Source organism: Promicromonospora sp. NPDC050880 (assembly GCF_044456525.1).
Classification (GTDB): domain Bacteria; phylum Actinomycetota; class Actinomycetes; order Actinomycetales; family Cellulomonadaceae; genus Promicromonospora.
Genome location: NZ_JBITFV010000026.1, coordinates 1 through 55,556, shown reverse-complemented (window position 1 = coordinate 55,556; position 55,556 = coordinate 1). Strand labels below are relative to the sequence as shown.

Sequence of the window (55,556 nt, the reverse complement as noted above, 5' to 3'; positions counted from 1 at the left end):
AGTCCGCGACCCTGCGGGCCATCGGGCTGAGCAAGGACCAGCTCCGCGGCATGCTCGCGGTGGAGGGCATGCTCATCGCCGGGGTCGGCGCGGTGCTCGGCATCGTGCTCGGGCTGGTGTTCGGCTGGTCGGGTGCGGCCACCGCGCTGTCGCTCATGGGCGACGTGCGGTACGCGGTGCCGTGGACGGACATCGCGCTGGTCCTGGGCATCGCCCTCGTCGCGGGCCTCCTCGCGTCGGTGGTCCCGGCGCGGGCGGCGGTCCGCACGTCGCCCGTGGCGGCGCTCGGCGTGGAGTGACGCGCAGGGCCCTGGGGCCGTGGCGGGGGGGGGGGGGGGGGGGGGGGGGGGGGGGGGGGCGGCGGGCGCCCCCCCCCCCCCCCCCCCCCCCCCCCCCCCCCCCACGTCTGTCGCACGGCGAGGTCGGGGTCAGGCCCGCACCGGGCGCAGGTGCCGCTCCTCGGGCACCGGGACGCCGAACCCCGGGCGGTCCCCCAGCCGCAGGACGCCGTCGGCGGGCGTGAGCAGCGCCGGGTCGACTCCCGCCACGGTGCCGGGCACGCCCTCGACCACCTCGACGTTGCCCAGCCCGGCGGCCAGGTGCGCGGCGTAGCGGGTCTTGAGCGGGCGGCCCCACGCGTGCGGCGAGCCGTGCACCCCGGCCGCGGCAAGGGTGGGCATGAGGCGGCGCCACGCCGTCAGGCCGTACGACATGACGTCCATGAGCAGCACGTCGATCGAGCCCGCGGCGGCCACCGGGAGCAGCGCGGCGACGTCGGGCGAGGTCTCGCCCTCCGCGATCCGGGTGCCCGGCGAGTGCGCGTCGAGCCAGGTGCGCAGCGCTGCCAGGTCGTCGGCGTCGTCGGGGAACGGTTCCTCCACCCAGTACAGGCCCACGTCGGCGACCGCCTCCAGGTAGGCGAGGAACCCGTCGCGGTCGTAGCCGTCGTTGGCGTCCACCAGGATGCGGGCGTCCGGGAACGCGTCGCGGACGGCGCGGGTCACCTCGATGTCGCGGGCGTCGCCCGCGGCGCGGGGCAGCCACCGGCTGCCCCGGCCGATCTTGAGCTTGAAGTCGCGGAAGCCGAGGGCGGCGTCGGCCCGGCACTCCTCGATCAGCACGCCGACGCCGCGCGGGGCGTCGTCCGGGTCGAGGTCGTCGAAGTAGACGGCGCCGTCGTAGACGGCGACGTCGGGTGAGCCGTGCCCGCCGAGCAGGGTGTGCACGGGTGCGTCCAGCACCACGCCGAGCAGGTCGTGCAGGGCGATGTCGAGCCAGTGCTCCGCGGCGTCGAGGATGCCCGTGGCGGGGTCGATCAGTTCCGAGAGCAGCCGGCCCTCGACCCGGCCGACGTCACCGGGCGGCCCCTCGAACAGCCCCCACCCCGTGCGGCCGTCGTCGGTGACCAGCACCGCGACGTGCGAGTCGGGGCCGTCGCCGTGGCTCCCGAGGCGGGCGTTGCGGCCCACGGTCCGGGGGTAGCGGGTCTCCAGCGAGGCGAGGCGGACGGAACGGATGCGCGGGTCTGCGGAGGCCATGGGGTCCAATCAGGGGAGGTCGGGAGGCGGCGCCGCGCCGAGCGCGGCGGACAGGCGCGCGGCGGTGCGCCGCACCGCCGTGACGATGGCGGGTTGTGCCGCGACGATGCGGTCGCGCGGCCCGGCCACGCTGATGGCGGCGACCGGTCGTTCGCCCGCGCCGCGGACCGCCGCGGCGACGCAGCGCACGCCGGGCTCGCGCTCGGCGTCGTCCAGCGCCCAGCCCGCCGTGCGGGTGCGGGCCAGGTCGGCGTGCAGCGCGGCCGGGGTGGTCAGGGTCGTCGCCGTGTACCCGGTCAGCGGGATGCGGTCGACCACGGCCTCGGCCTCGGCCTCGGGCAGCGCCGCCAGGTACGCCTTGCCCAGTGCGGAGGCGTGCAGCGGGGCACGGCTGCCGAGCTTCGAGACCACCTTGACCACCTGCGGCCCCTCCTCCTGCATCACGTAGCACATCTGGTCGTCGTCGAGAACGGCGATGAAGGCCGTCTCCTCCGTCTCGGCAACCAGCTCCCGCAACGGCTCCGGGCCCACGGTGTAGATGTCGAGCCCGTCCATCGCCTGCAGCCCGAGCCGCAGGACGACCGGCCCGGCACGCAGCTCGGTCTCCCCCACCAGGTACCCCCGCTCCCGCAGCGCACCCACGATGCGGTAGGCGGCGCTGCGGCTGAGCCCGAGGTCCGTGGCCAGGCGCTGGACGGTCGTGCCCGGCGCCGCCGCCACCCGTTCGACGATGTCCAGGCCGCGTGCGAGGGTTCCGGGGTTGCCGGTGCTCGTGTCGTTCACGCTGCCATTCTGCACGGCGCCCGCTCATCCCTTGAGGCCTGACCGGGCGACTCCGGCGATGACGAAGCGCTGCACGAACGCGAACAGGACCAGCACCGGGACGCTCGCGATGGCGGCACCGGCCATCACGGCGGGGAAGTCGGTGGCGTACGCCCCGCGCAACGTCGCCAGCCCGGCGGGCAGGGTGAGCCGGTCCGGGTTGAACAGCACGTACAGCGGCCAGAGGAAGTCGTTCCAGCTCCCGAGGAACGAGAGCAGCCCGAGCGTCGCGAGCGGCGCCCGCGACAGCGGCAGCACCACGCGGACGAAGATCTGCCACCGGTTGGCGCCGTCGATCAGCGCGGCCTCCTCCAGCTCCGCCGGGAGGCCCTGGAAGAACTGCACCAGGAAGAACACGCCGAACGCGCTGGCCGCCCCCGGCACCACCAGCGCCCACACGCTGTCGAGCCAGCCGAGCCCGTCGACGATCAGGTAGTTCGGCATGAGGAAGACGAAGCCGGGCACGAAGAGCGTGCCGATGATCAGCGCGAAGACCAGGCGACGGCCCGGGAACCGCATCCGCGCCAGCGGGTAGGCGGCCGCCGACGCCGTGGCGAGCACCAGGACGGTGTGCAGCACGCCCACGAGCACCGAGTTGCCGAGCCAGCGCAGCAGCGGCGCCTGCGCGTCGGCGAACAGCCGGGTGTAGCCCTCGACGGTGGGCGTCGGCGGGATCCACTGCGGCGGCAGGGCCGTGGCGTCGCCGGTCGTCTTGAACGACGTGGAGAGCATCCACAGCAGCGGGGCCAGGATGATCACGGACAGGATGAGGAGCGTCGCATAGAGCAGCAGGGTGCCCACGACGCCGCGGGTGGCCGGCACGTCAGCTCTCCTTCTGTCGCAGGAACAGGAAGTTCAGGGCACTGACGACGATCAGGAGCAGGGCGAGCAGGTAGCTCATGGCGGCGGCCAGGCCCATGCGGAACTGCTCCAGGCCCACCTCGGCGATGAACATGATGGCCGTGCGCGTCTCGTTGGACGGGTTGCCCGAGGTGAGCAGGTAGGACTGGCCGAACATGTTCGCCGAGGCGAGCACCGTCATCGTCAGCACGAAGAGGAGCACCGGACGCAGCTGCGGGATCGTGACGTGCACGAACCGCTGCCAGCGGTCGGCGCCGTCGACCTTGGCGGCGTCGTAGAGCGCCTCGTCCACGTTCTGCAGCCCCGCGAGGTAGACCACGGAGTTGAACCCCAGGGTCCACCAGACCGTCACGCCGACCAGGGAGACCCAGACCCAGGGCGTCGCCGTCAGCCAGGGCACCGCCTCGGTGACGCCGAGCTCGGCCAGGTAACCGTTGACCAGCCCGGTGTTGCCGTTGAGCAGGTACTGCCACAGCAGCCCGACCACGCTGACGCCGAGCACGTACGGGGCGAAGAAGACGGCCCGGAAGAGGGTGCGCCCGCGGAACCGCTGGTTGAGCAGGAGCGCCAGCCCGAGCGGGATCGCCATGAGCAGCGGCACCGACAGGAGCACGAACAGCCCGGTGGCCCGCATGCTCTCCCAGAACTGCTGCGCCACCAAGGCGTCCGGGGTGAACAGGTCGACGTAGTTCTGCAGGCCGACGAACGGCCGGTCCGGCAGGAAGAAGTCCCAGTTGTGCAGGCTCATCCAGATCCCGGAGACGGCCGGAGCCAGCACGAACGTGCCGAAGATCAGCAGGAACGGAGCCAGGAAGGCGTACGGCGTCCACGGGCGGGGCCGGTGGGGCGACGCCGGGCGGGCGGTACGGCGCGCGGCCGACGCGCCGGGGGCGGGCGAACCGCCGGTGCGGTGGTCCGGGGAGGCGACGGCGGTCATCTCAGCCCCTCCCGTACTTCTCGGCGTTCTCCTGCAGCAGGAAGGACGCCTGGGTCGTGGCGGTCTCCAGGGCCGCACGAGGGTCGTCGAGCGAGAGCAGCGCGTCGCCGATCGCCGGGTACAGGACGGTGGTCTGCACCTCCGCGATCCCCGGTACCAGCGGGTAGAACCGGATGCGCTCGACCCCTTCGGCCACGTGTGACTGCGCTGTCAGCTCAGCCAGCTCGGGCGAGTCCAGGATCGGGAGGCGGGCCGGGACCGGCCCCGCGGTGGCCCACCCGATCGAGTTCGCGAGGATCCAGCCGAGGAACGTGACGACGGCGGCGAGCCGGCCGGCGTCGAACCGCGGCTGGCGGGCCACCACGAACTGGTGCGAGCCGGAGAACGCCGCCCGACCGGTGCCGATCTGCGGCAGCGGGGCCACGTCCCAGTCGAGCCCGTCCACCGATCCGAGGTCGTTGATCAGGGCGCCGGGGCCACCCCAGAGGAACGCGTTCTGGTCGTTCTTGAAGGCCATCGAGGCGTCCGAACCGCTCACGTCCCGCGGGCTCCAGCCGGCCCGGACGAGCGACTGCTGCCACGTCAGGGCCGCCACGCCGGCCGCACCGGCGAACGTCGCGGTGCGTCCGGCGGCGTCGTAGTGCTCGCCGCCGAACTGCCACAGCAGGGAGTCGAAGCCGCGGCCCACCCCCTGCGGGTCGACGGCGGGCAGCCAGTGGCCCTTGACCCCGGCCGACGCCAGCGCGTCGAGAGCGTGCTCGTACGCGGCACGGTCGGCCGGCGGCGCGTCCGGGTCCAGCCCGGCCCGCTCCAGCACCCGGCGGTTGTAGAACAGCGAGTCCGGCCACATGTCCAGCGGCAGCGACCAGCGCCGGTCGCGGTAGACGCCCGAGTCCCAGACGACCGGGAGGTAGTCGGCCTCCGCGAGACCGACGGTGCCGAGGATCTCGTCGAGGGGCATGATCACCTTCCGCGCGGCGTTCGTCGCCACCTGGAAGTTGTGCATGAGCGCGAAGTCCGGGGCCAGCCCGCTCGTGACGGCGGCCGGGAACTTCTGGTAGAAGTCCGCCCACGGCAGGGCGTACATCTCGATCCGGATGCGCGGGTGGGCCCGCGTGAACTCGGCGATCAACGTCCGCATCACCGGGCCGTCCCCTCCGGTGAGCCCGTTCCAGAACGTCAGCGTGACCGGCGGGCCGTCATAGACCACGGGTACGCGCGGCAGCCGTGCCGAACCGACCGTCGGCGCGCAGCCGGCGAGCGCCGCGACGCCCGCGAGACCGGCCACGCCGGCCGCCCGTAGCACGGCGCGGCGCGTGAGCGTACTCATCTCCACGTCTCCACCCCATCGTGTTGACTGTCCCGTTCATCGGGACGCGTGTGTCGATGAGCGGGACACTACTGGAGACGGCGCGGCGTGGTCAACGCCCTGCCGCTGCCCTGTCGCTCCCCTGCCGCCGCCTTGTCGCTCCCCTGCCGCTGCCCTGTCGCTCCTCTGCCACCGGCCCGCGGCCGCCCGCAGCCGGTCGCGAGCCGGGGGTGCCGGGACGGAAGGACGGGACCGCCGCACCCTTGACCTCCGGCCGTCGGCGGCGGAACGTGGACAGGGACGGCGGCGCCGTCCGGGGCGCTGCTCCGAGCACGAGGAGTTCGTCATGTACATCCGCACCACCGAGGTCCGGGGCGACCCGGCCGACATCGACGACGGCCTGCGGCTCGTCCGGGAGGACATCTTCCCGGCCGTCTCCGCGATGGACGGCTGCGTGGGCATGTCGATGCTGATCGACCGCGAGTCCGGTCGTTGCGTCACGACGACGGCGTGGTCGTCCGAGGACGCGATGACGGCGAGCGCGGCAGCCGTACGCCCGCTGCGCGACCGCATGGAGCGTGCCCTGGGCAGCACCTCCGGCAGGTACGTGCACGAGTGGGAGGTGGCCGTCGTGCACCGCGACCACCCCACGCCCGACGGCGCCTGTGCCCGCCTCACCTGGCTGAGCGGGGCGCGCGACCGGGTCGACGACGCGATCGACCTCTACCGCATGACCGTGCTGCCGCAGATCCAGGACCTGGACGGGTTCTGCAGCGCCAGCCTGATGGTCGACCGGAACACCGGCCGGGTCGTCAGCACGGTGGCGTTCGACAGCCGCGCCGCCGTCGAGGCCGGGCGCGAGATCGCGGCGGGCATCCGCGAGCGCGTGGTCGGCGAGCTCGGCGCCATGGTCGACGGGGTCGAGGAGCTGGAGGTCGCGTTCGCCCACCTGCACGTGCCCGAGATGGCGTGACCTCTGAGGCGGGTGCCCGGTCGGTCCGAGCGCCCGTCAGTCCGAGCGCCCGTCAGTCCGAGCGCCCGTCAGTCCGAGCGCCCGTCAGTCCAGGGCCACCTCGGCGCGGGGCCCGTGCAGCACCGGCCGGTCGGCCCCGTCGTCCGGCGACGGCTCGAACGTGAGCTCGGTGAGCCACGTCTGCCGTCCCGGTTCCGGCGCGCCGACCGCGCCGGGCGGCCACGCGTGGTGCACGTACCAGGTGCGGCCGTCCCGCTCGACCACCATGCCGTGGCCGGGCCCCGCGGCCAGCTCGTTGGTCGCCATGATCGGGCCGTCCAGCGGCTTGACCCAGGGTCCGGTGACGGCGTCCGCCACGGCGTAGCCCACGCCGTACCGGTCGGACGCGAACCCGTTGCCCGAGTAGAACAGGTAGTAGCGGCCGCCGTGCGGCCACACGTACGGCCCCTCGACCAGGTCGCCCTCCCACTCCTGGTCCTGCTTGAGGATGCGCAGCGGCTCGCCCTCCAGCCGCAGCCCGTCGTCGGACAAGCGCTGCACGTAGATCCAGGTGTCGACGCCCACGTGGTTGCCGTCGTTCTTCCACAGCAGCCAGCGCACGCCGTCGGCGTCGGTGAACGGCGAGGCGTCGATGGAGCCGCCCTCGTGGTCCTGGCACAGCAGGGGCCGCTCGGCGTGGTCCCGGAACGGGCCCTGCGGGGCGTCGGCCACGGCCACGCCGACTGCCTGCACGTCCGTCACCCGGTCGTGGGCCGTGTAGTAGGCGACGTACCGCTCCCCCGCGACCGCCACCTCCGGAGCCCAGTTCAGCCCCGGCTCGACCCACGGCGCGAGGTCCGGCATGCCGTCGCCCACCTCTGCCCAGCGGACGAGGTCCGCCGACCGCAGCACGGGCATCGTGCCGTTCGTGTTCCTGGTCGCGTACGCCCAGTAGGTCCCGTCGACCTCCAGGACCGCGGGGTCGGGGAAGTTGGTGAGGTACACAGGGTTCGTCGCCATCGTCGTGCCTGCCTCCGTGCTGCTCGGTGCGTGCTCGTGTGCTCGGGTGCTGCCGGCACGACACCGTACCCGCCGCGAGGCGGCGGGCCGGGACGGTGGACGCCGGGCGCGCCGGGACGGCGGACGCCGGGCGCGCCGGGCAGAATGCAGGGATGAGCGACAACCCCCCGGTCGACATCAAGCCCCGCTCCCGCCAGGTCACCGACGGTCTGGAGGCCACCGCGTCCCGCGGGATGCTCCGCGCCGTCGGCATGGGCGACGAGGACTTCGCCAAGCCCCAGGTCGGCGTCGCGAGCTCGTGGAACGAGATCACGCCGTGCAACCTGTCGCTCGACCGCCTGGCGCAGGCGACCAAGGCGGGCGTGCACGCCGCCGGTGGCTACCCGCTCGAGTTCGGCACCATCTCGGTCTCCGACGGCATCTCGATGGGCCACGAGGGCATGCACTTCTCGCTGGTGTCCCGCGACATCATCGCCGACTCCGTGGAGACGGTGATGCAGGCCGAGCGCCTGGACGGCTCGGTGCTGCTGGCGGGGTGCGACAAGTCGCTGCCCGGCATGCTGATGGCGGCCGCCCGCCTGGACCTGTCCAGCGTGTTCCTCTACGCGGGCTCGATCATGCCGGGCTGGGTCAAGCTCACCGACGGCAGCGAGAAGCAGGTCACCATCATCGACGCGTTCGAGGCGGTCGGGGCCTGCGCGCGCGGGCTGATGAGCCAGGAGGACGTCGACCGCATCGAGCGGGCGATCTGCCCGGGCGAGGGCGCGTGTGGCGGCATGTACACCGCGAACACCATGGCGTCGGCGGCCGAGGCGCTGGGCATGTCGCTGCCCGGCTCGGCCGCGCCGCCGTCGGCCGACCGCCGCCGCGATGCCTGGGCGCACCGGTCCGGCGAGGCCGTGGTGAACCTGCTGCGCCAGGGCATCACCGCGCGCGACATCCTGACCAAGGAGGCGTTCGAGAACGCGATCGCCGTGGTGATGGCGTTCGGCGGGTCCACCAACGCCGTGCTGCACCTGCTCGCCATCGCCTACGAGGCCGAGGTGGACCTCACCCTCGACGACTTCTCCCGGATCGCGGACCGCGTGCCGCACCTGGGCGACCTCAAGCCCTTCGGGCAGTACGTGATGAACGACGTGGACCGGATCGGCGGCGTGCCCGTGGTCATGAAGGCGCTGCTGGACGCCGGGCTGCTGCACGGCGACGTCATGACCGTCACGGGCCGCACCATGGCCGAGAACCTCGCCGACATCGCCCCGCCCGACCCGGACGGCAAGATCCTGCGGGCGCTGGACAACCCGATCCACCGGACCGGTGGCATCACGATCCTGAACGGCTCGCTCGCCCCGCAGGGCGCCGTCGTGAAGTCGGCGGGCTTCGACTCCGACGTCTTCGAGGGCACGGCGCGCGTGTTCGAGCGGGAGCGGGCGGCGCTGGACGCGCTGGAGGACGGCACCATCCAGGCCGGCGACGTCGTGGTCATCCGCTACGAGGGCCCCAAGGGCGGGCCGGGCATGCGCGAGATGCTCGCCATCACGGGCGCCATCAAGGGTGCAGGCCTGGGCAAGGACGTGCTGCTCATCACGGACGGCCGGTTCTCGGGCGGCACGACCGGCCTGTGCGTGGGCCACATCGCCCCCGAGGCCGTGGACGGCGGCCCCATCGCCTTCGTGCGTGACGGCGACCGCATCCGCCTCGACGTCGCGGCCAAGACCCTCGACGTGCTGGTGGACCCGGCCGAGCTGGAGCTGCGCCGCGCGGGCTGGGCGCCGCTGCCGCACACGTACACGCGCGGGGTGCTGGCCAAGTACTCCAAGCTCGTGCAGTCCGCGTCGACGGGCGCCGTGCTGGCGTAGCGCGGGCGGGCGGGCCTGACCATTCCGTGGACACAGATCGTTGCCGTGGCTAACTATCTGGCAGGATGGCAGCGTGGCGGACGACCCAGGAGACCCAGCAGGCGAACCTGAGTTCCGTTTCCGGGACATCGCCGCCGTGGCCTACCTGCCGTCCGTGGTCAGCTCGCTCGGGCACGGCGCCGTCATGCCGATCCTCGCGATCCACGCGGGCGACCTCGGGGCCGGCACGGCACTGGCCGCCTTCGTGGTCGCCCTGCTGGGCATCGGGCAGCTCGCCAACTCCCTGCCGTCGGGCGCGCTGGTGGCCCGGCTCGGCGAGCGTCGCACCCTGGTCATCGCCGGGCTCGTCGACGCCGCCGCCATGCTGGCCGCCTTCCTCGTGCCGTCCGTCTGGCTGCTGTGCGTGGCCGTGTTCGTGAGCGGCATGAGCTGGACGGCGTTCCTGCTCGCCCGCCAGGGCTTCCTCATCGACGCCGTGCCGATCAGCCACCGGGCGCGGGGCATGGCGCTGCTGGGCGGCTCGATGCGCCTGGGCATCCTCATCGGCCCGCTGCTCGGGGCGCTGCTGATCCACTTCCTCGGGGTCCGGTCGGTGTTCGTGCTCGCGGCCTGCGCGTCACTGGTCTCGGCGCTGATCGTGACGCGCATGCCGGACTTCGGCCGGGTGGCGCGCGGTGTCACGCCCCTGCCCGTGCGCACCGTGCTCTGGGAGCACCGGCGCACCCTGCTGACCCTCGGCGTCGCGGTCATCATCATCGGCGCCTCCCGCTCGGTGCGCACCGGCCTGCTGCCGCTGTGGGCCGACCACGTGCACATCTCGGCAGCCGTCGTCTCGCTGCTCTTCGCGGTCGCCGCCACGATCGACATCCTGCTCACCCTCCCGGGCGGCTGGCTGCTGGACACCCGCGGCCGCAAGGTGGTGGCCGTCCCCGTGGTGCTCGCGGTGGGCATCGGCTGCCTGCTGCTGCCCCTGACCGACTCGGCGATCGGCGTCGGCCTCGTCATGGCGGTGATCGCGCTCGGCAACGGCCTGGGCTCCGGCATCGTGATGACGCTCGGCGCCGACGTGGCCCCGGTAGAGGGCCGCGCGCAGTTCCTCGGCGGCTGGCGGCTCTGCGGCGACATCGGCAACACCGGCGGCCCGCTGCTCGTCTCCGCGGTGGCCGCCGTCGCGCCCCTGGCCGCCGCACCCGTGGTGATCGGCGTGCTCGCGCTGGCCGGGACGATCTGGGTGGGGCACTGGACCGGCAAGGCGGACCGGGACCGCAGGGGCGGCTAGGCGCCCTCGACGTGGACCACCGTGAGCACGATCTCGGCATCGGGCACGTCGTGGTCCGTGAGCAGCCCGCGGACCGTCTCGTGCGCCGCGAGCGCCGTCGCCCGCGCGCCCTCGGTGCCGTGCACGCCCAGGGCGATGTCCACGCGGATGCCCGTCCCGGCCTCCCGGACCAGGACGAGCGGGGCGTCGTCGTCCCGGAGCCCGAGACGGCGGGCGCCGGCGTCGAGCACGTTCGAGACCAGCGACCCGGGGCCGTAGAGGTCGGCGACCCCCGGGGTCGCCCGCAGCGCGGCCTCGATCTCGGCCGCGACCCGTACGTCGTGTGCCACGTTCATCGGTGCGTCTCCTCGGTTCCCGGGTGGAGCGGCCCCACGTCGCGGACGGTGATGTCGACGGTAGTGACGTTCAGGTCGGTGTGCAGCGCGAGGCGGGCGCCGATCTCGGTGCGCAGCTGCTCGACCAGCGGGACGATCGGCCGGCCGTACGGCACGCTGACCTCGACCAGGACCCGCACGGGGGCACCGGGCACGGTGACGTCCCCGTCGAAGCGGCACCGCCCGACCACGACGCCGGGTACCTGGTTCTCGACGGCCCGCACGAGGCCCCGGACCGCGCCCTCGGTGATGCCCAGGTCCGCGGCGGGATCGACGGCCGGGTCGGGGCCCGGCAGCGGGATGCGGCGTCCGGCGTGCGCGTCCAGGGCGATTCCGCCGAGGACGCGGCGCACCCACCCGTCGTCGGCCTCCGGCTCGGCGGCGGTGTCGGCGGCGATCAGCGCGGGCGTGAGCCCGTGGAGCCGTTCGAGGGCGTCGAGCGCCAGCCGGCAGGCCGGGGACCCCTCGATCGAGGGGTCGGGCGGGGTGCGGCCCGCCTCCAGGTAGTCGGTCAGCTCCTCGAGGGTGTGGCCGTCGAGGTGCTCCGGCTCGAGGTCGAGCGGACGAAGGTCTGGTCGGTCGTCACCGGATGTCATCGCCATTCCTCCATCCGCACGATGATGTGCTTGCGTGCACGGGCCAGCAGCCCTCTGACGGTGCTCACGGGCACGTCCATCTCCTGCGCGATCTCGTCGTAGGAGTATCCACCCACCTCCCGGAGCACCCAGCACTGCCGCTCGGCGTCGGCGAGGCGCCCGACGGCCTCGGCCAGTGCGTCGACGCCGGCCCGCGCCTCGGCGACGCGGGGCGGTGATGCGTGCGCGGGCGCGGCGGGCTCGACGAGGTCGACGTCGACGTGCGGCCGGCTCGCGCGGATGCGGTCGACGGCCTTGCGGCTGACGATCCGCATGAGCCAGCTCTTGACGCGCGCCGGCTCGTCGAGCTCGGGCAGCCGCTGCCAGGCGGTCACGAAGGCCTCCTGCACGATGTCGTCGACGTCCGCACCGGAGTTCAGGATCCGGCGGGTGTAGGCCCGCATCATCGGTGTGTACCGGCGCACGAGCACCGCGAACGCGGTGACGTCGCCGTCGGCCGCGCGACCCGCGACGATGCGGTCGTCCGCCTGGTCGAGCAGAGCCGGACCGTGTTCCGCCCCCATCCCAGCCCCCTTGTGAGTACGTCCTGCGTGGTGCGGTCCCGCGGCTCGGGGCGGGGTCGCTCGCGACCCCGCCCCGTGCGCGGCACTCACTTCCGGAAGGCGTCCTTGACGTTCTCCGCGGCGTCCTTGACGTGCTCCGCCGCGTCCTTGAGCTGCGCCTTGGCCCGGTCGGCCGTGCCCTCGGCGGCGAGCTCGTCGTCACCCGTGGCCTTGCCGAACGACTCCTTCGCCCTGCCGACGGCCTCGTCGGCGGCGTTCCTGATCTTGTCTCCTGCGCTCATGTCTCTTCCTCTCCTCCTGGTCCCCCGGCGGGGAACCGAGCTCGTGGACATCTCACGGGCGCTTCCGCGCCCAGCCTCTCCCCGGACGCGACCTCCCGCTCCCGGAGACGGCGGACGGATGCCGTGCGCCCCGGGGGCTCACCGCACCCGGCCGGCCGGACGCAGACCGTCCAGCCAGCTCCGGTCGGACAGGTGCACCAGGACCGGGATCCGGATCCCGGCCAGCTCGTCCCAGGTGTCGACGGCCTCGCGCGCCGCGGTCAGGACCCGCGACAGGTCGGCGCCACGGCGGACGGTGACCGCCAGGCCGATCGTCTCGACGCCCCGCACCCGGTGCACCCGCGTGCGGGCGCCGAGCACGTCGGGCCGCTCCGCCAGCACCTCGGAGAGCATCGCCGCGGCGACGTCCCGGTCGACGCGGGTGCTGCCGTCGTCGCCCGCGAGCCGGAGCACCGTGGTGGTGCCGCCACGGCCACGCGTGGCGACGAAGACCACCAGCAGCACGGCCAGGAGCACCGCGGCACCGAGCGCGACCAGGGTCGCGCCGGGAGCACCGCCGACCGAGGGCAGCCCCTCCGCGGACTCCCCGGCCTGGGCCAGCCAGCGCCGGGCCGGTTCCGGCGGCGTCCACCCGGAGCGCCCCGGCGCGGCCGCCGTCAGCACCGCGGCCGTACCGGCGGCGGCCAGGAGCAGCCCGCACACCAGGAGCAGCGCCCGGTTCAGGACCCTGCTGCCGGACCTCATGAGACCACCCCCTGCGGCGCGACGGTCAGCCGCGCCGTGGTGGTGAAGCCGACCCTTGCCACGGCGTCCGCCGCGGCCTCGGTCGCGGCGGCGTGGTCGACGGGGACGCCGCTGGTCGGCGTCACCCGCACGGTGGTGCGCCGCCGTCCGACGGTGGCCGACACCTGCCGCGGGTCGACCCCGCAGCGGGCGGCCACCGCGTCCGCGACCGCGTCGGCGAGCACACCGTCGTCGACCAGCACCGCCAGGCGGTCGGCGCTGCGCGCCCGCCGGGGCAGGCGGCCCGGCAGCACCGCCAGGGCGATCAGCACGAGCGCCAGGACCAGCGCCACGGCCCCGGCCGTCGTCAGGGCCACCCGGTCACCCGTCACGGACGACGCCGTGCCCAGCCAGCCCCCGATCGCGTCACGCGACCCGGGCGCCGCGAACCACCACGCGCCCACGCCGGCCACCGCCACCATCACCACCGCGAGCACCGACGCGACGGCCACCGCCGCGCCGGTGCGCGAGGAGTGCGTCTCCCGGCGCAGCACCCACCGGTGCACGCTCCGCTCGTCCCTCATGACACCCTCCGTGCTGTCGTCACCCGTGTGCCGGTCCGCCGCACGCCCGAGTAGCGCACGTCGACGACGTCGACCCGGCGCCCGGCCAGGTCACGCATGCCGTCGATGACGTGCTGCCGCAGGGCGGCGCCGCGGTCGGCGATCGATCCCGTCAGGTGCGGGGCGACGGTGACCGGTACGGTCACCGTGACCTTCAGCACCCCGCCGGCATCGGCGAGCCGCACCACGACCTCCCGCTGCGCGGCGTGGGCCGCGTCGCGGACGAGGCCCACGGCAAGGTGCTCCAGGGCCCGCGCGCTGATCCGCGTCCTGCCGGGCACGTCCCGGACCGGCACGTCCTGCGCCTCGCCGGTCATGACGACGAGCGCCTGCCTCCGAACGCCTCCGAGAGCGCCCGGAGGTCGAGCCGTCCCTCGGCCACCCGGCCCGCCGCAGCGCCGACCAGCATGGCGAGGGCGACGAGCACGAACGCACCGAAGCCGAGCACGATCCAGGTCAGCGCGAGCACCGCGCCGGCCGCCGCGCCGATCACGGGGGTGCTCACCGGACCCGGCCTTCCGTGGTCTCGGTGTCCTGGTCGCCCTCGGAGGCCAGGTGCACGTCGTTCACGGTCACGTTCACCTCGGCGACCTCCATGCCGACCAGGTCACGCATCGCCTGGTAGACGGCGGCACGCACCTCGTCAGAGACCTTCTGCAGCGCCACCGGGTACTCCGCCACGATCGTGACGTCGACGGCGACCTCCGTCTCCCCCACCTCGACGCTGATCCCCTGGGTCAGGTCGGTGGAGTTGAGCGCGTCACGGATGGTGCCGACCACGCGCGCCGCGCCACCGCCGAGCGCGTAGACCCCGCTGACCTCCCGCGCGGCGATGCCGGCGATCTTCGCGACCACCCCGTCCTCGATGGTGGTCCGGCCGTCGAGCCGGGTGCTCGTGTCCGTCTGGGCCTTCGGCTGGGTACCGCCCGCTACGTTCGCCATGATGTCGTCCTCCCACTGTCCGCACGTCGCATCCGGCGTGGATGCGAGCCGCTCCGACCAAGCGACACCACTGAGACGGGTGCCGGCGCGAGTTCGTCACAAACTCGTGGCGAGGGAGGTGCGGGAGGATCCTGAGCGGGGGTGGGTCAGGCCGGTTCACCAGGCCGGACGGCGGCCAGGGCCGCCGCCACGACCTCGTCCACGGGCCGGGTGTCGTCGACCACGACGCCCCGCTCGCCGGCCTCCAGCGGCTCCAGGGTGTCGAGCTGTGACCGCAGCAGGGAGGGCGGCATGAAGTGGGTGCGGCGCCTCATGCGCTCCAGCAGCACGTCGGACGGCGCGTCGAGGTGCACGAAGAACAGGCCCGCGTACCCCTCGCGCAGCCAGTCCCGGTAGCGGCGGCGCAACGCGGAGCACGCCGTCACGGAGGTCTCCCCGGCGGCATCGAGCCGGGCGATCTCACCGGCCAGGGCGTGCAGCCAGGGGCGGCGGTCGTCGTCGTCCAGCGGGATGCCCGCCGACATCTTGTCGATGTTGACCCGGGGATGGAACGCGTCGCCCTCGACGAACACACCGCCCAGCGCGCCCGCGAGCGCCCGTCCCACGGTCGTCTTGCCGGTCGCCGTGACACCCATGACGACGACGTGCCGCACGACGCCGGCGGGCGCGCCCCCGCCCTGCGAGCCGGTCACCTCGGTCACCCGGTCACCGGCCACAGCAGGGCGGCGAGCAGGAAGACGACGAGCCCGAGGGTGGTCTCCAGGACGGTCCACGTCTTGAGCGTCGTGCGGACGTCCATGCCGAAGAACCGGCTCACGAGCCAGAACCCGGAGTCGTTCACGTGGGACAGGACGGTGGCGCCGGCCGCCACGGCGAACACCAGGAGCGTGATCCTGAGGTCGCTGAGGCCCTCGGCCGCCACCTGCGCGGAGATCAGCCCGGCCGTGGTCGTGAGGGCGACCGTGGCGGAGCCCTGTGCGACGCGCAGGACCGTCGAGATGACGAACGCCTGCAGCAGGAGCGGCAGCCCGAGGTCGGACAGCGAGTCGGTGAGCGCCGAGCCGATGCCGCTGGCGCGCAGCACACCGCCGAACATCCCGCCTGCGCCGGTGATGAGGATGATCGAGCAGATCGGCCCGAGGGCGTCGTCGAGGACGGCGTTGGCGCGGCCCATGGTGAACCGTCCGGGTGCGAGCGCCGCGAGGGCGACGAGCACGGTGATCAGCAGCGCGATCGGCGTCTGCCCGACGAGGACGAGAGCGTTCGCCCACCCGGCCTCCTCGGCGACGGCCCCGGCCTTGACGAGGGTGTCCACGACGGTGTTGAGCGAGATCAGCACCAGGGGCAGCAGCAGGATGAGCAGGACGGTGCCGAACCGCGGCGGGGCCTGGGTCGCGGTGGCGGTCGTGCTGCCACCTCCCGCGCCGGCACCGCCCGCGCCGGCACCTCGTGCGCCGGCATTTCCTGCGCCGGGGCCGCCCGAGCTGCCGTCCGCGACGTCGTCGCGGCCACCGTTCATCCGGCCGAACACCGCGTCCGGGATGTCGATGACGTACCGGAGGCTCAGGTAGCGCGCCACGTAGTAGCCGCCGATGAACCAGGCGAGGACCGCGACGGGGATGCCCAGGAGCAGGGTGAGCCCGATGTTCCCGTCCAGCTCGGCGGCGGCGGCGACCGGCCCGGGATGCGGCGGGACCACGCCGTGCATGACGCCGAAGGCCCCGGCCGTCGGCAGCCCGTAGCGCAGGATGCCGCCGCCGAACCGCCGCGCGACGGTGAAGATGATCGGCAGGAAGACCACGAGGCCGGCGTCGAAGAAGATCGGCAGCCCGAAGATGAGCGCGGCGACGCCGAGCGCGAGCGGGGCGCGTTTCTCGCCGAACCGGGCGATGAGCGTGTCGGCCAGGACCTGTGCGCCGCCGGTGATCTCCAGCAGCCGCCCCACCATCACGCCGAACCCGACCAGCAGGGCCACCGAGCCGAGCGTCCCGCTGAACCCGGTCAGCAGCGCATCGGGGATGTCGGCGACCGGGATCCCGGCGGCGACCGCGGTGAGCAGGCTGACGAGCACGAGCGCGACGAACGCGTGGAGCTTGAAGCGGATGATCAGGAGCAGGAGCAGGGCCACCGCCGCGGCGGCGACGAGCAGCAGGGTCCCGGCCCCGTAGACGGGTTCGATCTCGGTCACGACCGCCTCCTCGCGGTGGGACTTGCCTGGACGACCCGCACGACCCTACAGGGTGAAATGCCCCGGGGGACAGCACCGCCGCAGGTCAGCGGGCCACGTGCGGCGGACCTCGTCGAGACCATGCTCGCCGCCGCCTCGGCCGCCGGTTCCTGAGACCGGCCCACCGTCCCGGTCAGGCGCCGCCGCGACCCCGGGCACCGGTCCACCCGGCGGCCGCCAGCAGGGTCTCGACGGTCCGCTCGGCCGACGACGCGGCGTCGACGACGATCTCGCCGTCGATGCCCAGCCGGTCGTCCGGGTCGAACCACTCGGCCATCTGCTCGGGCGTGAAGTCGGCCACCTGCGGCCGCGTCTCGTGCCGGCGCAGGGTCTCGTCCCATGGCACGTCCAGGTAGGCGCACACCGTGCGGCCCCTGTGGTCCGTGAGCAGGTCGCTGAGCATGGTCCCGTAGTGGTCGGCCGCGAGGATGCCCTCCAGCACGACCGAGTACCCGACACCGAGCGCGTGGCGCACCACGGTGTCGATGAGCCCGATGTTCGGCGCGCCGGCCGTGTCCTTCTCCCACATCAGGGTGCGGCGGAGGTAGTCCTGCTCGACGAGCGCCGTTCCCCGGCCCATGCGCCGCCGCACCGCGCGGGCGACCGTGGACTTGCCGGCCCCGGAGGGGCCACGCACCACGACCAGACAGGTCTCCGTGCTCCCGGCGCCGGGTCCCCCGGCTGCCGCACCTCCGCTCCCGGCCACGGCCGAGACCCTACCCGCCACCCGATCACGACGCCGGGAGACCTTGACACGGTCGGCCGCCGCCCCGGACCATGGTCCGACTGGGAGCGCTTCCACATTCTTCCAGTTCTGTGCAGACCCGCATGCAGCACAGCATCGCGACGAACACGCAACGACGCGTTCGCAGAGACCTCGGGAGACCCCGCATGACACGACCGACCCCTCGGCGCCGGCTCACCGCCGCGCTGACCGTGTGCGCTCTCGGCGCCGCCCTGCTCGGCGGCGGCCCGGCCTGGGCGAGCAACGACGTCCTCGCCCCTGGGACCACGATCTTCAACGACCCCCACAGCTCCACGAAGGAGGCAGCGCACGAGCTGCGCGGACAGGCCAGGCGGGACGCGCTGCTGCTGAGCAAGATCCCCAGCTCCACCTGGTTCACGGACGGCAGCCCCGCCGAGGTGGAGCGGGACGTCCGCAAGCTCGTCAAGCGCACCGGCACCAAGGTGCCCGTGCTGGTCGCGTACAACATCCCGTTCCGCGACTGCGCGCTCTACTCGGCCGGCGGCGCCCGCGACGTGGCGGAGTACAAGGCGTGGATCGACGGCTTCGCGGCCGGCATCGGCCGCGAGAAGGTCGCCGTCGTCCTGGAGCCGGACGGGCTCGGCGTCATCCCCTGGTACACCACGCTGGACGGGCAGCTCGAGCGGTGCCGGCCGCCGGAGTACGACCCCGAGACCACCGGCCGGGACGCCGCCGCGGAGCGCTTCGAGATGCTCAACTACGCGGTCGACCGCCTCAAGGAGCAGCCGAACGCCGTCGTGTACCTCGACGGCACGAACACGTCGTGGCTGAACGTGGGCGAGGCCGCCGACCGCCTGGTCAAGGCCGGCGTCGAGCGCGCGGACGGGTTCTTCCTGAACGTGTCCAACTACGAGTTCACCGAGAACAGCGTCGCGTACGGCACCTGGATCTCCCGGTGCATCGCCTACGCCACGCAGGTGGCGCCGGGCGACTACGCGAGCTGCGGCAACCAGTACTGGAGCGGCGGCCCGGCGAACGACTGGACCGGCGTGACGCTGTCCAACCAGGGCATCTGGAGCCCGACGGCGACCGACCCGGCGCTGAACACCGCGGGCATCGACTCGCGGTACGACGCCGCGCTCGGCGACGTCGAACCCACCACGCACTTCGTCGTCGACACCAGCCGCAACGGCCGGGGCGCCTGGGCCGCGCCGGCAGGCGTCTACCCCGACGCCGAGACGTGGTGCAACCCGCCGGACCGCGGCCTGGGCCTGCGGCCGACCACCGACACCGGCAACGAGCTCGTCGACGCCTTCCTGTGGATCAAGATTCCCGGGGAGTCCGACGGCGAGTGCTTCCGCGGCCTCGGCGGACCGGAGGACCCCGAGCGCGGCATGGTCGACCCTCCCGCCGGGCACTGGTTCCCCGAGCAGGCACGCGAGCTGATCGAGCTCGCCCAGCCCCCGCTGCGCCACCCCTGACGGCCGCTACCGGCCGGCACCAGCCGGCCACACCAACCCGCCACCCGTACCGATGGAGGTACTCATGCGATCAACGACGACGCAGCACCGCTCCACCGCACGCCGCCGGCTCCTGGGCCTGGCTCCGGCACTGGCCCTGGGCCTCCTGCTCGGCCTCACGGCGGTACCGGGCGTGACTCCCCCGGCCGCCGCCGTCGGCGGCAGCTTCACCGACAACCTCGACTCGTACAACACCGGACGCTGGAACAAGGCCGACGGGTGGAGCAACGGCGGCATGTTCAACGCCGGCTGGCGGGCCGACCACGTCTGGCACAGCGGCGGGGTCATGGGCCTGAACCTGAACAACACCCCGTGCCCGGGCGGCTGCTCCGGCAAGCCGTACGCCTCCGGGGAGTACCGCACCAACGAGCTGTACTCCTACGGGCGCTTCGAGGTCCGGATGAAGGCGGCGTCCGGGTCCGGGATCGTCACGTCGTTCTTCACCTACACCGGGCCGAGCGACGGCCAGCCGTGGGACGAGATCGACGTCGAGATCCTCGGCAAGAACACCTGGCAGATGCAGACCAACTACTTCACCAACGGGGTCGGCGGGCACGAGTCGATCATCAACCTCGGCTTCGACGCCGCGGCCGGGTACCACGACTACGCCATCGAGTGGTGGAACGGCGGCACGATCAACTGGTTCGTCGACGGCCGCCTCGTCCACCAGGAGAACGGCTCGCGCGGCCCGCTGCCGACCCGTCCGCAGCGCATCATGATGAACCTCTGGCCGGGGACCGGCGTCGACTCCTGGCTCGGGCCGTTCAACTACACCGGGCAGCGGACCGCCACCTACGACTGGGTCCGGTACACGCAGTACTGACCACGCAGTACTGACCGCCCGTCGCGCCTCGTCCTTCGGGCCTGGTCGTGCGGGGCCCGGCGCCGTCAGCCCGGCGCCGAGCCCCGCACGACCAGGCGCGTCGGCAGGATGACCGGAGTCGGCGACTCACCACCGATCAGGCGCACCAGCATCGTGGCCATCTCCTGGCCGAGCCCACGGATCGGCTGGCTGACGGTGGTCAGCGCCGGCTCCGTGTGGCGCGCGACCTCCAGGTCGTCGAAGCCGACCACCGCGACGTCCTCGGGGACGCGCCGCCCGGCCGCCTTGAGGGCGCGTACGGCGCCGGCCGCCATGTTGTCCGAGGCGGCGAAGACGCCGTCCAGGTCGGGGTGCGCGGCGAGGAGCCGGGTCGTCGCCCGGGCGCCGCCCTCGAAGCTGAAGTCGGCGTGCTCGACCCGGTCCGGGTCCAGGCGCGCCACCGCCATGGCGTCGGCGAACCCCTCGTACCGGGCGACCGACGCCTGCAGGTCCATCGGGCCGGTGATCGTGGCGATCCGCCGGCGCCCGGAGGCCAGCAGGTGCTCCGTGGCGAGCCGGGCACCGCCCCGGTTGTCCACGTCGACGTACCAGCGAGGCTCGCCGTGCAGCGGCCGTCCACCGAGCACCACGGGCAGCTCGGTGGCCGCCGCGAGCCGGTTCAGCGGGTCGTCCCCGCGCAGCGCCATGAGCATCACGCCGTCGGAGCGCCGGGACCGCAGCAGCCGCTCGAGCCGGGCCTGGCCGCGCTCGGAGGACGCGAGCATGAGCGTCAGGTCGAGCTCCGACCTGTCCAGCGCCGCCGCCACGCCCACGAGCACCTGCGAGAAGAACGGGTCGCCGAACAGCGCCGGGTCGTCGTGGGAGACCGCGAGGACCACCGACCCGCCCGTGCTCGTCGCCAGCGCCCGGGCGGTCGCGTTCGGCACGTAGCCGAGCTCGGTCGCCGCCCGGGCGACCGCCTCCCGCTTGGCCGGGCTCACGTTGCGCGCGTTGTTCATCGCACGGGACGCCACGGAACGCGAGACCCCCGCCCGCCGGGCGACCTCGTCGAGCGTGGGTACCTTGAGCGCCGGGCCCGGCACCTGCCCGGGCGAGGTCTCGCGACGGTCCACCGGACCAGCCGTCGTGGGGTCTGGCATGCGGGCAAGCCTAGTGCCGGACGGCGAGCCACCCGGGGCGACGCGTCCGCTCGCTCACTCCCCCGCCGTGCGCACGCCCTCCATCTGGTCCGCGCGCCGCACGTGCCGCGTGACCCACGGCCCGAGCAGCGCGAGGATCCCCGCGAACGCGAGCGCCACCAGGCCGATCCCGCCGAAGTAGGCGGTGTCCGACGCCCCGGCCGTGGCCTGGACGAGCTGCGCCGTGATCGCCTGCCCGGCGGCGGGCGCCAGGAACCACAGGGCCATCGCCTGCCCCTGGTAGGCCCGCGGCGCGAGCAGCGTGGTCGCGGCCAGGCCCACCGGCGAGAGGCACAGCTCGCCGAGCGTCTGGATCACGTACACGGCGGCAAGCACCCAGCCCGGCGTCAGGCCGTCGCCCGCTGCCGCCGACGCACCCGCCAGCACCAGGAACGACAGGGCTGCGAGCGCGAGGCCGATCGCGAACTTGTACGGCGTGGGCGGGCGGTCCTTGGTCCGCACCCAGAGCCAGGCGAACACGGGCGCCAGGACGATGATGGACGCCGGGTTGACCGACTGGAAGAACTCGGGGCTCACGGTGAACCCGAGCACCTCGCGCGAGGTGCGGTCGGCGGCGAACGTGGCGAGGGTGGTCGCCGCCTGCTCGAAGATCATGAAGAAGAGCATGGCCGCGACGAACAGCGGGATGTACGCGAGCAGGCGGGGCCGTTCGGCGTCGGTCACGCGCGGGGACCGGTACATGACCACGAAGAACGCGATCGGTGCGAGGAAGGCGACGTAGCTCAGGGTGTCGATGAGCGCGAGCAGCCCCCACTGCCCCGACACCAGCCGCGCCACCAGGTACACGAGCACGACGCCGCCCGCGACGACCGCGAACATCCGCGCCACCGCCGGCCGTTCGGCGGGCAGCACGGGGTTGGGCACGTGGTCGCCGGCGCCGTGCAGGTGCTTGCGGCCCAGCACGAAGAAGACGAGCGCGACGGCCATGCCCACCGCGGCCACCGAGAACCCGGCGTGGTAGCCCCACACGGCGCGGACGGCGCCCACGATGATCGGCGAGAAGAACGAGCCGATGTTGATGCCCATGTAGAAGATCTGGAACGCGGACTCGCGCCGTGTGTCGCCCCGGTCGTAGAGGGCGCCGACCATGGAGGACACGTTGGGCTTGAGCAGCCCGGTACCGAGCGCGACCAGCACGATGCCGAGGTAGGAGAAGCCGGCCGCCGGCACGGCGAGGCACACGTGGCCCGCGGCGATGATCATGCCGCCGTACAGGGTGGACCGCCGCGCCCCGATCACCCGGTCGGCGAGCCACCCGCCGACCACGGACAGCAGGTACACGCCCGTGCCGTAGACCGACACGACGGCCTCGCCCAGCGTCTGGTCGAGGCCGAGCCCGCCGTCGGCCAGGGTGTCGGTCAGGTAGTAGACCAGGATGGCGCGCATGCCGTAGTAGCTGAACCGTTCCCACAGCTCGGTGGTGAACAGGGTCATCAGGCCGAGGGGATGACCGAAGAACCGGCGGTCGTCCCCGGCCGCGACCGCGACGGACTCCGGCGGGGGCGGTTCTGACGGCGGTGTCGCCGAGCCTGTGCTCATGCCTCGATCGTCGGTGCCCGGCGGCCCCGGCGCACCTCGGACACGTCCTGTGCACCGCGGGTGCGAGCCACCGCGGCCCGTGGCACGGTTCGGAGGAGGAGCCGGCGGTCCGGAACCAGCCACGCCCGTGGACAGGAGACGACGATGACCGAACAGCCCGTGTACGACCCCGCCGAGGACCCGGACGCCGATCCGGACCAGCTCAACCCCCGCACCGGAGCGGCCGCGGCGGCCGCGGACGACGCCTCCGGCTCGGCGGCCGACACCGACCCCGACGCCGACGCCGACCCCGACGCCGACCCCGACGCGCTCAACCCGCGCACCGGCGGTCAGGCCCGTCGGGAGGGATGACATGGCGATGCGGTCCTCCTGGTACTCGGACGCCGTCATCTACCAGCTCGACCCGCGCCTCTTCGTCGACTCGGACGACGACGGCTGGGGCGACCTGCCCGGCGTCATCGAACGACTCCACTACCTGCGCGGCCTCGGCACCACCTGCGTGTGGCTGCTGCCGTTCTACCCTTCCCCGTTCCGGGACGGCGGGTACGACGTCGCCGACCACCTCGCCGTGGACCCCCGCCTGGGCGACCTCGCCGACATGGCCCGGCTGCTCGAGACGGCCGACGACCTCGGTCTGCACGTGCTCGTCGAGCTCGTCACGCAGCACACCTCCGACCAGCACCGGTGGTTCCAGGAGGCGCGGCACGACCGGAGCTCGCCGTATCGCGACTACTACCTGTGGTCGGACGAACCGAACAACGACATCAAGCCGATGTTCCCCGACGTGGAGCCCGACACCTGGACGTGGGACGACGAGGCGCAGCAGTTCTACCGGCACGGCTTCTACGCCCACGAGCCGGACCTGGCGCTCGACAACCCCCGGGTGCGCGACGAGCTCCACCGCATCGTGTCCTTCTGGCTGCGCATGGGCGTCTCCGGCTTCCGGGTCGACGCGGTGCCCCTCATGCTCGAGCGCGCCCGGGCCGCCCGCCCCGACACGAACGGGCAGTGGCTCGTGCGCGACCTGCAGGCCGCCGTGTCGGCCCAGCGTGCCGGCGCCGCGCTGCTCGGCGAGGTCGACGTCGAGCCGGACCGGTACGCCGACTACTTCGGCCGCGACGGCGAGCAGGGCATGACCATGCTGCTCGACTTCTGGACGAACAACCACCTCTTCCTCGCGCTGGCGCGCGGCGTGGCGGAGCCGCTGACACGCGCCCTGCGGGCCCAGCCCGCACCCCCGCCGGCCTCGACGTACGCGCACTGGCTGCGCAACAACGACGAGCTGGACCTGGAACGGCTCACGGCGGACGAACGGAAGGAGGTGCTGGACGCCTTCGCCCCCGAGGACTCGATGCGTGTCTACGACCGCGGCATCCGGCGGCGCCTGGCCCCGATGCTGGGCGGCGACCTGCGCCGCCTCGCCATGGCCCACGCCGTCCTCTTCTCGCTGCCCGGGCCACCCGTGCTCCGGTACGGCGACGAGATCGGGATGGGCGACGACCTCGGCCGGCCCGAGCGGGAGGCCGTGCGCACCCCCATGCAGTGGTCGACGACGCCGTCCGCGGGGTTCTCCCGCGCGCCGCAGGACCGGTTCCCCGCGCCCGTGATCACCGGCGAGTACGGTCCGCAGAAGGTGAGCGTCGACGAGCAGAGCGTGCGGGACGGCTCCCTGCTGCACCGGGTCGGCGGCCTGCTGCGCGCCCGGCTCGGGCTCAGCGAGCTCGGCCGGACCCGGCCCGAGCCCTGGGACGTGGGCGTGCCGTCGGTGCTCGCACTGCGGTACCAGGTCGAGCAGTCGAGCGTGCTCCTGCTGGCCAACCTCGCGGACGAGGACGTCGTCGCGACCCTGCCGGCCGACGAGGTCTCCGCGCTGCAGACGGGTGCCGCGCGCTACGTCGACGTGCACGTCGACCAGGACTACCCGGCCGTGGAGCCCGACGGGCGCATCCCCCTGACCGGCTACGGGTACCGGTGGCTGCGCCGCACGATCGACGGCGCGTCCGGGCACGACGCCTCCGGCCACGGCGGTGACCCGGACGACGGAGCGGGCACGTGACGGTCCTCGGGTTCCACGTCTCCCACGAGCAGCTCCACCCGGCGGAGGGGTTGCGGGCGGCCCGCCTCGCGCAGGACGCCGGCTTCGACGCCGCGATGTGCTCCGACCACCTGGCGCCGTGGAGCGAGCGACAGGGCGAGTCCGGGTTCTCGTGGTCCTGGCTCGGCGCCGCGCTCGCCGCCACCGGGCTGTCCTACGGCACCGTGTGCGCTCCGGGCCAGCGGTACCACCCGGTGATCGTGGCACAGGCGATCGCGACCCTCGGGGCCATGTACCCGGGGCGGCTGTGGGTGGCCCTCGGTTCCGGCGAGAACCTCAACGAGCACGTGACCGGGGACCCGTGGCCGCCGAAGGCGGAGCGTGACGCCCGCCTGGCCGAGTGCGTCGAGGTGATCCGTGCGCTCCTGCGCGGCCAGGAGGTGGACCACGCCGGTCTGGTCGTCGCCCGCCAGGCGCGGCTGTGGACCCTGCCGGAGGTGGTGCCCCCGCTGGTGCTCCCGGCGTTGACGGTCGCCACGGCCCGCCGGCACGCCGTGTGGGCCGACGGTCTCGTCACGGTGAACAAGCCGGCCGCCGAGCTGCGGCAGATGGTCGAGGCGTACCGCGAGGCCGGCGGGGCGGGCGAGGTGGCCGTCCAGGTGCACCTGTCGTGGGCGCCGACCGTCGAGGAGGCCGAGGCGATCGCGCTCGACCAGTGGCGCACGCTCACCGGTTCGCCCGCCGTGGCCGCGGACACGGCCACGACGGCCCGGTTCGACGCCCTGGGCCGGGACGTCGGCATCGAGCAGGTGCGGCGCGCCGTGCTGGTGGACGCAGACCTGGGCGCGCTCACCGCGCGGCTCGCCGCGCTTCGCGACGCGGGCGCCGACCGTCTCTACCTGCACCACGTCGGACGCGAGCAGGACGCGTTCGTCGAGGCGTTCGGTGCGCACGTGCTCCCGGCGCTGCGCTGAGCGGCCACGAGCCACCGCTGCGTCGCAGGAGCCGACTGGGGAGTGTCCCGCGCCCTGGCTACGGTGGCCACATGGCAGACACCCTGCCCGCCGCGCTGCCCGACTGGCTCGGCTGGTGGTCGAGCACGGACTACGACGTCGCGCGCACGTTGCTCCAGCGTGGCTTCGGCGCGCTGTACGCGCTCGCGTTCTGGGGTGCGCTGCGCCAGTTCCGGCCCCTGCTCGGAGAGCACGGCATCGCCCCGGTCCCGCGGTTCGTCCAGCGCACGCACTGGCGGGACGGGCCGTCGCTGTTCCGCCTGCGCTACTCCGACCGGCTGCTGGTGACGGTGGCGTGGTGCGGCGTGCTGCTCGGCGTGAGCGTCGTCGTCGGGCTGCCGCAGGCGGGACCGTGGTGGGTGCCGGCGCTCGTGTTCCTGGTGCTGTGGTGGTGCTACCTCTCGCTGGTCAACGTGGGGCAGACGTTCTACGCCTTCGGCTGGGAGACGCTGCTGTGCGAGGCCGGCTTCCTCGTCGCCTTCCTCGGGTCCGACGCCGTGGGCGTGCCGCTCGTGACGATCCTCGCGGTGCGCTGGCTGCTGTTCCGCCTGGAGCACGGGGCCGGACTGATCAAGTGGCGCGGCGACCGCGCGTGGCGGGACCTGACGGCCCTGTACTACCACCACGAGACGCAGCCGCTGCCCGGCCCGTTCTCGTGGCACGCCCACCACCTGCCGCGCCGGTGGCACCGGTTCGAGGTGGTCGGCACCCATGTGAGCCAGCTCCTCGTGCCGTATCTCCTGTTGCTGCCCCAGCCCTTCCCCTCGGTCGCGGCCGCGGTGTTCGTGCTGACCCAGGGCTGGCTGGTGCTGACCGGAAACTTCGCGTGGCTCAACTGGGCCACCATCGTCCTGGCGCTCGGAGTGGTCGACGACGGCACCTGGGCGTGGCTGGGCGGCCTGGTCGGGCTGCCCGACGGCGGAGCCGGGGCGGCCGACGGCGGAGCCGGGGCGGCCGGCGCACCGCCGGCGCCGCTCGCCTTCGTGATCGCGGTCTCCGCCGCGGCCCTGCTGCTGCTCGTGCTCTCGGTGCGGCCGGCGCTGAACCTCGCCTCCCGCAACCAGCGCATGAACGCGAGCTTCGAGCCGTTCCGGCTGGTCAACGCCTACGGCGCGTTCGGCTCGGTCACCCGGCACCGCGACGAGGTCGCCGTCGAGGGCACGCTCGACCAGGACCCCGGTCCGGGCAGCTGGACCGAGTACGAGTTCCGGGGCAAGCCCGGGCCCACGGACCGCCGTCCGCCCCAGGTGGCCCCGTACCACCTGCGGCTGGACTGGCTCATGTGGTTCCTGCCCCTGGGTCATTCCAGCCGCTGGTTCACCGTGTTCCTGCGCCGGCTCCTGGAGGCCGACCCCGCGACCCTCCGCCTGCTGCGCCACGACCCGTTCGCCGGACGCCGCCCCGTCGCCGTCCGGGCGGTCCTGTACCGCTACCGGTACACGACACCCGACGAGCGCCGGCGTACCGGCGACTGGTGGGTGCGGCAGCGCCTCCACCTGGCCATGGACCCGGTGCGGCTGGTCGACGGGCAGCTCGTGGACGGGCGGGCGGCGGGCTGAGCGCGCGGGCTCAGGCGGCCGGGACCGGCCCTGTCGACTCCCGCCAGATGATCGTGTTCAGCGGCGCGTCCGCCGTCGTCGTGCCCGGTCCCGGCGGCGCGACGGAACCCGGGCCCTGGCCAGTGCCCGGGTCGGTGCCCGCCCCAGAGCCCGACGCAGGGCCCGTCCCAGAGCTCGTCCCAGAGCCCGTCCCAGGATCCGGGCGGAGCGTCGCGACCAGCCGGGCCATCGCCGCCCGCCCGAGCTTGCGGTGGTCCACGTGCACGGTGGTGAGCGTGGGCTGGAGGTAGGCGCCGAGCTGGTTGTTGTCCCAGCCGGTGACGCTCAGGTCGCCGGGGATCGACCAGCCGCGCTCGCGCGCGCCGAGGATCACCCCCGCGGCCCCGACGTCGCTCGCCGCGATGATGGCGGTCGGGCGGTCCTCCTCGGGCAGGGCGAGCACGGCGGCGCGCGCGCCCTCCGCCGACCAGTCGCTCTCGATCACGCGCGCGGGGCCGAGCCCCAGGCGCTCGATCGTCTCGACGAACACGTCCCGGCGGCCGCGCGCGGAGGCGAAGTCGAGGGCCCCGGTGATGTGGAGGAACCGCCGGTGGCCCAGCTCCGCGAGCCGCTCGACCAGGTCGGCGACCGGGGAACCGTCGGCGAGCTCACCGACGCCGCGGAACTCGTCGTCGTAGTCGGCGGACACCACTATCGCCGCCCGGTCCGGGAAGCGGTGCTCGGACTCGGGCGGGAGCGGCGCGAGCGCGAGCACACCCTCCACCTGACCCGAGTCGGCGAGCTCCAGGACCCGCTCGAACCGCTGGGCGGGCCCGCCCTCGACGCTGAGCGCCTCGATCGTGTAGCCGTGCTCGTGGGCCACCTCCATGACGCCGCTGAGGATCTGCGGCGGACCGTACGTGGCCACGGCGGGCAGCAGCACCGCGACACGACCGCTGCGCCGGGTGCGCATCGACCGGGCGGTCAGGTTGGGCCGGTAGTCGAGCTCGCGGACGGCGCTGCTGATCCGGGCGACCGTCTCGGGCCGCATCTTGGAGTCGTTGCGCAGGTAGCGCGAGACGGTCTGGTGCGACACGCCCGCCGCCTTGGCGACCTCCCAGATCGTCGCCCGCCGGCCCGGGCCGGCGGCCTGCCGGGCGGGACGGCCGGACGACGGCGCGTCCTGGGCCGCCTGGTCCTGTGTCGAGCTCTGGTTCGTCATGCCCCGTCCTCGCCTGTCTCCGGCCCTCTGTCGGTCCTGTGTCGGTCCTGTCCGCGGGCCGGTGCCCGGCCTGGCTCCCGGGACGATCATCCGGACGAACATTCTGGCACCATCTCCCGCCTGCCTCCCGCCCGCCAGCCGGGCGGTCACGAGCCGGGACCCTTGCAAAGTGATCGATCACCTCCTACGGTATCCCGGAAACAGTGATCGATCACCCTGCGATGGAGCAGCCCGTGAAGAAATCCCCCGCACCCCTGCGTGCCGCCGTCGTCGGCGCCGGTGGCATCGCGCGCGGCAGCCATCTGCCGGCCCTGGCCGCCCTCGGCGACCGGGCCACGGTGGTCGCCCTCGTCGACGTCGACACCGAGTCGCTGCACCGGACGGCGGACGACTGGTCGGTCCCCGGCCGGTACACCGACCTGGACGCGATGCTGCGCACCGAGCACCCGGACCTCGTCGTCGTCGCGACGCCGCCCGGCAACCACCGGGAGACCGCCGTCGCGGCGCTCGACGCAGGCGCCTGGGTGTGGTGCGAGAAGCCGCCCGCCCTGTCCCTGGCCGAGTACGACGAGATCGCCGCGCACGAGCGTGAGGGCGGGCCGTACGCCGCCTACGTGTTCCAGCACCGGTTCGGCAGCGGCGCGGAGCGGCTGCGCGCCCAGCTCGCCGACGGCTCGCTCGGCCGCCCGCTCGTCGCCGTCTGCCACACCCTCTGGTACCGCCCGCCTGCCTACTTCGACGTGCCGTGGCGCGGCCGCTGGGAGACGGAGGGCGGCGGCCCCACGATGGGCCACGGGATCCACCAGATGGACCTGCTGCTGTCCCTGCTGGGCGACTGGCACAGCGTCACCGCCGAGATGGCCACGCTGGACCGCGACGTGCGGACCGAGGACGTCTCGCTCGCGATGGTCCGGTTCTCCTCCGGCGCGGTGTGCTCGGTGGTCAACAGCCTGCTCTCCCCCCGGCAGTCCAGCTACCTGCGGTTCGACCTCAGCGACGCGACCGTCGAGGTGGAGCACCTGTACGGGTACGGCAACGACGACTGGCGCTGGACCCCCGCACCGCACGTCACGGACACCGACCGCGTGGCCGGCTGGCCCCCTGCCGACGACGTGCGCAGCTCGCACGCCGCCCAGCTCGCCTCGCTGGTCGGCTCGTTCGAGCGCGGCGAGCGCCCCCGTGCCAGCGGGGCCGACGGGCGCCGCTCCCTCGAGCTGATCACGGGCATGTACCGGTCGGCCCTGACCGGCCGGACCGTGCTGCGCTCGGAGCTCACCGGGGACGACCCGTTCGTGGCCGCGCTGCACGGCGGCGATCCGGAGGGGGCCACGCGGCGGCTGCACGCCGGTGCCCGCCCCGACGTCGAGGAGTCGTCCCATGCCTGAGCGCCTGGCGACCTCGCCCGAACGTCCGCCGGCCGGGGCGGGCACGACACCGGCGCCGCCCTCGCCGCAGACCCGGCGTCACCTGCCCTGGTGGAAACGGCTGGCGCGGGACCGTGCGGTGCTGCTGCTGGCCCTGCCGGGGATGGCGGTCATCATCGTCTTCCAGTACCTGGCGCTCGGCGGCAACGTCATCGCGTTCCAGGACTACCAGCCCTACCTCGGTATCGAACGCAGCCTGTGGGTCGGCTTCGAGAACTTCCAGATCCTGTTCTCGGGCGACCCGGAGTTCCTCGCCGCGCTGCGCAACACCCTGATCATCACGCTGCTGCAGACCGTCTTCGTGTTCCCGGCGCCGATCATCCTGGCGCTGCTGCTGCACAGCCTGGTGTCCAACCGCGTGCGGCAGATCGTGCAGTCGGTGCTCTACCTGCCGCACTTCCTGTCCTGGGTGATCGTGGTGGCCGTGTTCCAGCAGGTGCTCGGCGGGGCCGGCCTGCTGAACAACTTCCTGCGGTCGCACGGCTGGGAGCCGATCGACATCATCGGCAACGCCGACGCCTTCTACGCCCTCATCACGTCGCAGGTGATCTGGAAGGACACGGGCTGGGCGACCATCCTGTTCCTGGCGGTGCTGGCCGGGATCGACAAGTCGCTGTACGAGGCCTCGGCCGTCGACGGCGCCTCCCGCTGGCGTCAGACCTGGCACATCACCCTGCCGGGCATGCGGCCGATCATCATCATGCTGCTCATCCTCAAGCTGGGCGACTCCCTGAGCGTCGGGTTCGAGCAGCTCATCCTCCAGCAGCAGGCGGTCGGCCTCGGGGTGTCCGACGTGCTCGACACCTACGTCTACAACCAGGGCGTCCTGGGTGGGTTCTGGGGTGTCGCGGCCGCCGTCGGACTCGTGAAGGGCCTGATCGGCCTGGCCCTGGTCCTCGTCGCCAACAAGACCGCCCACGCCTTCGGCGAGGAAGGGGTGTACCGAGCATGAGCACGACCATGACAGCGGGGGCCGGCGAGAGCACGGGCCGCGGCACCCGGAGCGCCGTGATCGACGGCGTGGCCATGCCCGGCCCGTTCGAGCGGACCGTCAAGGGCATCGTGCTGACCATCGCCTGCGCGCTGGTGATCCTGCCGTTCGTCGGCATCGTCTCCACCAGCCTGGCCACGCCCGAGCAGGTCACCGAGGCCGGCGGCTTCGTGCTGCTGCCCACGGGGATCGACCTGAGCGCCTACCAGATGATCTTCGCCGGCGGCGTGGTCACGCAGGCGCTCTGGATCAGCATCCTGGTCACCGCGATCGGCACCACGCTGAGCCTGGCCCTGACCACCACGCTCGGCTGGGCACTGAGCCGCAAGGGCGCGTTCGGCGTGCGGGCGATGCTGCTCGTGGTGCTGATCAGCCTGCTCTTCAACCCCGGCATCATCCCGAGCTACCTCGTGGTCCAGCGGCTCGGCCTCCTGGACACGCTGTGGGCGCTGATCATCCCGACGTCGGTCTCCGCCTTCAACGTGGTGGTCGTGCGCGCGTTCTTCGTGCAGCTCCCGAACGAGGTGATCGACGCCGCCCGGATCGACGGCGCCACCGAGTGGCAGCTGTTCTGGCGCATCGGCCTGCCGCTGTCCAAGCCGGTGCTCGCCGTCGTCGGCCTGTTCTACGGCGTCGGCTACTGGAACGCGTTCTTCAACGCGCTGCTCTACCTGTCGGACGCGAGCAAGTGGCCCCTGCAGCTCGTGCTGCGCACCTACGTGGTCGACGGCGCCCAGCTCGGCTCGCAGGACCTCGGCATCGACGCTGCGTCCCTGCCACCGCAGACGTCGTTGCAGATGGCGATCCTCGTGGTCTCCATCGTGCCGGTGCTGCTGGTCTACCCGTTCCTGCAGCGGCACTTCGCCAAGGGGATGCTCACCGGCGCCGTGAAGGGCTGAGGTCTTCTCAGTGTCGCGGGTATCGCGTCGCTGGAATCCCGTCGCGGGAATCACTCGAACCACTCGGATCACCCGATCACTCGATCGCTCGATCACTCGATCACTCGATCACTCGATCACTCGATCACTCGATCACTCGATCACTCGATGAGGAGTAGTCATGAACAGCTTTCTGACCGATCCCGGCCTCAGCCGCCGCAGCCTGCTCAAGGGAGGGAGCGTGCTGGGCGCCTTCGCGCTGCTCGGCCTGGCGGGCTGCAGCAACGAGGGCCGCGGCGGCGACGCCCTGGCCGGCAACGCCTCCGTGGTGCTGCCCACCTACGTCCCGTACACCGGGGTGCCGATGGACATCAAGGGCACCGACGGCGTGCCCGACACGATGCTGAGGTACCCGGCAGCCCCGAAGGCCGTGACCGACGGCCCGCCCGGGGACGGCAAGGACGTCGGCATCTTCGGGCTGACGAACACGCCCGTCCCGCCGTCGGTCGAGGAGAACGCGTACTGGCAGGCGCTGCACGAGCGGCTCGGGTTCGCCCTGACGATCGCATTGACCCCGGCCGGTGACTACTCCGACCGGTTCCAGACCACGGTGGCCGGCGACCGGCTGCCGGACCTCTTCGAGATGTTCCCCGCCGACGTGCCCGGCCTGCCGAGCCTCCTGGAGGAGCGGGCGACCGACCTCACCGACCTGTTGTCAGGAGACGCGGTCAAGAAGTACCCGTTCCTGGCGAACATCCCCACCGAGAGCTGGCAGTCCTGCGTCTACAACGGCAAGATCTTCGCCGTGCCGGTGCCCCGCGGGCCTGCCCAGAGCGGCGTGTTCTACGCCCGCCAGGACTGGTTCGACGCCGAGGGCATCGACCCGAACGTGAAGTCGGCCGAGGAGTTCTACGACCTGTGCAAGGAGCTCTCCGGCGGCAACACCTGGGCGCTCGGGCGCGTGCCGCTGGGGCACCTCCGCCAGATGTACGAGATCCCGAACGGCTGGTCCGAGGACGGCGGCAAGCTGACCAGCGCGAACCTGCACGAGCGTCAGCAGGAGGCGCTGGAGCTCGGCCGGCGCCTGGTGGCCGACGGCTTCGTGCACCCGGACGGCGTCCCGGCCACCCAGCCGCAGCGCAAGACGTGGCTCGTCAACGGCACCATCCGGATGCTCGACGACACGTTCAGCGCCTGGCCGGACTTCTCGAACTACCCGATCGACGACCAGTTCCAGCTCTCGGTCGCGCCCCCGCCGCTCGCCGAGGGCGGCGGGACGGCGGGCATCCACCTGGGCGCGCCGGTCCAGAACATCACGTCCATCAGCGCCAGGTCCGAGTCGCGCGTCGAGGCCCTGCTCGACGTGCTGAACTACCTGGCCGCCCCGTTCGGATCCGAGGAGCACCTGTTCCGGACCTACGGCGTCGAGGGCGTGCACCACGAGCTCGACGGCACCGACCCGGTCCTCACGGAGAAGGGCCGCACCGAGATCCAGCTCGGCCTCAAGTACGTCGTCGAGGGCCCGTGGGTGAACTTCCAGGCGGGCGACCCCGACGTCGCGCAGGCGGAGCACGACGCCCAGGCCGCCGTCGTGCCGACGGCCGTGCGCAACCCGGTGCAGGGCCTCTTCAGCGACACGGCCAGCCGCAAGGGCGGCCAGCTCGGCGAGCGGCTCGTGTCCGCGGAGAACGACATCCTGGCCGGGCGCAAGCCCGTCAGCGACTGGTCGGCGGCCGCCGACGCGTGGGTGAGGGGCGGCGGCGACAAGATCCGCGACGAGTACGAGCAGGCCCTGGCGGAACGAAACGGCTGACACGCCGGATAGTGCGCTTCTACCCAGCGATTGCGCCCAAGAACCATCGGGTTTCCGGGCGTAATCGCTGGGTAGAAGCGCACTTTCGGGTGCGGGCGGGGACGGACGCGGGGTGCCGGGCGCCAGCGGCCGGCGCGGCGAGTGCTAGCTGCCCGGCCGCCGGGCGACGTAGAGGCGGTTGCTGTCCGGGCCAGTCCACTCCAGGCGGACGACGCCGGCCGCCGCCGCGTCGCCGACCCGCGCCGGGTCGGACCAGGAGCCCGCGGCCGGGTTGCGGAAGAAGGTCGCCCACGGCTGGCCGTGGTGATCGAGGAAGAAGTTGTTGTGGCCCGCGCCGACCCCGGCGGTCCAGCGCTCCGAGTAGGGCCCCTCGAACCGGTCGGCGACGGCGACGACGGCGTCGTACTGGTACTGGACGCGACCGGTCCCGGGCGGGTCGTACGCGTTGCGCGTGCTGCCGTCGGCGTTGGTCGAGGTGCGGTCCCACGCGGCGTGCACGAGGAAGTACCTGCCGCCGTACCGGAACACGTACGCGCCCTCCAGGTACGGCTCGGGCGTGTAGGGCGACTGCTGGAAGAGCGGCAGGTTCGTGGTGGGGACGATGTCCTCCATGTCGTCGCGGAACGGCGCGTACAGGTGGTTGTGCAGCACCAGCCAGGCGTCGTCGCCCTCGGTGTACATGCTGCCGTCGATGTGGTGGTACGCGCCGGGCGCGATGAACGACGGGCCACCGATGAACGGGTCACCGAAGGGCTTGTGCACGTTGCCCTCGGCGAGCCGGTACGGGCCCTCGGGACCACCCTCGCTGACCAGCAGGAACGAGCCCACCTTGGTGGAGTGGTCGCCCATGCAGGCCACGATGTACCAGGTGCCGCGGAAGTAGTGCACCTCCGGGGCCCAGGCGTTGCCGCGCTTGCCGAACTGGCCGTGGTCGTCCCAGTACTCCTGCCACGGGGCGACGACGGTACGGCCCGGCCGGTTCTCCCCGGCGAACTCCGGGGACCAGACCTTGCCCCGCTCGGCGTCCGGCCGGATGCCCGTGGTGTCGGCGAGGCGCCACGGACCGCGCAGCGACGGCGCCGTCCACAGGAAGATGCCGTCGTTCCACGGGCCGGCGGCCGGGAGCCCGGGTGAACGCGTGGTGCCGGTCGCGACGTAGACCGGCCGGCCGTCGACGACGAAGCAGTTGACGTAGGTGTCCCGGATCCAGACCCGCCCCAGCTCCTGGTCCCGGGGGCGCAGCTCCAACGGCAGGACGAAGGAGTTGTCGTCGCGCGGCCACAGGTCGGTGCGGGTGTCCGCGACGCCGTAGGGCTCGGGATCGGGCCAGTTGCGGGGGTAGCGGCCTCCGTGCGACGCGGCGGGCGCCCCACCCCCGGCCGTCCCGCGCGCCTCGCTCCGCCCGGGCGCCGCCGCAGCCGTGACGGGGAGCGCGAGACCCGCCACGAGTGAGCCGGCGACTCCTGCGGCACCCGCCAGGACCGACCGCCGGTCGACGGGGAGCTCGTTCCCGAAGCCAGTCATCTGCACCGTCCTCCTTCCGCGCACGGCACCGGCGCCGCGCGTCGGATCGGACGCTAACCAGTGAGATTTCGCCGCTCAAGACACGACAGAAAGGTTCCCGGGGAGCGGGACGGATGCCTGTGCGGCAGGTGCGCCCACCGTCCCATCTACTCCATCGGTTGCTTCGGTCAACTCCCGTCGTAGGGTGAAAACGTGATCACTCGACAGCGCAAGACCTGGCCGTACGGAGTCGCGGCCGCCGCCCTGCTGCTCGCGACCACGGGCTGCTCGGGCACGTCCGCCGACGACGGCACCACGTCGGGGACACCCACCGCGGAACCGTCGGTCACCACGTCGGCGCCGAGCACCACGGAGTCCCCGTCGGACGGCTCGCAGCCGACCGCCACCGACACTGCACCCGGCGGCACCCCGACAGCGTCGGACGGGGCGGGTGACGGCGCGGCCCCGGAGTCGACGCGCTGCCTGACGCCGGACCTCGCCGGGAGCCTCGCGCCGATCGAGGGTGGCGGGTCGGCCGGGCACTACGAGGTCGCGATCGTGCTGACCAACACGTCCGGCACCGACTGCGTGCTGCAGGGCTGGCCGGGCGCGTCCTTCGTCGGGGACGGCGACGGCACGCAGATCGGCGCAGCCGCGACCCTCGACCGGTCGAGCCCGCACGAGCCCGTGACGCTCGCCCCGGGGGACGCCGCGCACGCCGTCGTGCTCGTCTCGAACGCCGAGAACTACGGCGACGAGTGCCGGCAGACGCCCGCGGACGGACTCCGCGTCTACCCGCCCGGGGAGACCCGATCGCTGTTCGTGCAGGACGACGAGCTGACGCTCGTGGGCTGCGCGAGCGCGGAGCAGGAGCTGCTGGAGGTGGGCGCGTTCCAGCCGGGTGAGTGATGGGTGGCCGGTGCTGGACGAACCGTGGCCCCTCGGAGAGGCGCGTTCCAGCCTGGCCGCCGGGCCGCGCCGGAGGAACCCTGACTCGCCTCGCAGTGCATCCCCGTGGTCTGCGGTGCGTCCTCGCCGGTGCGGGGTCATGCGGCTCGTGTCTCGGGCAGGCCGTCGATGGGTTCGGGTAGCCCGATGGGCTGCCCGTAGGTGTCGGTGAAGGCCCAACCGGTCTCGAGCAGGGTGGCCCCCGTGGCCCCGGTGGTGGGTTTGCCTGTCCAGTGCATGGCGATGCCTCGGGCATCGACGAGCTGGTGGTGGTACCAGCACAGCAGGGCGCTGTTGGCCACGCTGGTGGATCCGCCCTGGGCCCAGTGGGTGATGGCGTGGTGGACCTCGCACCGGGAGGGTGGTTGATCGCACCCGGGGTAGACACAGTGCCGGTCACGGGCGATCACGGCACGGCGCATCTGCCCGGTGACCGTGCGCTGGGCACGACCCACGTCCAGTGCCGCACCGTCGGAGCCGAACACGATCCGGGTGATCGCACTGTCGCAGGCCAGGCGGCGCAGCAGGGCACGCGGGACCCGGTCACGGGACTCCGTGAACACCGCACCTCCGGCAAGACCCACACGTCCGGCGGTCGCCGCTCGGCCTGGCATGGCCTGCCCGCAGGTGACGCACAGTCCTTCACGGGTGCGGGTGACCTGGGTGGCCAGCTCCGACCAGGACACCGTCACGTTCAGGTGCGGGCGCACCGCAGCCCCGGGCGAGGCCTGATCGGTGTCCAGCACCACCCGGGCCAGGTCCGCCAACCCGTGCGCACGCCGCTGCCCCGGGGACCGGTCGTCTCCCACGGCCGGTACGCCCATCACCCCACCCAGCGCTGCCTGCACCAGGGCCCCGTGCTCGTCGGTCAGGAACCCCGTCACATGGAAACCACCCAGCGTCCTGGACAGGTCCAGGAACTCACCCTGGGCTGCCTTGTCATCCAGGACGTCGTCCGTGTCCGGGTCGACCACGGTGGCGAACCGGCGTGCCACCACCCGGAACTGGTCCGCGTTCAACCCGTCCGCCTCACCCAGCACCACGGCCTCGCCCGTGACCACGGTTCCCTCAGAGACTGCGCCCTCCAGCACCCGCGTGATCAGGTCCCGCGTCCTGGAGCCGTCCGGGTCGTCGACCGGGTCGGGGAAGTCCACCGGCACCGACTGCACGAACACCTCCGGTGTCGTGGGCTCACCCGTGCGGGTATCGATCAGCCACGCCAGCGCATCCCGCCGCGTCCCGCTCGTGGGTGCCGTCTCCGCCATCACCCGGGCATGATCCACGCCCAGCCGCCCCGCCAGCACCCGGTCGCGGGTCTCGGGCAGCGCCTGCTCCAACCGCCGCGCAACGGACACGTCCTGACGCGCCGTCGAAGCCGACACACCCTCCCGCAGGCGTAGCCACGACGCGAACGTCCGCGACATCCCACCCGTACGCCACGACCCCTCCTCCTCGATCCGCGGCAGCACCACCCATCGGACACCCTCCAACCGGCCCACCGCCCGCCACACCCGGCCGTGCATCTCCACCAACCGCGACACGGCGGGAGCGCCCCATCCGTCAAGGACCCCCGACGCCACCAGGCCGGCCAGATCCTCCACCGCCGCCTCGATCCGGTCCAGCACCCCCTCCAGAGAGCCGGCCGGGCACGCCTCCACGGACATGTCGACGCCGGCCGAACCGCCCGACATCCCACCCGCAGCCCCGCACTCCCCAGCCACAGGCGTGCCACCAGGGCCACTGCCCACAGCACCATCCGGAGCACCGCCCGGGATCGTCCCGCTCACCGACCACTCCACCTGGCACCACCCCCCTTGCCCCGTCCATCACTCTCTTCCGCAACCATCATCTCGAACATTCGTCCGAAGTGCAGTGCGAATCGCGAATCTGTGGACAACCCCTCCCAGCGCCACGCATCACACCCGGCAGCCCCACGCCGAGAGCCAGACATAGGCTCATCCCCCATGGACCACGAACCCATGCGCCGGGTGGCCGAGTTCCGCACGACGTTCGACGGCGAGGCCAGGACCGGACACCCCGACGTGGCGGAGCACCGGCGAACCCTCCTGGTCGAGGAAGCCGCCGAGGCGGCCGAAGCACTCACGGACCTGGCGGAGGCCCTCCGTTCCGGCGCGGACCCGGCCGCCGCCTACCGGGCGGTCGCCAAGGAGCTCGCCGACGTCCTCTACGTCACCTACGGTGCCGCGGACACCCTGGGCATCGATCTGCCGGCCGTCTTCGTCGAGGTACACCGGTCCAACATGAGCAAGATCGGCGACGACGGCCGCGTCCTGCGCCGGGCCGACGGGAAGGTGCTCAAGGGCCCGGGTTACGAGCCCCCGGTCCTCGACGACGTCGTCGAGTGGTCGCACTCCGCCGACTCGTAGGCTCCGTGCGACCGGTCGGGGCCGGTCAGCCCGCCACCCGGTCGCTCCCCCGCAAGATCGACGTCATCTTCTTGCCGCGCGCGACCTCGTCGACCAGCTTGTCCATGTACCGGATCTGCTGCATCAACGGGTCCTCGATCTCCTCGACCCGGTACCCGCAGATCACACCCTTGATCAGGGCCGCGTTCGGGTTCATCGCGGGCGCCTCGGCGAAGAACGTCTCCAGGTCGACCCCGGTGTCGATCGCGGTGCGCAGCCCGGCGTCGTCGTACCCCGTGAGCCAGGTGATGACCTGGTCCAGCTCCTCCCGGCCACGGCCCTTCCGCTCCACCTTCTCCACGTAGAGCGGGTAGATGCTGGCGAAGCTCATGCTGAAGATCCGGTGTCGCGCCATGCCTCGACCATAACCGAGCCCACTGACAGCGGGCCTCGAGAAGCCTGATTGCGCCAGGCCCGCGGGCGTCAGCGCTCGCGCGCCCGCCGCCGACGACGCCGGGCCTCGGCGGCCTGGTCCTCGGCCGCATCGAGCTCGTCGTCGACGACGGCCAGCTCCGCGCGAGCCTCGTCGGCGGCGGCCCGTGCCTCGTCGAGCGACCGCCGTGCCGCGTCGCGCTCAGCGCCGAGCCGTTCGAGCTCCAGGTCGAGCCGCCGCACCTCCTCCTGCTCGCGCTCGACCGCCGTGTCCGCGGCGTGCAGCCGGTCCCGCACGCCGTCGCGGCGGTCCTCCAGCCGGTCCACCCGGGCGGCACTCTCCGCCACGGCTCGTTCGGCCTCGGCGAGATCCGCGGCGCCGTCCGCGTCCGTCTCGCCTGTGCCTGTCTCGCCTGTGCCTGTCTCGTCCGCGCCCGTCTCGCCGCCGCCCGTCCCGCCGCCGCCCGGTCCGCCATCACCCGGCCCGCCATCACCCGGCCCAGCATGAACCGCACCGCCATCACCTGACCCAACACCACCCGACCCGCCGTCAGCAGACCCCCCGCCACCCGGCCGCAGCGCGACCAGGTCGGCGTCCTCGCCCTGCTCGTCCACGATCCCGAACCCGACGTGCTGCAGCGCCCGCGAGAGGCGGCCGGCCCGGACCGCCGCAGCGGCGTCAGGATCCATCACGGCCGCCGTCAGGGTCTCGGTGAGCCGGTCGAGCACGGCCGCCGAGACCGCCCGCCCCCGGACCTCGCCCGCCTCGCGCACCGCGCGGACCAGCGCCTCGGTCCGCTCGCGCCGCAGATGGTCCAGTGCCCGGATCCGTCCGCGGTCCCGGTCCGCCGTCGCCGCCCGCAGCTCGTCGCCGAGAGTCGTGAGCGCCGCGACCTCCTCCGGCCTGTCCCGGACGACCTGGTTGACCACCCACGCGGCCACCGACGGCTTGGGCAGGCGCTTGATCCGCTCGGCGCCCAGGCGGTCGCCGCCGTCAGCCGCCAGACGGACGGCCGCGGCACGCCCCGCGACGAAGTCGTCGAGCGGGCTCGTGTAGAGCCGCTCGACGGCGGCGTCGAGGTCCGTCGGGTCCTGCGCGGGCACGCTCCTACCGTGGCACGCCGCCCGTACCCCGCGCGACCGCCACGCCACCAGCCACCAGCCACCAGCCACCAAACAACAACCAGCAGCCAGCAGCCAGCAGCCAGCAGCCAGCAGCCAGCAGCCAGCAGCCAGCAGCACCAAAGCACGAGGCGGGGGCCCGGGGCCCCCCCCCCCCCGGCCCCCCCCCCCCCCCCCCCCCCCCCCCCCCCCCCGCGGGGGCCCCCGCCCCCCCCCCCCCGGGCCCCCGCCTCGCCCTCGACCCCCTACAGCGTCGGCACCAGCAACGTCATCAGCTCCCCGGACCCGAGGTGCACCAGCGCCTTGCCAGGGCTCACCTGCGATGCCACGGCCGACCGGGGCAGGCTCGCCCCGACGAGGTCGCCGTCGAACCGGTCCGCCGGGCTGAGCAGGGCACCGCGCCGGTTCTTCTTGGCGTCGACCTGCCAGCCGGAGAACCCGCCGGCCACCTCGGAGGCGTCGCCGCCGATGACGAGCCCGCGCTGGTTGTCGCTCGCCGTGCGCAGGTAGGCCCGCAGCCAGGACTTGGCGGGGGCGTCGGCCACGAGCTCGGCGTCGTCCACGACGAGCACCACCGGGGTGCCGTCGGGGTCCAGGTGCGGTGCGAGCGCCTCTTCGGTCACCTCGTCCGGGTCCGTGATCAGGGCCCGCACACCCGGCTCGCCGGCGAGGTCGCGCAGCGCGCTCGCCCGCGGGGCGACCAGCACCAGCTCCGTACCCCCGCGCAGCATGGACCGGGCCATCACGGCGAGCATCGTGGACCGGCCCGAGCGGGCAGGTCCGGCCACGATGAACGTGGGCGCGTCGCCCGCGAGGTCCATGCCGTGTGCCGTGAGATCGTCGCCGCCCACGCCCAGCATCGCCCAGAGCGGCTTGGCGGCCTCGGGCCCGGCGTAGGCGTACGCGGCCTCGGCGGTGATGGTCGAGGGCAGGTCGTCGACCCGGAACGGGCCGGTGCCCGGCACCACGTCCTCGCGCTCCCGGATCGCGGCGGCCAGCGTGCGGGCGGCCGCGGTCTGGGCCCGCCCTGCGGGGTCCTCGCCGAGGATCGCCACCTGCACCTCGCGCCCGGAACCGGACCGGAAGGCCCGCCCGGCGGGCACCTCGTCCGGCACGTTCTTGTGCGCGATCCCGGCCATCCCGTAGTCGAACTTGTCGGTGAGCCGCAGCACCACCGCGTCGTCGGTGAGCACGCCCATCCGGCTCGACAGCAGGGAGCGGTCGCCCGCGAGCAGCAGGTGGATGCCCGCGCTCGCGCCGTCGCGCAGCAGCTCCTGTACGGCGTCCACCAGGGCGCCGCCGTCGACCTCGCCGTAGGTGGACACGAAGCTCTCCCACCGGTCGATCAGCAGCATGATCCGCGGCAGCCGCTCGCCGGCCGGCGCCAGCTCGCGCTGCTCGGTGACGCTGGCGTAGTTGCCGTCGCCCAGCACCTTCTGCCGGCGACCCAGCTCGGCCGTGAGGCGGGTGAGCAGGCGCGTGGCCCGCTCCTCCTGCCCGCGCTGCACGACGGCGCCCGTGTGCGGCAGCTCGTCCAGCACCGCGAGCGCCCCGTTGCCGCAGTCGATCCCGTACAGGTGCAGGTCGGCCACGGACATCCGCTCGGCGGCAGCGAACGCCGTCGTGCGCAGGGCCGTGGACCGGCCGGTGCCGGGGGCGCCCACGACGTACCGGTGCGTGAACTCGTCCAGGTCGATGACGGCGGGGCCCTGCCGCTGCGCGGCGGGGTCGTCCTCCACCGCCCACGCGAAGGCCGAGGGGGATGCGGGCTGTGCCACGGTGTCCAGCGACAGCAGCTCGGACAGCGCGGGCAGCCAGGGGCGGCGGGGCTGCGGCAGCTCGCCGAGCACGGCAGCCTCCCGCAGCGCGTCCACGACGGCGGACAGGTCGGTCTGGACGTTCTCCGTCCGGGCCGCCTTGGGCCGCCGGGGCGCGGGGGCCCCGAGGTCGCCGAGGCCGATCCGGGCGATGTACGGCGGTTCGACCTCTGCGGCCTGCCGCGTCGACAGCCGCCGTCCGCCCACCCGGGCGGACTGGAAGGGCAGCAGCGACGCCGCCCCGAGGCGGGCGTAGGCCCGGCCGGGCTGCGACTTGGCGATCTGCGCGGCCTCCGGGGAGTCGATGACGTCGGAGGACTCCCCGGCGTCGGTCATCCGCAGGGCGACGCGCAGGTTGGTGTTCGCGCGGATCTCGGGCGAGATCACGCCGGACGGCCGCTGCGTGGCCAGGATGAGGTGGATGCCGAGCGAGCGCCCGCGCTGGGCGATGTTGACCAGGCCGGTGACGAAGTCGGGCAGCTCGCGCGCCATCGAGGCGAACTCGTCGATGACGATGAGCAGGCGCGGCAGGGTCTGCCCCACGTGGCCGCGCCGCTGGGCGTCGAGGTAGTCCTCCAGGTCCTTGGCGCCGATCTCCGCGAGCACGTGCTCGCGGTAGGTCAGCTCGGCGCGCAGGGAGGCCAGGGCCCGCTCCACGAGGTGGGTGTCGAGGTCGGTGACCATGCCGACGGTGTGGGGCAGCAGCTCGCACTGGCTGAACGCGGCACCGCCCTTGTAGTCCACGAGCACGAAGTTCATGGTCTGCGGCGTGTTCACCACGGCCAGCGACGCCACGACCGTCTGGAGGAACTCCGACTTGCCGGAACCGGTGGTGCCCGCGACCAGCGCGTGCGGCCCGTCCCGGACCAGGTCGAGGTGGAACGGCCCGTCCAGCGAGACGCCGACGACGGCGTCCGTGGAGCCCGATCCTGCCTTCCAGCGCTGCAGCGCCGTGGGCCCGTCCAGGTCCTCGATGCCGAGCACCTCCACGAGGCGCGCCGAGTCCGGGATGAGCCCCGAGCCCTCGGTCGCGGTGACGTCGCGCGTGGCGGCGACGGCGCGGGCCACGGGCTCGTACCAGGAGTCCTCGACCTCGTCGACGGTGATCCGGCGGACGTCGTCGGCGTCGTGCCGGCGCAGCAGCATGCCACCCTCGGCGCGGGCCAGGGCGACGACCGAGCACTCCTCAGGCAGGAGCTGCTCGTCGCCGTCGAGGCAGACCACGCTGACGCCCACGCCGGGCCCGTCGCGCAGGATGGTGACGACGCCGGGCAGGGCGCGCAGCCGGCGGGCGCCGTCGAGCACCACGACCACCTGGGGGCCGCCCACGGTGGTGCCGTGGGCCTTCTCCATGGCCGCCCGGCGCTCGGTGATCAGGGCGTTCACCTCGGCGACGCGCGCGGCGAGCGTCTCGGTGGTGGTACCGATCATGGCCACGGCGTCCTGCCCGAACGAGGGCCGCACGTGCGGCAGCCAGGCCGCCCAGGCCCACTCGGCCACGTGCTCGGTCGCGGTCAGCACGTACACCTGCACGTCGCGGGGGCTCTGCAGCACGCCGAGCTGGCCCACCATCCAGCGGGCCCGGCGCCGCGGCCAGTCCCCCGGACCCGCGAGGCCGACGACGCCCGCCTCCCGCAGCGGCACCGTCACCGGGACCGACCGCATGGTGGCCCGCGTCTTGCGCCGGTGCTCGGGCTCGGCGCTGTCCTCGACCTCGACCTGGCTGGTCATGTCCGCCAGGCCGAGCCGCACGGCCAGGTGGTCGGGGTCGGTCGAGCGGCGCTCCCAGAGGCGGCGCGTCGGCGTGGTCGCGATGAGCCGCAGCTCCGCAGCGCCCGGGCTGGAGACCCGGTACCGGTGCTGCTCGCGCCGCACGGCGTCGAGCACCTCGGCCTCCAGGGCCGCGCGCTCCTCCTGGTGCTTCTTGACCTGCTCGCGGTGGGTGACCTTCCCGTTGCGCTTGGAGGTCCACCAGCTGCCCAGGTACATCAGGGGCGAGGCCAGCGCGAACAGCAGGTAGGCCGGGTTGCGGAAGACGAGCGCCGAGACCACGCTCAGCACCGCCGGCATGGCCATGGCCAGCCAGGGCAGCGGGTTGCGCGACGGCTGCAACGGCTCGGCGGGCAGCCGGAAGCGGGTCGCCGGCATGGGCGGCAGGAGCCGCGGCGGCCGGTTGTAGTCGAGCGTGCCGGGCTCCTTGCCGGGCCGCAGGTCGGCGTCCGACCGGGTCGCGGCCTGCACGGTGAGCACCGTGCGGCCCACCCGCACCTGGGTGCCGGCCGGCCAGGCCTCCTCCTGCTCGCCGAGGGGCTCCTCCGACCGGTCCAGCTCGACCGTCTGGCCGGCCGACCGGGGGTCGGGCACGCGCCGCACGCGGACCGTGCCGTCCATCCCCACCGCCACGGCCAGGACCGGCAGGGTGCCGTCGCGCCGTCCGTCCACGTGGATCCCGCCCTCGCGGTCCACCTGCACCACCGATTCGCCGACGCCGAGCCGCACCACGGCGCCCGCGCCGACACCGCCGGTGACGCACAGGTCCACGGGGCCGGCCGGTGCAGGCGCGGCGTCCGCGCCGCCGAACGTCACGACCGCACCGTCCCGCAGCGGCGTGCCGCCCACCAGGCGCTCGGCCTCCGTGCCGCCCACGGGGCGGCCGTCGACGTGCAGGACGCCGCCCCGCGGGGCGCCCACCTCCGCGCCCAGCCGGGCGGCGAGCTCGGCCGTCTCGGTGGCCTCGTCCACGTCGAGGGCGAGCAGCGCCTCGCGCTCCCCGTGCCGCGCTGTGATCAGGGCATGCATGTCACTCCCCCGCCCGGCGCACCGACGTCGCGTCGTTGTACCGCACCTCGGGCAGGAACCCGCTGCGCAGCCAGCCGGCGTCGTCGGCGGTGAAGCGCCACTTCGCGGTGGGGACGGCACCCAGGACGATCACGACCCAGCCGAAGCGCGGGTTGGCGAACCGCGCCGCCAGCATGTCGATCTGGGACACGGACGGCGCCTGCGACAGCACCAGCACACCGCCCGCCTCCGACTCCAGCTCGGGCACGAGCTGCTCCACGGTGTTCAGGTGCTCCGCGAGCTCGGCCTGCGGCAGCCCGTTGCCGACCATGACCACGCGCGGGTCGTCCGACCACGGGTTGCCCGTGAACTCGCCCAGCCAGCGGCGCAGCACCTCGTGGCGGGCCCGCGTGGGGCCGTCCAGGCTGATGAGGCCGCGGGCCTGGCCGAAGTCCACCAGCACGCGGCCGGTGTCGGCCACGCCCACGGTGACCAGGCGGGAGAACCGCGACGTCGGATCGGTTGACGCCGGGTCCGCCTGCAGCCGGCCCAGCGGCGCCGACCAGCTCGCGCCGTCCTCGTTCGCGACCCACGGCGCCGGTGCGGGCGTGGCGGGGTTGGACAGCCGCACCCGCAGGGCGGAGCCCTCGATGAACACCGCGGCGATGCCCGGCACGGGCAGCCCGTCCCGCTCGCACGCGGCCACCAGCACGCGCAGCGCCCGGTCCACCATCCAGGCCGACGACGTGTCCGTGCGGAGCAGGCTGTCGTCGAACGGCTCGCCGCCCTTCGCGCGACGGCGCAGCAGCACGTACGCGACGAGCGAGCCCACCAGCAGCACCACCACGGCCGCGACACCCACGACGATCGGCACGACGTCGGCCGACCCGCCGGTGGTCTCGTCCGCCGACGGCGTGGTCGCCGGGCTCGACGCAGGCGCCGACTCCTGGCCCGCGACGGGCAGCGGGCCGTGCTGCAGCCCCTCACCCTCGGCGTCCTCGGGCATCTGGAGCACCCAACCCACCTCGACGACGTCCTCGGTGGTCATCTTCTGACCGTCGGGCTGCTCACGCCCCTTGTTCAGCTCGAAGATCTCCCGGTAGCGCTCGCCGTCGCCCAGCAGCTTCTCGGCGATGCCGTAGAGGAACTCCGGATCGCCCTCCGGCGTCGTCGCCACGATGTAGTACGGCACCTCCGGCGCCGCCGACTCCTCGCCGGCGGCCGGCTCGGACGCGCCGCCCGCCGGCTCGCCCGGCTCGGACACCCCGGCGGGCAGCGGGCCGGTCTCGATGCCCTCGCCCTTGGCGTCGGCGGGCATCTCCAGCACCCAGCCGGGCACCAGGATCTCGGGCTTGGTGACCTTGTTGCCGTCGGGCTGGGTGCGGCCCTCGTTCAGCTCGAAGATCTCCATGTAGCGGTTGCCGTCGCCGAGGAACCGCTCGGCCAGCTCGAACAGGAACTCCGGGGTGCCGTCCGGGGAGGTCTGGACGACGTAGTACTTGACGTCCTCGTCCCCGGCAGCGCGGACCGGGTGCGCGGCGACCGGTCCGGCGGCAGCCGCCCGGGCGACGACGGAGGCGGGAACGGTCGGCGCGGCGGTCAGGCCCGCCGCGGGTGTGACGGCCGCCGCGGCGGCCAGGGACAGGGCCGCCGCGGCGAGCGCGGCGGCGGTGCGGTGGACCAAGTGCACTGTTGCTCCGTCTTCAGATGTGGTGCTGCGTCGATGGGTTCGTCGGGCAGGTCGTTCGTGGTCGCGCTCAGGCGGAGCCGGGCACCACGCGCTCAGGGATCCCCTGGAGGTCGGCACCGGGCCCCGCCCAGCGGAAGGTCGTCATCACGGCGTCGAAGAACAGGACCAGTGCCTCGGCGAGCATCTGGGAGCTGTGGTTGTTCCACACCGTCGAGAACGACAGGAGCAGCCACTCGCCGGCCTCCTCGTCGCGGGACACCGCGTAGACCACCTGCCGGGTGGACAGCTCCGGCCAGGTGTCGTCGCGCCGTGCCCGGTGCCGGGTGTGCACCACGCGGACGCCGGGGCGCCCGTCGAGCTCGACCAGGTCACTGTCCTCGTAGTCGTCGCCGAGCACGGCGGCCACCACCTGCAGCGGGTCGCTGCCGGCCTCGCCCACCCACTCGACCTCCGCGATGGAGGCGGGAACCTGCACGCCCTCCATGGGCTCGGTCGGCAGGTAGACGGCCCCCGTGCCGGCGTCGCGCGCCTCGCTGAGGTTCTTGTACAGCTCGTCGCGCAGCATGCGGCGGAACGGCTCGACCTTGTCACGCGGCATCGAGTCCGGCAGCGCCCGCAGGACGACCTCCTCGATCGCACGGTCCAGCTCGCGCTCCCGGCCCTCGCCCGTCGGGAACCGCGCCCACCCGGGCGGGAGCAGCATCAGCCAGGCGTCGGTCGGCTTGCCGCTCCGCGCCTCGGGCCCGGTGGCCTGGTCCTGGGTCATGTCGCGCTCCCGGTGGTCCGCACGGCGGGCAGCAGCTCGTCGAGCGCCTCGCTCACCGTGTCGACGATGAAGAGGTCCTGGGTACGCCACAGGATCACGGTGTCCACCACGCCGTCGGGGGTCTCGGTGCGCCGGCCAAGGCCGATGCTCAGCCAGGCGCTCCCGTCGGGGGCGATGTCGAGGCGGGTGACGCGGACGCCGTCGCCGTCGGGCAGGTCGAGGTACTCGACGTTCGGCGCCTCGAACGGGGTGCCACCCGTGGCTCCCACGGCCCGCAGCAACGCGTCGTCCGGCGCGTCCGGCTCCCCCGCCGCCACGCTCACCAGGACCGGGACCGGGCCGTGGTCCCGCAGCCCGAGCAGGGCCACGACCCGGGTGCCCTCCGGCACCTCGTCGGCGTAGGTCCGCAGGTTCTCGACGGCGGCGGCGACCTGCTGGTGCAGCTCGGCACGCTCCTCGGCGGAGATCTCGTCGCCGGGCGCGTCGCCCTCGGACGCCTCGTCCTCCGCGATCCGCAGCTCCAGCGCCCGCCGGACCGCCTCGACCACGCCGTCCTGCCAGGCGGCGATCGCCCCGGCCGACTCCGACCGGGTCGTGGGCACCACCGTCCACCACTCCGGCGGGTCGACGGTCCACGTCGGCTCCTGCCCGACGGCGGTCCCTGTCATCGTCGTCATTCCAGGCCCTCCGGACCCTTGTACGGGGTCGTCATGTGCTCTTCCTCGAACGGCTTCGTCCCGTCGAAGTTGTTGCGGAGGTCCTCCCCGTCGAACGACGTGCCCGGGACGCCGGTGCTCCACGCGCCCGACGCGAAGCCGACGAACCACATGCCCGAACCCAGGGCGTAGACCCGCTTGGGGATCACGCTGTGGATCATCGGGAGCCCGAGGTTGTCGATGGCCGCGCTGATCTCCTTGAACTTCTTGGTGCCGCCCAGGCCGATGGCGGCGGAGAACTCCCACACCTTCCAGGCCGCGGGATTGATCTTCAGGGCGTTGTCCAGGCCCTTGACGCTGTTCAGCGCCTCGGCGATCTTGATGCTGTTCGCCTTCGCGGCGTCGTCGACCATGCCCGTGGTGATCCGGAACGGCTTGACGCTGAGCTGCCCCAGCTTGGTCAGCAGCGACCCCTGCTTCGTGAGCTCGCCGATCTGGCCGATCTTCGTGACCTTGGCGGCGTTCGCGACGCTCTTCAGTCCCGTGGTCGCCTTCTCGATCAGCTTCGAGGCCCACTTGCCGCCGAAGGCGGTCAGCACGCCGAGGGCGCCCCAGACCACGCCCATCCAGCTCTCCTCGCCGGTGGCGGCCAGCACCACGGACCCGCCCAGCGCGACGAGGCCCACGACGAGCGCCGCCGTCCCGAGCCATTGCAGTCCTGGGATGATCATCGCCACGATGGCCAGGGCCATGCCGATCCAGCCGAGCACCTCCACGAGTCCCTTGAGGAACTTCATGAACCCGTGGTAGGCCGCCTCCTGCCACGAGTGGTGGAGGTCGTCGGTCTTCCAGTTCTCCTTGATCTTGGTCACGGCGGCCTCCGCCGCCGCGTCCAGCGCCGCCATGGCGTTGGCCGCCTTCGTCCGCGCGGCCTCGAGGTCGCCCTCGGCGTCGGCGATCTTGTTCGCCCGGTCGCGCGACGCCTGGCGGTCGTCGTCGGACAGCGGCGGCGCGTCGTCCGGCCGGCTCTCGTTCTCCGGGTCGGGCAGACCTTCGGCGCCCTTCTTGTCCCCGGCGGCCGCCTCGGCGGCGGCCAGGGCCTTCGCCGTCTCCGAGCGCGCCGTCTGCAGCTCCGGCTGGTACGTCGTGAGCGCCGCCTGGACGTCGTCGTACCGGGCCCCCGCCTTGCCGAGGTTCTCGTGGGTCTTCCCGGCACGCTCGCGGATGGCGTCGGCGGACTCACCCTTGAGCAGGTTCTCGTCCCCCTCGCCGATCTTCTTGAGGAGCGCCGCCTGCGCGGTCATCGCGTCAGCGATGTTCTTGTAGTGCCTGATCAGACCCGTCAGCTCCGACCCGTCGGCCGGGACGGGGTCGGAGTCGTAGCCGAGCAGGTCCCACTGACCCGCGCGGGCGGCGCTCATCCAGTCTCCTTCGGTGATGCACGTTCGGTGCGGGGCGTCGGGTTCTCGCCGGACGAGCCCTAGGACTTCAGCGAGCCCTCCAGGTCGGTCTCGACGCTGTCCCAGGCCTCGGCGGACTGCTCCATCTTTTCCTGGAGGTCCTTGACGTTCTCCTGGAGCTTCTCGCGCTTGACCCACCAGTCGTCGATGAAGTCGTCCATGGCGCCGGCGACCTTCTTGTGGCCGAAGATGTCGCCGCCGTCCCACTTCTCGCTCATGTGCTCGAGCTCGTGGAGGACACCCTTGAGCTGCTCGGCGCCCTCGTTGATGACCTCCTTGGTGACGATGACGTCAGCCACGGCGGACTACTTGTTCAGCGCGTTGGCGAGCTCTTCGTCCGTCTTGCGCAGCGCATCGGCAGCCTGCTTCAGGTAGTCACCGATACCCGTCAGACCCTCCATGACCTGCTTGCCACCCTTGTCCAGCTCCTTGTACGACTCATCGAACGCCTTCGACGACTTGTCCGTCACATACCCGTCCTGCACCAGCGAGTCCACCATCGACCGCAGCTGGTTCAGCTTCGACTGCATGTCATCCGACTCCTGCTTCATCCGCTGCGCAGCGTCTTCCATCTCCTGGAAGGTCACCTTGATGTTCGCCATGGCCCGGTCCTCTCGCGTTGCCTCGTGGAAACTCGTCGAAAAACAGGGTGATAGTACACGAATCGGGTGGGTGAAACTGGATCGTAGATCACACTCGTCTCAGGATGATCCGGGCACCCTCCGCTGCGGGAGGTGTCGCGGCTGCGCACCGTGCCCGACCCACGAGAACGTGCCCATGGCCGCGTCGAAGAACGCCACGAGCGCGTCGGACAGGGCCTTGGCGGGTGTGCTGTCCCAGGCGGTGCTGAGCGTGAGTGCCAGCCACGCCCCGGCGGCGACGTCCCGCGAGACCACGTAGGTGACCTGGTGCGCCACCACGGCCCGGCCGGACGGCTCGCGAACCGCGCGCGTGCTCGTCAGCCGCACCCCGGGACGCCCGTCCAGGTCCGCCGGTTGGCACCGCTCGTACCCGTGGGACAGGATCAGCGCACCGACCTCCTCGGCACTGCGCCCGCCGACGCCGTCCAGCTCCACCTCCGTGACCGACGCCGGGATGCCGCTGCCCGCCTCGGGCGTCACGGGCCGGTAGACCGCGAGCGCACCGGCCTCACCCGGGAACCGTTCCCAGCCGGCGGGCAGCACGAAGGCCCAGCGGTCCGTGGAGCCGCCGCTCGCCGGGACCGACCCCGTGCCCGTCCGGCCGGTCACGACGGGGCTCCGGCGTCTTCGGCCACGGGGAGGTCCAGCGGGTTCGCGCCGGGCCCGGCCCAGCGGAAGGTCGTCATCACGGCGTCGAAGAAGAACACCAGGGCCTCGGCCAGCCGTTCGGACTCCTCGCTGTTCCAGACCGTGCTGAACGAGAGCACGAGCCACTCGCCGTCGGTCTCGTCCCGCGACACGACGTACACGACCTGCCGGGTCGAGATCGGCGGGAGGTCGTCGCCCTGGTCCGTCTCGAGGGTCGTGTCCAGGAGGCGGACGCCCGGACGTCCGTCGACCTCGACGAGCTCGCTCTCCTCGTAGCCCTCGACGAGCACCTCCGCGGCCACCGCGAGCGGGTCGGCTCCCGCGTCACTGACCAGCTCCACCTCCGTCAGGGACGCGGGGATCATCACCCCGTTCATCGGCTCGGTGGGCAGGTACACCGCCCCGGCACCCGCGGTGCGCGCGTCGGTGAGCGAGTCCCGCAGGCCGTCGGCCAGGAGGCGGCGGTACGGCTCCGCCGAGTCGCGCGGCAGGTCGTCGGGCACCGCGCTCGCCACCACGGCGTCGATCGCCTCGTCCAGCTCGCGGACGAACTCGTCGCCGGTCGGGAACCGCACCCAGCCCGGCGGGAGCAGCAGCGCCCAGGCATCGGTCGGCTTGCCGTCAGCCACGTTCGCGTCGGTCATGGTGTGCTCCTGGTGACGCGCACGGCGGGCAACAGCTCGTCGAGCAGCTTGGTCATGGCCGGCGCCCGCAACAGGTCGGGGGACCGCCACTGGAGCACGGTGTCGACCACGGCGTCGGGGTGCTCGGTGCGCCGTCCGAGGCAGATGCTCATCCACGCACCGCCCGTCCCGGCGTCGAGGTCCAGCCGCGTGACGCGCATGCCGTCGCCATCCGGAAGGTCGAGGTGCTCGATCGTGGGCGGCGCGACGGGGTGACCGCCGGTGGAGCCGAGCGCTGTCATCAGGTCGTCACCCGCGTCGCCGGGCGGTTCCACGCCGACCGTGACGAGCACCGGCACGGGGGTCACGTCCGGCACGCGGAGGGTGGCGGCCACGCGCGCACCCGAGCCGATCACGCCGTCGGCGAAGGCACGCAGGTTCGCCACGGACCGCGCCGCGACGTCGGCGTAGAGCTGGTGCAGCGCCTCGCCCTCCCCTGTGCCCGGCCCTGTGTCCGGCTCGTCGTCGAGGTCCGCGTGGATCATCGCCGCCACGTCTCGCTCCCATCGAGCGAGCTCGTCGGGCGGCAGCATGCCGGCGGCGGGCACCAGCAACCAGCCCTCGGGCTGCTCGACCCGCCAGCTCCATCCGTCCGTGGCCATCAGACCGGGTTCTCCCCGGTCAGCCCGGCGTAGTTGGCGTCGTGCCAGCCGTCGTTGTTCTTGCGCGGGTCGTCGGGGTTGAGGATCGAGGGGTTCATCATGCTGAACGGACGGCCGAACCAGCTGATGCCGTAGGAGATCGGGCCGAGATACATCCAGGGCTTGATCTGGAACATCGGCCCGAGCAGACCGATGTTGCCCGCGATCTTGCGGACGTCCCTGATGTCGCTGATGCCGATCAGCCGGTCCCAGCGGTAGTCGCCCTTGGGCCACGCCTTCGTCAGCCGGCTCCAGTCCTCCTTGAGCACCCACCTCGGTTTGGTGAACATGTGCCACCAACCCGGGCTCACCGACGTCTTGTCGAGGAAGGCCCTGAGGTTCTTCGCCTCCAGGACGAGCTTGGACAGCTTGTCGCTGACGATCCTGCTGGCCACCGGCCGGCCGGTCACGTGACGCAGGAGGCTGAGGTTCTTCGCGATGTCCGCCTCGATCCTGGTCAGCTTCGATGCTCCTCCCACGCCCAGCCCGATGCCCTGGACACCCTTGAGGCTGCTCGCCATCTTCGCCGCGACCCCGATCCCCACCAGGCTCAGCACCCCGAGGATGACCCCGAGCCAGCTGCCCTCGCCCTGGGCCGCCAGGACGAGGCTCGCGAGCGTGGAGGCGACGGCGGTCGCGACGCCGAGGAACGCGATGACGTTCAGCCCGGGCACCAGGATCGCGAGCACTGCGAGCGCCAGCCCGATGTACGTCAGCACCTCGACCAGCGCCTTGAGCACCTTGTTGAGCCCGTGCACGAACGCGTCCCAGCCCGAGGTGTGCAGGCCGTCGACCTTCCAGTTCTCCCTGATCCTGGTGGCCGCGGCCTCGGCGGCGGTCCGGAGCGCCGCGAGGGCGTCGACGACCTTCTTCTTCGCCGCGTCGAGGTTCCCGTTGGCGCTGTCGATCGCGCCCGCGCGGTCGGCCGACTCCTTCTTCTCGTCGTCGGTCAGCGGCTCGGCGTCCGGGGGCCGGTTCGCGTTCACGGGATCCGGCAGGCCCTCCGCGACCTTCAGCTTCTTGCTGGCCTCCTCGGCCTCGGTCACGCCCTCCCAGGTCTTGGTCCGGGCGGCGTCCAGCGCCGGCCGGTAGGTGTCGAGCGCTCTGTACACGTCGTCGTACCGCTCACCGGCCTTGCCGAGGGCGTCGGCGCTCTCGCGGGCGCGCTTGCGGAAGGCGTCCGCGGACTTGCCCTTGAGGAGCCGGACGTCGCCGTCGCCGATCCGCTTGAGCAGCGCGGACTGCTCGGTCATCGCCTCGGAGATCTCCTTGTAGTGCTTGATGATCCCGTCCAGTGTGGTGGGGCTGGCGGGGACCGGGTCCGAGTCGTGACCGACCAGGTTCCATTCCGCGAGGCGAGCGGCGCTCATCCGTCTCCTACTTCTGCTCGAAGACCGAGGCCAGCTGGTCCTCGGTGTCGGTCCAGGTCTTCGCGGCCTCGTCCATCTTCTTGGTGAGGTTGTCGAGCTGCTGCTGGAGCTTCTCGCGCTTGACCCACCAGTCGTCGATGAAGTCGTCCATGGCCTTCTTCAGCACGTCGTCGCCCCAGACGGTGCCCTCGTCCCAGAGCTTCGACATGTTCTTGAACTCGTCGTTGATCGCCTTGAGGTCCTTGGCGGAGTCCTCCAGGACCTCTTTGGTGACGATGACGTCAGCCACGGCGACTACTTGTTCAGCGCGTTGGCGAGCTCTTCGTCCGTCTTGCGCAGCGCATCGGCAGCCTGCTTCAGGTAGTCACCGATACCCGTCAGACCCTCCATCACCTGCTTGCCACCCTTGTCCAGCTCCTTGTACGACTCATCGAACGCCTTCGACGACTTGTCCGTCACATACCCGTCCTGCACCAGCGAGTCCACCATCGACCGCAGCTGGTTCAGCTTCGACTGCATGTCATCCGACTCCTGCTTCATCCGCTGCGCAGCGTCTTCCATCTCCTGGAAGGTCACCTTGATGTTCGCCATGACGCGGGTCCTCTCGCTCGTGCGGGTGCGTGCGTACGGTGCAATCGTCATCAATCGGACCAACCGGACGGCGACGCGAACGTGAACGCCCGGGGAACAGGCAGCATCCATCAGCGCAGGTCAGGGACCAGAACGCGACGGCGGCGCCCCACCCGGGCCGGGTGGGACGCCGCCGTCGTGTCGTGCGCTGGGCTCTAGCAGTGCGCGAGGAAGGGCCGCTCCCGGAACCGCCCGTCGAGGAAGGCGACGACACCGGGCGCGCCGGTCACCATGGTCGAGACGTGCTCGCCGAGGTGCCACTCCCACTGCACGTCCGCACCTGCGGCGCAGTACTCGTCCCGCAGCGTGCGGGCCTGGCCCGGGGCGACGATCTCGTCGAGCGTCCCGTGGTAGAGCCGGACGGGCACGTCGGGCGGGTTGGCGCCGAGGCGGTTCTCGTCGAGCCGCGCCTGCCAGGCCGCCTCGTGCAGCGGGTTCGTCGTCGTGAACATGCCGATGTCCTGGAAGGCGTGCCCGAGCGTCGCGTCCACGCAGGCGTCCTGCTCGTCCTCGTAGGTCTGGCGGCCACGCTCGTTGAGGTACGAGTGCAGGTCGAGCTCCGGGTAGGCGGCGTCCAGCCCGTAGGCCGCCAGCAGCAGGAAGCCGAACCCGACCTGACCGTCGAGCCCCTCGGCCACCTCGGTGAGGTCCGCGGGCACGCCGCCCGCCGCGATGCCGACCAGGTCGAGCTCCGGCGCGTAGGCGGGCTGCAGCTCACCCGCCCACATCGCTCCCCCGCCTCCCTGGGAGTAGCCGGAGAACGCGACCTTGCCCCCGGCCTCCAGGCCCGTGGCAGGCAGGTTGGTCGCGGCGCGCACCATGTCGATGACGGCTCGCCCCTCCGACTGCCCGACGACGTACGTGTGCATGCCCGGCGTGCCCAGACCCTCGTAGTCGGTGACCACGACCGCCCAGCCCTTGAGCAGCATCGGCTCGATGAACGGCCGTTCGTAGTCGAGCCAGCGCGACGGCGCGCACGTGTCCCCCACCCCGCGGGTGCCGCTCGCCACGGACACGATCGGACGGGCGCCTTCGCCCCGCCACGGCGTGGTCGGCACCAGCACCCGTCCCGTCACGGGGACGTCCTGCCCGGTCGCGTTCGTCGAGTGGTACATCACGAGGTAGTTGCGGGCGCTGAGCCGGCGGGGCTCCTCGCGCCAGCGGACCACCTCGCCGTCCTCGCCGTCGGGCAGCGGGGCGGGCGGGGTGTAGAAGTCGTCCATCGCGACGGACTGGTGCGGCACGGTGGGCAGGTCGGGCAGGTCGGGACCTGACGCGGTGGTGGACGACGGCGACGCAGCGGCGCCGGACGGCAGGGCGGCGCCAGGCACCGCCACCGGACCGCCGGCCGCGAGGACCTCGGCGGGCGCGAGGGCCTCGGCGGGCGCGAGGGCCTCGGCGGGCGCGGCGCCCAGGGCCGCAACGGTGACGACGGCCAGACCCCCGACGGCGGCGTTCCAGCGGAGCCGCGCGCGGCGCCTCCCGCCCCTCGGTCGTGCGGACAGGTGACGCGAACGGTGAGCGTGGGGCATCGGATCTCCTCGTCGAGGTCCACGGAGGCACGTCGTCGTGCACCCGGGTCCGTGAGCGGACCGTTACTGACTGTAACCCCAATAACATCCGGACAACAGGGTCCGCGCCGTCAACGGCGGTGCGTGGCTTCGGTCCCCTGTCATCGCCGCAGAAGCACGTTCGGTCGGTTGCCTCGAGATCGGCCGCTCAACCGACCGATCTCAAGGCAACCGACCGAACCCAGGGGTCTTGCGGGGGCCACGGGCCGCAGTAGGGGGGCGGGGCGGCC

Annotated in this window: 55 protein-coding genes (1 of these 55 running past the window's edge); 16 read left to right on the top strand and 39 right to left on the bottom strand. The window is 72.9% G+C overall.

Going from position 1 to position 55,556, the window contains the following annotated elements; all coding sequences use genetic code 11:
* A protein-coding gene (locus ACIBBF_RS24685; RefSeq protein ID WP_397418753.1) for an ABC transporter permease crosses the window boundary here: on the top strand, window positions 1-299 show its final stretch. Its footprint begins 2,329 nt before the window's first position; the window shows 299 of its 2,628 coding nt (coding positions 2,330-2,628); its start codon lies off the left edge, out of view; the stop codon is at window positions 297-299.
* A 129-nt stretch (window positions 300-428) separates the two neighbouring features.
* Here ACIBBF_RS24685 and ACIBBF_RS24680 read toward each other — a convergent pair whose 3' ends face one another.
* From ACIBBF_RS24680 to ACIBBF_RS24660, 5 genes are read right to left on the bottom strand one after another with little or no spacing between them, the layout of a single operon-like run.
* Window positions 429-1,538 (bottom strand): enolase C-terminal domain-like protein, encoded by a 1,110-nt coding sequence (locus ACIBBF_RS24680; RefSeq protein WP_397418751.1) that lies wholly within the window; start codon window positions 1,536-1,538, stop codon window positions 429-431.
* Window positions 1,539-1,547: 9 nt separating this feature from the next.
* Window positions 1,548-2,321 (bottom strand): IclR family transcriptional regulator, encoded by a 774-nt coding sequence (locus ACIBBF_RS24675; protein WP_397418749.1) that lies wholly within the window; start codon window positions 2,319-2,321, stop codon window positions 1,548-1,550.
* A gap of 24 nt (window positions 2,322-2,345) precedes the next feature.
* A complete protein-coding gene (locus ACIBBF_RS24670; protein WP_397418747.1) occupies window positions 2,346-3,182 on the bottom strand; it encodes a carbohydrate ABC transporter permease in 837 nt (278 codons plus the stop codon).
* A gap of 1 nt (window position 3,183) precedes the next feature.
* A complete protein-coding gene (locus tag ACIBBF_RS24665) occupies window positions 3,184-4,158 on the bottom strand; it encodes a carbohydrate ABC transporter permease (protein ID WP_397418745.1) in 975 nt (324 codons plus the stop codon).
* Window position 4,159: 1 nt separating this feature from the next.
* Window positions 4,160-5,488 carry an ABC transporter substrate-binding protein gene (locus tag ACIBBF_RS24660; RefSeq protein ID WP_397418743.1) on the bottom strand — a complete coding sequence of 443 codons (1,329 nt, stop codon included), beginning with the start codon at window positions 5,486-5,488 and terminating at the stop codon, window positions 4,160-4,162.
* A 325-nt stretch (window positions 5,489-5,813) separates the two neighbouring features.
* Between ACIBBF_RS24660 and ACIBBF_RS24655 the strand changes: the two genes are divergently transcribed.
* Window positions 5,814-6,440, top strand: coding sequence for a hypothetical protein (locus ACIBBF_RS24655; protein WP_397418741.1), 627 nt, complete (start codon window positions 5,814-5,816; stop codon window positions 6,438-6,440).
* A gap of 84 nt (window positions 6,441-6,524) precedes the next feature.
* Here ACIBBF_RS24655 and ACIBBF_RS24650 read toward each other — a convergent pair whose 3' ends face one another.
* Window positions 6,525-7,439 (bottom strand): glycoside hydrolase family 43 protein, encoded by a 915-nt coding sequence (locus tag ACIBBF_RS24650; RefSeq protein ID WP_397418739.1) that lies wholly within the window; start codon window positions 7,437-7,439, stop codon window positions 6,525-6,527.
* Window positions 7,440-7,591: 152 nt separating this feature from the next.
* On the opposite strand from ACIBBF_RS24650, the gene ilvD reads away from it, so the two are divergent.
* Window positions 7,592-9,295 carry a dihydroxy-acid dehydratase gene (ilvD, locus tag ACIBBF_RS24645; RefSeq protein ID WP_397418737.1) on the top strand — a complete coding sequence of 568 codons (1,704 nt, stop codon included), beginning with the start codon at window positions 7,592-7,594 and terminating at the stop codon, window positions 9,293-9,295.
* 73 nt (window positions 9,296-9,368) lie between these two features.
* Window positions 9,369-10,574, top strand: a complete 1,206-nt coding sequence (locus ACIBBF_RS24640; protein WP_397418735.1) for an MFS transporter — start codon at window positions 9,369-9,371, stop codon at window positions 10,572-10,574.
* On the opposite strand, the gene ACIBBF_RS24635 is transcribed toward ACIBBF_RS24640, so the two are convergent.
* From ACIBBF_RS24635 to ACIBBF_RS24580, 12 genes are all read right to left on the bottom strand, one after another.
* The gene (locus ACIBBF_RS24635) at window positions 10,571-10,909 is read right to left on the bottom strand and encodes a hypothetical protein (protein WP_397418733.1); all 339 of its coding nucleotides are present in this window, start codon (window positions 10,907-10,909) and stop codon (window positions 10,571-10,573) included. The two genes, ACIBBF_RS24640 and ACIBBF_RS24635, sit on opposite strands and share 4 nt — an antisense overlap.
* Entirely contained in the window at window positions 10,906-11,544 is a 639-nt protein-coding gene (locus ACIBBF_RS24630) for a hypothetical protein (RefSeq protein WP_397418731.1), read from the bottom strand. The genes ACIBBF_RS24635 and ACIBBF_RS24630 overlap by 4 nt, the downstream gene beginning before the upstream one ends.
* On the bottom strand, window positions 11,541-12,107 hold the full coding sequence (locus ACIBBF_RS24625; RefSeq protein WP_397418729.1) for an RNA polymerase sigma factor: 567 nt from the start codon (window positions 12,105-12,107) through the stop codon (window positions 11,541-11,543). Before ACIBBF_RS24625 ends, ACIBBF_RS24630 begins: the two co-directional genes overlap by 4 nt.
* 86 nt (window positions 12,108-12,193) lie before the next feature.
* Window positions 12,194-12,388 (bottom strand): CsbD family protein, encoded by a 195-nt coding sequence (locus tag ACIBBF_RS24620; protein WP_397418727.1) that lies wholly within the window; start codon window positions 12,386-12,388, stop codon window positions 12,194-12,196.
* 138 nt (window positions 12,389-12,526) lie between these two features.
* Window positions 12,527-13,132, bottom strand: coding sequence for a hypothetical protein (locus ACIBBF_RS24615; RefSeq protein ID WP_397418725.1), 606 nt, complete (start codon window positions 13,130-13,132; stop codon window positions 12,527-12,529).
* Window positions 13,129-13,695, bottom strand: coding sequence for a hypothetical protein (locus ACIBBF_RS24610; RefSeq protein ID WP_397418723.1), 567 nt, complete (start codon window positions 13,693-13,695; stop codon window positions 13,129-13,131). The genes ACIBBF_RS24615 and ACIBBF_RS24610 overlap by 4 nt, the downstream gene beginning before the upstream one ends.
* The gene (locus tag ACIBBF_RS24605) at window positions 13,692-14,051 is read right to left on the bottom strand and encodes a hypothetical protein (RefSeq protein WP_397418722.1); all 360 of its coding nucleotides are present in this window, start codon (window positions 14,049-14,051) and stop codon (window positions 13,692-13,694) included. Before ACIBBF_RS24605 ends, ACIBBF_RS24610 begins: the two co-directional genes overlap by 4 nt.
* Window positions 14,048-14,239 carry a DUF2273 domain-containing protein gene (locus ACIBBF_RS24600; RefSeq protein WP_397418720.1) on the bottom strand — a complete coding sequence of 64 codons (192 nt, stop codon included), beginning with the start codon at window positions 14,237-14,239 and terminating at the stop codon, window positions 14,048-14,050. The genes ACIBBF_RS24605 and ACIBBF_RS24600 overlap by 4 nt, the downstream gene beginning before the upstream one ends.
* Window positions 14,236-14,676 carry an Asp23/Gls24 family envelope stress response protein gene (locus ACIBBF_RS24595; protein WP_397418718.1) on the bottom strand — a complete coding sequence of 147 codons (441 nt, stop codon included), beginning with the start codon at window positions 14,674-14,676 and terminating at the stop codon, window positions 14,236-14,238. Before ACIBBF_RS24595 ends, ACIBBF_RS24600 begins: the two co-directional genes overlap by 4 nt.
* 146 nt (window positions 14,677-14,822) lie before the next feature.
* Entirely contained in the window at window positions 14,823-15,377 is a 555-nt protein-coding gene (locus tag ACIBBF_RS24590; protein WP_397418716.1) for a gluconokinase, read from the bottom strand.
* Window positions 15,374-16,864 carry a GntP family permease gene (locus tag ACIBBF_RS24585; protein ID WP_397418714.1) on the bottom strand — a complete coding sequence of 497 codons (1,491 nt, stop codon included), beginning with the start codon at window positions 16,862-16,864 and terminating at the stop codon, window positions 15,374-15,376. Before ACIBBF_RS24585 ends, ACIBBF_RS24590 begins: the two co-directional genes overlap by 4 nt.
* A 172-nt stretch (window positions 16,865-17,036) precedes the next feature.
* Entirely contained in the window at window positions 17,037-17,609 is a 573-nt protein-coding gene (locus tag ACIBBF_RS24580) for an AAA family ATPase (RefSeq protein ID WP_397418712.1), read from the bottom strand.
* Window positions 17,610-17,794: 185 nt separating this feature from the next.
* Here ACIBBF_RS24580 and ACIBBF_RS24575 point away from each other — a divergent pair, with 185 nt between their 5' ends.
* Both ACIBBF_RS24575 and ACIBBF_RS24570 read left to right on the top strand, forming a co-directional pair.
* The gene (locus ACIBBF_RS24575) at window positions 17,795-19,090 is read left to right on the top strand and encodes a glycoside hydrolase family 6 protein (protein WP_397418710.1); all 1,296 of its coding nucleotides are present in this window, start codon (window positions 17,795-17,797) and stop codon (window positions 19,088-19,090) included.
* Between the two features lie 64 nt (window positions 19,091-19,154).
* Entirely contained in the window at window positions 19,155-19,952 is a 798-nt protein-coding gene (locus ACIBBF_RS24570; protein WP_397418708.1) for a glycoside hydrolase family 16 protein, read from the top strand.
* 65 nt (window positions 19,953-20,017) lie between these two features.
* Here ACIBBF_RS24570 and ACIBBF_RS24565 read toward each other — a convergent pair whose 3' ends face one another.
* Window positions 20,018-21,091: a LacI family DNA-binding transcriptional regulator gene (locus ACIBBF_RS24565; protein ID WP_397418706.1), complete on the bottom strand. Its 1,074-nt coding sequence runs from the start codon at window positions 21,089-21,091 to the stop codon at window positions 20,018-20,020.
* Window positions 21,092-21,145: 54 nt separating this feature from the next.
* Entirely contained in the window at window positions 21,146-22,690 is a 1,545-nt protein-coding gene (locus tag ACIBBF_RS24560; protein ID WP_397418704.1) for a peptide MFS transporter, read from the bottom strand.
* A gap of 144 nt (window positions 22,691-22,834) precedes the next feature.
* Between ACIBBF_RS24560 and ACIBBF_RS24555 the strand changes: the two genes are divergently transcribed.
* The 4 genes from ACIBBF_RS24555 (at window position 22,835) to ACIBBF_RS24540 (ending at window position 27,297) form a co-directional block, all read left to right on the top strand.
* Window positions 22,835-23,041 (top strand): hypothetical protein, encoded by a 207-nt coding sequence (locus tag ACIBBF_RS24555; RefSeq protein WP_397418702.1) that lies wholly within the window; start codon window positions 22,835-22,837, stop codon window positions 23,039-23,041.
* Window position 23,042: 1 nt separating this feature from the next.
* Window positions 23,043-24,746: an alpha-amylase family protein gene (locus ACIBBF_RS24550; RefSeq protein ID WP_397418700.1), complete on the top strand. Its 1,704-nt coding sequence runs from the start codon at window positions 23,043-23,045 to the stop codon at window positions 24,744-24,746.
* Complete coding sequence (locus ACIBBF_RS24545) at window positions 24,743-25,699, top strand: TIGR03885 family FMN-dependent LLM class oxidoreductase (protein ID WP_397418698.1); 957 nt, start codon at window positions 24,743-24,745, stop codon at window positions 25,697-25,699. The genes ACIBBF_RS24550 and ACIBBF_RS24545 overlap by 4 nt, the downstream gene beginning before the upstream one ends.
* A 71-nt stretch (window positions 25,700-25,770) precedes the next feature.
* Window positions 25,771-27,297 (top strand): lipase maturation factor family protein, encoded by a 1,527-nt coding sequence (locus ACIBBF_RS24540; RefSeq protein WP_397418696.1) that lies wholly within the window; start codon window positions 25,771-25,773, stop codon window positions 27,295-27,297.
* Between the two features lie 10 nt (window positions 27,298-27,307).
* Here ACIBBF_RS24540 and ACIBBF_RS24535 read toward each other — a convergent pair whose 3' ends face one another.
* Window positions 27,308-28,498, bottom strand: coding sequence for a LacI family DNA-binding transcriptional regulator (locus tag ACIBBF_RS24535; RefSeq protein ID WP_397418695.1), 1,191 nt, complete (start codon window positions 28,496-28,498; stop codon window positions 27,308-27,310).
* Between the two features lie 233 nt (window positions 28,499-28,731).
* Between ACIBBF_RS24535 and ACIBBF_RS24530 the strand changes: the two genes are divergently transcribed.
* The 4 genes from ACIBBF_RS24530 (at window position 28,732) to ACIBBF_RS24515 (ending at window position 33,604) form a co-directional block, all read left to right on the top strand.
* Window positions 28,732-29,883, top strand: a complete 1,152-nt coding sequence (locus tag ACIBBF_RS24530; RefSeq protein WP_397418693.1) for a Gfo/Idh/MocA family protein — start codon at window positions 28,732-28,734, stop codon at window positions 29,881-29,883.
* On the top strand, window positions 29,876-30,874 hold the full coding sequence (locus tag ACIBBF_RS24525; protein WP_397418691.1) for an ABC transporter permease: 999 nt from the start codon (window positions 29,876-29,878) through the stop codon (window positions 30,872-30,874). The genes ACIBBF_RS24530 and ACIBBF_RS24525 overlap by 8 nt, the downstream gene beginning before the upstream one ends.
* Window positions 30,871-31,812, top strand: a complete 942-nt coding sequence (locus ACIBBF_RS24520) for a carbohydrate ABC transporter permease (protein ID WP_397418689.1) — start codon at window positions 30,871-30,873, stop codon at window positions 31,810-31,812. Before ACIBBF_RS24525 ends, ACIBBF_RS24520 begins: the two co-directional genes overlap by 4 nt.
* A 160-nt stretch (window positions 31,813-31,972) precedes the next feature.
* Entirely contained in the window at window positions 31,973-33,604 is a 1,632-nt protein-coding gene (locus tag ACIBBF_RS24515) for a hypothetical protein (RefSeq protein ID WP_397418687.1), read from the top strand.
* 144 nt (window positions 33,605-33,748) lie between these two features.
* Here the strand turns inward: ACIBBF_RS24515 and ACIBBF_RS24510 are convergent, their stop codons facing one another.
* Window positions 33,749-35,128, bottom strand: a complete 1,380-nt coding sequence (locus ACIBBF_RS24510) for a family 43 glycosylhydrolase (RefSeq protein WP_397418685.1) — start codon at window positions 35,126-35,128, stop codon at window positions 33,749-33,751.
* Between the two features lie 192 nt (window positions 35,129-35,320).
* On the opposite strand from ACIBBF_RS24510, the gene ACIBBF_RS24505 reads away from it, so the two are divergent.
* Window positions 35,321-36,016 (top strand): DUF4232 domain-containing protein, encoded by a 696-nt coding sequence (locus ACIBBF_RS24505; RefSeq protein WP_397418683.1) that lies wholly within the window; start codon window positions 35,321-35,323, stop codon window positions 36,014-36,016.
* A gap of 137 nt (window positions 36,017-36,153) precedes the next feature.
* Here ACIBBF_RS24505 and ACIBBF_RS24500 read toward each other — a convergent pair whose 3' ends face one another.
* Window positions 36,154-37,746 (bottom strand): DUF222 domain-containing protein, encoded by a 1,593-nt coding sequence (locus tag ACIBBF_RS24500; protein ID WP_397418681.1) that lies wholly within the window; start codon window positions 37,744-37,746, stop codon window positions 36,154-36,156.
* 273 nt (window positions 37,747-38,019) lie between these two features.
* Here ACIBBF_RS24500 and ACIBBF_RS24495 point away from each other — a divergent pair, with 273 nt between their 5' ends.
* Window positions 38,020-38,442, top strand: coding sequence for a hypothetical protein (locus ACIBBF_RS24495; RefSeq protein ID WP_397418679.1), 423 nt, complete (start codon window positions 38,020-38,022; stop codon window positions 38,440-38,442).
* A 25-nt stretch (window positions 38,443-38,467) separates the two neighbouring features.
* On the opposite strand, the gene ACIBBF_RS24490 is transcribed toward ACIBBF_RS24495, so the two are convergent.
* From ACIBBF_RS24490 to ACIBBF_RS24415, 16 genes are all read right to left on the bottom strand, one after another.
* Window positions 38,468-38,836 carry a DUF2200 domain-containing protein gene (locus ACIBBF_RS24490; RefSeq protein ID WP_397418677.1) on the bottom strand — a complete coding sequence of 123 codons (369 nt, stop codon included), beginning with the start codon at window positions 38,834-38,836 and terminating at the stop codon, window positions 38,468-38,470.
* A gap of 68 nt (window positions 38,837-38,904) precedes the next feature.
* Complete coding sequence (locus ACIBBF_RS24485) at window positions 38,905-39,957, bottom strand: hypothetical protein (protein WP_397418675.1); 1,053 nt, start codon at window positions 39,955-39,957, stop codon at window positions 38,905-38,907.
* 263 nt (window positions 39,958-40,220) lie between these two features.
* Window positions 40,221-44,591 (bottom strand): FtsK/SpoIIIE domain-containing protein, encoded by a 4,371-nt coding sequence (locus ACIBBF_RS24480; protein WP_397418673.1) that lies wholly within the window; start codon window positions 44,589-44,591, stop codon window positions 40,221-40,223.
* Between the two features lies 1 nt (window position 44,592).
* Entirely contained in the window at window positions 44,593-46,260 is a 1,668-nt protein-coding gene (locus ACIBBF_RS24475) for a LysM peptidoglycan-binding domain-containing protein (protein ID WP_397418671.1), read from the bottom strand.
* 67 nt (window positions 46,261-46,327) lie between these two features.
* The gene (locus ACIBBF_RS24470; protein WP_397418669.1) at window positions 46,328-47,026 is read right to left on the bottom strand and encodes a hypothetical protein; all 699 of its coding nucleotides are present in this window, start codon (window positions 47,024-47,026) and stop codon (window positions 46,328-46,330) included.
* Window positions 47,023-47,694, bottom strand: coding sequence for a hypothetical protein (locus ACIBBF_RS24465; RefSeq protein ID WP_397418667.1), 672 nt, complete (start codon window positions 47,692-47,694; stop codon window positions 47,023-47,025). Before ACIBBF_RS24465 ends, ACIBBF_RS24470 begins: the two co-directional genes overlap by 4 nt.
* Window positions 47,695-47,699: 5 nt before the next feature.
* A complete protein-coding gene (locus ACIBBF_RS24460) occupies window positions 47,700-49,103 on the bottom strand; it encodes an NfeD family protein (protein WP_397418665.1) in 1,404 nt (467 codons plus the stop codon).
* Between the two features lie 59 nt (window positions 49,104-49,162).
* Window positions 49,163-49,441 (bottom strand): hypothetical protein, encoded by a 279-nt coding sequence (locus ACIBBF_RS24455; RefSeq protein ID WP_397418663.1) that lies wholly within the window; start codon window positions 49,439-49,441, stop codon window positions 49,163-49,165.
* Window positions 49,442-49,447: 6 nt separating this feature from the next.
* Entirely contained in the window at window positions 49,448-49,744 is a 297-nt protein-coding gene (locus ACIBBF_RS24450) for a WXG100 family type VII secretion target (RefSeq protein ID WP_119144031.1), read from the bottom strand.
* Between the two features lie 99 nt (window positions 49,745-49,843).
* On the bottom strand, window positions 49,844-50,392 hold the full coding sequence (locus ACIBBF_RS24445; RefSeq protein ID WP_397418661.1) for a hypothetical protein: 549 nt from the start codon (window positions 50,390-50,392) through the stop codon (window positions 49,844-49,846).
* Window positions 50,389-51,075: a hypothetical protein gene (locus ACIBBF_RS24440; RefSeq protein WP_397418659.1), complete on the bottom strand. Its 687-nt coding sequence runs from the start codon at window positions 51,073-51,075 to the stop codon at window positions 50,389-50,391. The genes ACIBBF_RS24445 and ACIBBF_RS24440 overlap by 4 nt, the downstream gene beginning before the upstream one ends.
* Window positions 51,072-51,716 carry a hypothetical protein gene (locus tag ACIBBF_RS24435; protein ID WP_397418657.1) on the bottom strand — a complete coding sequence of 215 codons (645 nt, stop codon included), beginning with the start codon at window positions 51,714-51,716 and terminating at the stop codon, window positions 51,072-51,074. Before ACIBBF_RS24435 ends, ACIBBF_RS24440 begins: the two co-directional genes overlap by 4 nt.
* Window positions 51,716-53,125, bottom strand: a complete 1,410-nt coding sequence (locus ACIBBF_RS24430) for a putative T7SS-secreted protein (protein ID WP_397418655.1) — start codon at window positions 53,123-53,125, stop codon at window positions 51,716-51,718. The genes ACIBBF_RS24435 and ACIBBF_RS24430 overlap by 1 nt, the downstream gene beginning before the upstream one ends.
* Before the next feature lie 7 nt (window positions 53,126-53,132).
* Window positions 53,133-53,414, bottom strand: a complete 282-nt coding sequence (locus ACIBBF_RS24425) for a hypothetical protein (protein WP_119144033.1) — start codon at window positions 53,412-53,414, stop codon at window positions 53,133-53,135.
* Between the two features lie 5 nt (window positions 53,415-53,419).
* Window positions 53,420-53,716, bottom strand: a complete 297-nt coding sequence (locus tag ACIBBF_RS24420) for a WXG100 family type VII secretion target (RefSeq protein ID WP_119144031.1) — start codon at window positions 53,714-53,716, stop codon at window positions 53,420-53,422.
* A gap of 194 nt (window positions 53,717-53,910) precedes the next feature.
* Window positions 53,911-55,287, bottom strand: a complete 1,377-nt coding sequence (locus tag ACIBBF_RS24415; RefSeq protein ID WP_397418652.1) for a lipase family protein — start codon at window positions 55,285-55,287, stop codon at window positions 53,911-53,913.
* Window positions 55,288-55,556 lie beyond the last annotated feature (269 nt).

What these genes read in the sequence shown, in the direction of transcription:
- ACIBBF_RS24680 (WP_397418751.1), bottom strand. Translation starts at nt 1,538, where the DNA reads ATGGCCTCCGCAGACCCGCGCATCCGTTCCGTCCGCCTCGCCTCGCTG.
- ACIBBF_RS24665 (WP_397418745.1), bottom strand. Translation starts at nt 4,158, where the DNA reads ATGACCGCCGTCGCCTCCCCGGACCACCGCACCGGCGGTTCGCCCGCC.
- ACIBBF_RS24660 (WP_397418743.1), bottom strand. Translation starts at nt 5,488, where the DNA reads ATGAGTACGCTCACGCGCCGCGCCGTGCTACGGGCGGCCGGCGTGGCC.
- ACIBBF_RS24655 (WP_397418741.1), top strand. Translation starts at nt 5,814, where the DNA reads ATGTACATCCGCACCACCGAGGTCCGGGGCGACCCGGCCGACATCGAC.
- ACIBBF_RS24650 (WP_397418739.1), bottom strand. Translation starts at nt 7,439, where the DNA reads ATGGCGACGAACCCTGTGTACCTCACCAACTTCCCCGACCCCGCGGTC.
- ilvD (WP_397418737.1), top strand. Translation starts at nt 7,592, where the DNA reads ATGAGCGACAACCCCCCGGTCGACATCAAGCCCCGCTCCCGCCAGGTC.
- ACIBBF_RS24635 (WP_397418733.1), bottom strand. Translation starts at nt 10,909, where the DNA reads ATGAACGTGGCACACGACGTACGGGTCGCGGCCGAGATCGAGGCCGCG.
- ACIBBF_RS24630 (WP_397418731.1), bottom strand. Translation starts at nt 11,544, where the DNA reads ATGACATCCGGTGACGACCGACCAGACCTTCGTCCGCTCGACCTCGAG.
- ACIBBF_RS24625 (WP_397418729.1), bottom strand. Translation starts at nt 12,107, where the DNA reads ATGGGGGCGGAACACGGTCCGGCTCTGCTCGACCAGGCGGACGACCGC.
- ACIBBF_RS24620 (WP_397418727.1), bottom strand. Translation starts at nt 12,388, where the DNA reads ATGAGCGCAGGAGACAAGATCAGGAACGCCGCCGACGAGGCCGTCGGC.
- ACIBBF_RS24615 (WP_397418725.1), bottom strand. Translation starts at nt 13,132, where the DNA reads ATGAGGTCCGGCAGCAGGGTCCTGAACCGGGCGCTGCTCCTGGTGTGC.
- ACIBBF_RS24610 (WP_397418723.1), bottom strand. Translation starts at nt 13,695, where the DNA reads ATGAGGGACGAGCGGAGCGTGCACCGGTGGGTGCTGCGCCGGGAGACG.
- ACIBBF_RS24605 (WP_397418722.1), bottom strand. Translation starts at nt 14,051, where the DNA reads ATGACCGGCGAGGCGCAGGACGTGCCGGTCCGGGACGTGCCCGGCAGG.
- ACIBBF_RS24595 (WP_397418718.1), bottom strand. Translation starts at nt 14,676, where the DNA reads ATGGCGAACGTAGCGGGCGGTACCCAGCCGAAGGCCCAGACGGACACG.
- ACIBBF_RS24575 (WP_397418710.1), top strand. Translation starts at nt 17,795, where the DNA reads ATGACACGACCGACCCCTCGGCGCCGGCTCACCGCCGCGCTGACCGTG.
- ACIBBF_RS24570 (WP_397418708.1), top strand. Translation starts at nt 19,155, where the DNA reads ATGCGATCAACGACGACGCAGCACCGCTCCACCGCACGCCGCCGGCTC.
- ACIBBF_RS24565 (WP_397418706.1), bottom strand. Translation starts at nt 21,091, where the DNA reads ATGCCAGACCCCACGACGGCTGGTCCGGTGGACCGTCGCGAGACCTCG.
- ACIBBF_RS24560 (WP_397418704.1), bottom strand. Translation starts at nt 22,690, where the DNA reads ATGAGCACAGGCTCGGCGACACCGCCGTCAGAACCGCCCCCGCCGGAG.
- ACIBBF_RS24555 (WP_397418702.1), top strand. Translation starts at nt 22,835, where the DNA reads ATGACCGAACAGCCCGTGTACGACCCCGCCGAGGACCCGGACGCCGAT.
- ACIBBF_RS24550 (WP_397418700.1), top strand. Translation starts at nt 23,043, where the DNA reads ATGGCGATGCGGTCCTCCTGGTACTCGGACGCCGTCATCTACCAGCTC.
- ACIBBF_RS24540 (WP_397418696.1), top strand. Translation starts at nt 25,771, where the DNA reads ATGGCAGACACCCTGCCCGCCGCGCTGCCCGACTGGCTCGGCTGGTGG.
- ACIBBF_RS24535 (WP_397418695.1), bottom strand. Translation starts at nt 28,498, where the DNA reads ATGACGAACCAGAGCTCGACACAGGACCAGGCGGCCCAGGACGCGCCG.
- ACIBBF_RS24525 (WP_397418691.1), top strand. Translation starts at nt 29,876, where the DNA reads ATGCCTGAGCGCCTGGCGACCTCGCCCGAACGTCCGCCGGCCGGGGCG.
- ACIBBF_RS24520 (WP_397418689.1), top strand. Translation starts at nt 30,871, where the DNA reads ATGAGCACGACCATGACAGCGGGGGCCGGCGAGAGCACGGGCCGCGGC.
- ACIBBF_RS24515 (WP_397418687.1), top strand. Translation starts at nt 31,973, where the DNA reads ATGAACAGCTTTCTGACCGATCCCGGCCTCAGCCGCCGCAGCCTGCTC.
- ACIBBF_RS24510 (WP_397418685.1), bottom strand. Translation starts at nt 35,128, where the DNA reads ATGACTGGCTTCGGGAACGAGCTCCCCGTCGACCGGCGGTCGGTCCTG.
- ACIBBF_RS24500 (WP_397418681.1), bottom strand. Translation starts at nt 37,746, where the DNA reads ATGTCGGGCGGTTCGGCCGGCGTCGACATGTCCGTGGAGGCGTGCCCG.
- ACIBBF_RS24495 (WP_397418679.1), top strand. Translation starts at nt 38,020, where the DNA reads ATGGACCACGAACCCATGCGCCGGGTGGCCGAGTTCCGCACGACGTTC.
- ACIBBF_RS24490 (WP_397418677.1), bottom strand. Translation starts at nt 38,836, where the DNA reads ATGGCGCGACACCGGATCTTCAGCATGAGCTTCGCCAGCATCTACCCG.
- ACIBBF_RS24480 (WP_397418673.1), bottom strand. Translation starts at nt 44,591, where the DNA reads ATGCATGCCCTGATCACAGCGCGGCACGGGGAGCGCGAGGCGCTGCTC.
- ACIBBF_RS24470 (WP_397418669.1), bottom strand. Translation starts at nt 47,026, where the DNA reads ATGACCCAGGACCAGGCCACCGGGCCCGAGGCGCGGAGCGGCAAGCCG.
- ACIBBF_RS24465 (WP_397418667.1), bottom strand. Translation starts at nt 47,694, where the DNA reads ATGACAGGGACCGCCGTCGGGCAGGAGCCGACGTGGACCGTCGACCCG.
- ACIBBF_RS24460 (WP_397418665.1), bottom strand. Translation starts at nt 49,103, where the DNA reads ATGAGCGCCGCCCGCGCGGGTCAGTGGGACCTGCTCGGCTACGACTCC.
- ACIBBF_RS24450 (WP_119144031.1), bottom strand. Translation starts at nt 49,744, where the DNA reads ATGGCGAACATCAAGGTGACCTTCCAGGAGATGGAAGACGCTGCGCAG.
- ACIBBF_RS24440 (WP_397418659.1), bottom strand. Translation starts at nt 51,075, where the DNA reads ATGACCGACGCGAACGTGGCTGACGGCAAGCCGACCGATGCCTGGGCG.
- ACIBBF_RS24435 (WP_397418657.1), bottom strand. Translation starts at nt 51,716, where the DNA reads ATGGCCACGGACGGATGGAGCTGGCGGGTCGAGCAGCCCGAGGGCTGG.
- ACIBBF_RS24430 (WP_397418655.1), bottom strand. Translation starts at nt 53,125, where the DNA reads ATGAGCGCCGCTCGCCTCGCGGAATGGAACCTGGTCGGTCACGACTCG.
- ACIBBF_RS24420 (WP_119144031.1), bottom strand. Translation starts at nt 53,716, where the DNA reads ATGGCGAACATCAAGGTGACCTTCCAGGAGATGGAAGACGCTGCGCAG.
- ACIBBF_RS24415 (WP_397418652.1), bottom strand. Translation starts at nt 55,287, where the DNA reads ATGCCCCACGCTCACCGTTCGCGTCACCTGTCCGCACGACCGAGGGGC.